This is a genomic window from Corynebacterium sp. 11A, from assembly GCF_008930935.1.
Lineage (GTDB): Bacteria > Actinomycetota > Actinomycetes > Mycobacteriales > Mycobacteriaceae > Corynebacterium > Corynebacterium megadyptis.
Genome location: NZ_PQMR01000001.1, coordinates 287,776 through 344,676 on the forward strand (window position 1 = coordinate 287,776; position 56,901 = coordinate 344,676).

Here is a 56,901-nt window from a genome sequence, read left to right on the forward strand (position 1 = left end):
GGCGCTGCCGCTGCTGCAGAAGTCCGGCATCCCCGAGATTCGCGGCTGGGGCGGATTCCCCGTGTCCGGCCAGTGGCTGCGCTGCACCAACGAGGAGCTCATCGAGCAGCACGCCGCTAAGGTCTACGGCAAGGCTTCTGTGGGCGCTCCGCCGATGTCGGTGCCGCACCTCGATACCCGCGTGATTGACGGCAAGCGCGGCCTGCTCTTCGGCCCCTACGCGGGCTGGACCCCGAAGTTCCTCAAGACCGGCTCCAACCTGGACCTGTTCAAGTCCATCCGCGTTACGAACCTGCTGTCCTATGTGGGCGTGGGCGTGCAGGAGATGGGCCTGACCAAGTACCTGATTACCGAGCTGCTCAAGGATCAGAAGGCACGCATGGAGTCGCTGCGTGAGTACATGCCGACCGCCCGTGATGAGGATTGGGAACTGGTTACCGCCGGCCAGCGCGTCCAGGCTATCCAGCCGGTCGCCGGACCGTCCTTCTCTACTCTCGCGTTCGGTACCTCGCTGATCAATAACTCCGAGGGCTCTATCGCCGGTATTCTCGGTGCCTCCCCAGGTGCGTCCATCGCCCCGGCAGCCATGCTTGAGGTGCTGGAGCGCTGCTTCGGCGAGCGCATGGTGGAGTGGGGACCGAAGATTAAGGATATGGTTCCCTCCTACGGTGTTAAGCTGGCAGCGAACCCGCAGCTCTTCGAGGAGACGTGGGAGCGTACCCAAAAGACACTCAAGCTCGAGGATTAATGTGACTGAACACACCCCCGTTCCTGGTTTTCCATTTACCGCGATCGTGGGGCAGGAACAGCTCCGGCTGGCCCTGCTTCTCAACGCCATCTCACCAGGGATTGGGGGTGTGTGCGTGCGTGGAGAAAAAGGCACCGCCAAGACCACCATGGTGCGTGGCTTCGCTCCGCTTCTCGACGGTTCCCTCGTGAACCTTCCCCTCGGCGCCACCGAAGATCGCGTGGTGGGATCCCTCAACGTGGAGACCATCCTGAGCACCGGTAAAGCCGAGTACCAGCCCGGTCTGCTCGCCGAGGCCGATGGCGGCATTCTGTACGTGGACGAAGTTAATCTGCTCGCCGATCACCTCGTGGACGCGCTGCTTGATGCCGCCGCTACCGGGCGGGTCAGTATTGAGCGCGATGGTGTCTCCTATAGCGCCCCCGCCAAATTCGTGCTGGTGGGTACCATGAACCCCGAAGAGGGGGAGCTGCGCCCGCAGTTGCTCGACCGTTTCGGGCTTGCGGTGGAAGTCACCGGCTCGAAGGACCCGGCCGTGCGCGGGGAGATCATTACCCGCCGCTTGGCCTATGAAAACGACCCCCACGGTTTTGCCGCCCAGTGGCAGGAGCAGGAAACCGCGCTCAAAGAGCAGCTGGATCAGGCTCGCGCCGCCGTGGCGCAGGTGGAGTTGCCGACCGTACAGGTGGCGCGTATCGCCCAGCTCTGCGCCGCCTTCGATGTCGATGGCATGCGCGCCGATATCGTAATCGCCCGTACCGCTATCGCCCACGCAGCACTGCGTGGCAGCGAGATCGTGGAGGACGAGGACGTGCGCGTGGCCGCCCAGCTCGCGCTGCCGCACCGCAAGCGCCGCAATCCCTTCGATGAGCCCGGAATCGACGACTCCGAGTTGGACGAGAAGCTCGACGAGGCCATCAACGACAACCCCGATCCCGAGCAGAACACCGAACCGCCGCAGGAGGATGAGCCTGCCGATAGCTCGGAGGAGCCCTCCGCGCCGGACCAGGAGGAGTCCGAGGAGACGCCGCAGGAGGAGCAGCCGCAGCGCGGCGATGGAAAGGGTGATAGCGCCTCGATGGGCGCTCCCTTTCTCCGCTAGAACACTGCGCCGGCGGGGCATGGGCGAGGAAGCCAATCCGGGCCGACGTTCCAAGGCGCTGTCGAGTGAAGGGGCGGTGATTCGCTCCACCACTCACGGCAGGGGAGTGCATGTGGTGGCCACCGCCATGGCGGCCGCCGAGCGCGGCGCCATCATAAGCAATGGGCGTTTGGAGCTGCGGCCGGAGGATCTGCGTTCTTCCATCAAGGCGGGCAGGGAATCTAATCTCATCGTCTTCGTGGTGGACGCCTCCGGTTCGGTGGCTGGCCACACCCGCCTCGAGGCGGTCACCGGTGCGGTGGAATCAATTTTGAAAGACGCCTATATCCGCCGCGACAAGGTGGCGGTGATTACCGTGCGTGGCCGTGCCCCCGAGCTTTTGCTGCCACCGACCAGTTCCATTGATGTGGCGCGGCGTCGTCTCGAATCCGCTCGGGTCGGCGGGCGCACCCCGCTGGCCGAGGGGCTGGTGATGGCAGATGAGCTCATCACCCGCCAAGCTCGGAAGGAACCGGGTCGCCGCGCCATCATGGTAGTGCTCAGCGACGGCCGTGCCACTGGTAACTATGGGATGAAAGAGGCCTATGCGGCCGCCGATGCTATCGCGGCCAAGGGGCTCAGCGGGTCCATCGTGATCGACTGCGAGGTCTCCGCCCGAGTACGGCTGGGGCTAGCGCGCACCCTCGCGGAGCATCTGCGCGCTCCCTGCGTGCAGCTTGCGGAGCTCAATTCCGATAACGTCGCCGGCGCCATTGAGTCGCTTTAAAGGGGTGGGGCGGACCACCCCGCGGCAGGGAGGCGGGGTGTGTCTCGCTACTATGGCTCAGAGATACACCCCCTGTGCGAAAGTGAGCCCCACCCGATGCCCCAAGGCAAAGTTGATCCGAAAAATATTCCCGATGACGGCCTCACCACCCGGCAGCGACGCATGCTGCCGGTGACCGCGGTGCACACCGGGGAAGGAAAAGGAAAGTCCACCGCCGCCTTCGGCATGGCACTGCGCGCCTGGAATCAAGGCTGGAAGATCGGCGTATTCCAATTCGTGAAATCCGCCAAATGGCGGGTCGGGGAAGAATCGGTCTTCCTGCGCCTCAACGAGCTCAGCGATGAGCCGCTCGTGGAGTGGCACAAGATGGGCGAGGGTTGGAGCTGGGCGAAAAAGCGTGGCGATGAACAAGACCACGCCCGCGACGCCCGCGAAGGCTGGGAGGAAATCAAGCGCCGCCTGGCCAATGAAACCCATGATCTCTATGTGCTCGACGAGTTCACCTATCCCATTAAGTGGGGGTGGATCGACGTCGAGGATGTGGTGGAGACATTACGCACTCGCCCCGGCACCCAGCATGTGGTGATGACGGGCCGCGATGCGGACCCGCGCCTGCTCGAGGTGGCGGACTTGGTCACCACTATGACCAAGGTCAAGCACCCCATGGACCAAGGCCGCAAGGGCCAGAAGGGGATCGAATGGTAAGCGTGCCCGGTGTGTGCATCGCGGCCACGGCCTCGGGGACGGGCAAAACTACCATCGCCACGGGCTTGATGGGGGCGCTGGCCCGGCGCATGAACGTCGCGCCGTTCAAAGTGGGGCCGGACTATATCGACCCCGGCTATCACGGCCTAGCCTCGGGGCGTGTGGGCCGCAACCTCGATTCGGTGATGTGCTCCGTCGATCGCATCGGCCCACTCTATGCTCACGGCGCCGTCGGCTGCGATATCGCCGTGGTGGAAGGCGTGATGGGGCTCTTCGATGGCCGCATCACCGACTCACCAGAAGACGCCGGTGCCGGTTCCACCGCTGAGATTGCCGCCGCGCTCGGGCTGCCCGTGATCCTCGTCGTGGATGTCCGCGGCATGAGTCAATCGGCAGGCGCGATTGTGCGCGGTTTTGCCATGCATAACCCCCATGTACGCATCGCTGGGGCGATCATTAACAAGGCAGGCACCGATCGGCACGCCGAGGTGTGTCGCCGCGCCATCGAAAACTCAGGGGTGCCAGTGGTGGGCATCATCCCGCGCATCGACAAGGTGGAAGTACCGTCCCGACACCTCGGACTCGTGACCGCCGTCGAACGGGGCGGTGCCGCCGTCGAATCCGTCGAGCGCATGGCGGACATGATCGAGAACTACGTGGACATCGATGCCATTCTCGAGCTGGCCTCCTGCGCCTATACCGGTCCCGCCTGGGATCCGGCCGCAGAGGTCCACGCCGTGGGCACCGCCCCGCGTATCGCTCTGGCTTCGGGGCCGGTGTTCAGCTTCGCCTATGCCGAGCACACCGAGCTGCTGCGTGCCGCTGGCGCCGAGGTGCTGGAATTCGATCCCTTGCACGAGGAACTCCCCGAGTGCGAAGGGCTCATTGTGCCCGGCGGATTTCCCGAGGAACATGTGGAAGAACTCGCCGCCCGGCATAGTGTTACCGCCGGGGTGCGCGAGCACATAGCCGCCGGCAAACCGGTCCACGCCGAATGCGCGGGACTGCTGTGGCTGCTCAAAACCCTCGACGCCCATCCCATGGTGGGGGCGATCGGCACCCATGGCGCCATGGGCCGCCGCCTGAAACTGGGCTATCGGGAAGCCGTGGCGCTGGAATCCTCGGTGCTTTACGAGGCCGGCCACAGAGTCACCGGTCACGAGTTTCACCACACCGCCCTCGCCGAGGAGACCGCACCCGGTTTCCGCCCGGCCTGGGGCTGGCGGGGCTGGGATGGCACTGCGGTGGCCGAAGGCTTTGTGTCCGCAACGATCCACGCCTCCTATCTCCACGTCCATCCCGCCAGCGTTCCCCACTCGATCGAGAACTTTGTGCGCACTGCGGGCAGGCATCGCTAAATCGATTTTTGCCCACCAAGGCCACTACACTCACAATTCATGACAGTGACTCTTATTGGTGGCGGACCCGGAGCGTGGGATCTGATTACGGTGCGCGGCATGCATGCCCTGCAAGAGGCCGATGTGATCCTCACCGATCACCTCGGTCCAAGCGCCGAATTGGACAAACTCTGCGATGTCTCGACCAAAGAGATCATCGACGTCTCGAAGCTGCCCTATGGCCGGCAAGTAGCCCAAGCAAAAACCAATGAGCTGCTGGTGACCCACGCCCGTGCCGGGAAGAAGGTGGCGCGGCTCAAAGGCGGCGACCCTTATGTGTTTGGCCGCGGTTTCGAAGAGGCACAGGCCTGTGCCGAAGCTGGTATCGCGTGCACCGTTGTGCCGGGCGTAACCAGCGCCATCGCTGTTCCGGCCGCCGCCGATATCCCCGTGACGCAGCGCGGGATGGTGCATTCCTTCACCGTGATCTCGGGGCATCTCGCCCCCGATAACCCCAACTCGCTCAACGATTGGACAGCACTGGCGCACACCGGCGGCACCCTCGTGGTGATTATGGGCGTGAAAAATTCCGGGGTCATCGCGGAGCGATTGATGGCCGATGGCCGCAGCCCCGAGACCCCCGCAGCCGTAATTCAAGAAGGCACGACCGCTGAGCAAAAAGTGCTGCGCTGCACGCTCGCGACGCTGGGCGCCTCTATCCGCGAGGACGGCATTGCTCCGCCCGCAGTGCTGGTGATCGGTGAGGTGGCAGGGCTCACCTGCCGAACGCCTAGCGATCCACCACGAGCGTGAGCTGCGTCGGGCTGCTGAGGCTAATAGAAAGACCAGCGCCCTGGGCGATCTCGATTACCTCATCGAGGGTCTCCGGCTCCGCATCGTGCAGGCAGAGCACGCGGGCCAGTTCGCCCTTGTAATGCTTATTGAAGTGGCTCACAACCTTGCCCGCGGTGGTTTCCACGCGCACGGTAGCCGCAGAGGAGAGCGGACCAAGATTCTGATACGCCCCCGAGCGGAAGTCCAGCACCAATCCCTCCACGCCGGACAGAGCCTCGGTGATGGCTGCACCCCAGCGCTTTTTCATCGTTGGTGCAGCGGCGGCGGGATCCTCCTGACGCGGCACCTTCGTGCCCGCAGACAGCCGGTAATGGGGGATGAGATCCTGTCCCCGCACGACGCCGAAGAGTGCTGAGCCCACAGCCAGTTGGCTCCACCGGTCGTGGGGGAGAGTGGCCGGGGAGAGGGCGTCGAAAAGCACCCCCGTGTAGCGACTCAGCGCTGGGGTGGTGGGGGAGGTCCACAGCTGCTGATTAGCGGCGAACTCCTCATCAAAGTTGTTTTTCAACTTCAGCGCCTCGCGTGCCTCCGCAGCGTCAAGAGCGCGCAGATCATCGATAATCTGCCGGCGCAGGGGAGTCAGTTCGGGGAAGCCGAGGGAGTCGAGCGACAGCGGCGCGCCATCGCCGCCAAAGGACTTGGTTTCAGAGGGTGGGAGCACAATGAGCACGCCCTTGAGTGTAGCTAGTAAGATCGGGCACCATGATTACACGCTTGTCTCAGCTCTTTTTGCGCACGTTGCGCGATGATCCCGCCGACGCTGAAGTTCCCAGCCACAAGCTTTTGGTGCGCGCCGGATACCTCCGACGCAATGCGCCGGGCATCTACTCCATGCTGCCGCTCGGAGTGCGCGCGCTGGACAAGATCGAAAAGGTTGTGCGCGAGGAGATGAACGCCATCGGCGCTCAGGAGCTGCGCTTCCCCGGCCTGCTGCCCCGCGGGCCCTATGAGCAGTCCAACCGGTGGACCGAATACGGCGATAACGTCTTCCGCTTGAAGGACCGCAAGGGCGCGGACATGCTGCTCGGGCCGACCCACGAGGAGATGTTCACCCTCGCGGTTAAGGACATGTACAGCTCCTATAAGGATTTCCCCGTCATCCTTTATCAGGTGCAGACCAAGTATCGCGATGAGGAGCGTCCCCGCGCCGGTATCCTGCGCGGGCGCGAGTTCATTATGAAGGATTCCTACTCCTTCAACATGGATGATGCTGGGCTTGAGGAGTCCTATCAGCTGCACCGCCAGGCGTATCAAAACATTTTCGACCGCCTGGGTGTGGAGTATGTGATTTGTGCTGCGACCTCCGGCGCGATGGGCGGCTCGGCCTCCGAGGAGTTCCTTGCTATCAGCCCCACCGGCGAGGACACCTTTGTCTGCGCCACCGAGGGCGACTATGCCGCCAATGTCGAGGCCGTGGTGACCCCGGCCGGGGAGGAACGTGATCCCGCGGCAGCCCCCGCCGCCGAGGATCACGAAACTCCTGGCGCGACCACGATCGCCGCGCTCGTGGAGTGGGCGAATACACAGGGCGTCACTATTGAGGGCCGCGCGGTGGAGGCCAGCGATACCCTCAAGTGCATCGTGGTGCGCGTGACTGACCCCGGCGCCGAGAAACCCCGCCTCGCGGGCGTGGTCCTGCCCGGCGACCGCGAGGTGGACATGGGTCGCCTGGCCGCCAGCTTCGAGCCTGCCGAAGTGGAGCTCGCCGAGGACAAGGACTTTGCGCACAACCAGTTTTTGGTGAAGGGCTATGTGGGCCCGCGCGCGCTCAATGAGCATGAACTGAGCGTGTACGCCGATCCGCGCGTCGTGCGCGGCACCTCATGGATCACCGGCGGCGATGTCGCGGGCCACCACAGCGTGAACATGACGGTGGGGCGTGATTTCGAGGTGGATGCCTACGTGGAGGCAGCCGAGGTGCGCGAGGGCGACCCCGCGCCGGGGGGAATGGGCGTGCTCACCCTCGAGCGCGGTATCGAGATCGGGCACATCTTCCAGCTGGGCCGCAAATACACCGAGGCGTTCGATGTGCAGATTTTGGATGAGAATGGCAAGCGCGCGGTGCCCACGATGGGCTCCTATGGCGTGGGCGTGTCCCGCCTACTTGCTGTGATCGCCGAGCAGACACACGATGAGAAGGGCCTGAAATGGCCAGTGTCTGTGGCCCCGTACGAGGTGCATGTGGTGATCGCCAACAAGGATGCCGAGGCGGCAGAGGCCGCGGAGAAACTCGCCGAGGAGCTGTCGGCGCGGGGTATTGATGTGCTCTTCGATGACCGCCCCAAGATTGGCGCTGGCGTGAAGTTTAAGGATGCCGAGCTGTTGGGTATGCCCTTCATGGCCGTGGTGGGTCGTGGCTACAAGGAGGGCACCATCGAGGTGCGGCCGCGCGGTAGCGAGGCAGAGAATATCGCCGTGGACGAGGTGGTTGATCATCTCGTCGAGCTGGTCACGCAGGGGCGTCGTTAGAGGGCACAAGGCCGCGAGGAAATGAGACAGCCTCCTGCGTAAATACGACGTCTGATGAGTGTGTAATGTGGGTGGCATGGGATCTCTTCCCATGCCACCCTTGATCTATTCATATCGCTGTCGCGGGCGGCGCTCGCAGGCGCAAGCGGGGCAGGGGAGCGGAGATCCTCAGCACACAGTGAGGCCGCGCGCCGCGGCCATCCTATTCGTGGTCACTGCTACTGCGGATGAAGACTGGGGATGCCGGCGCGCGTAGATAAGAAAGGGACGCTATGCGCGTAATTATCACCGAGTCCCCTGCTGAGGTTGCCACCATCGCTGCCGACATGATTGCCGACACCGTGCAGGGCAAGGGGAAGGTTTCCATCGGGCTGGCCACCGGTTCGACCCCTATTGCCACCTACAAGGAGCTCATTGCTCGCCACCAGGCGGGCGAGATCAGTTTTGCCGATGTGAGTGTCTACATGCTCGATGAATACATCGGTATCGATCGCTCTGACGAAAATAGCTACCACCGCACCATCCGGCGAGAATTCGCCGAGCACGTAGACATCGATGATTCGCGCGTCTTTAGCCCCAATGGTCAAGCCGAGTCCATCGCGGAGGAAGCCGCCCGCTACGAGGCTGCAGTGCGTGCTGGCGAGGTGCAATTGCAGCTGCTGGGCATCGGCTCGGACGGGCACATTGGCTTTAATGAGCCCGGCTCCGCCTTCGACTCTCCGACCCACCGCGTGATCCTGCACCCGCAGACGGTGCGCGATAATGCCCGCTTCTTCTCCTCCGAAGAGGAGGTCCCCGTGGAGGCCATCACCCAAGGCCTAGCCACGATCCGTGCTGCCCAGCATCCGGTGCTGCTCGCGACCGGCGCCTCCAAGGCAGAGGCAGTGGCCGCGATGGTGGAGGGGCCCGTGACGGCGCACTGCCCAGCCAGCATTTTGCAGTTCCACCCGAATTGCACCGTCATCGTCGATAGCGAGGCCGCGGCACAGCTCGGCGATCGCGAGTTTTATATCGCGGCCGAGAAGCAGCGTCGCGCCCGCACCAACTAGTACATATCGGCCCCTGTTTGGGGCCAATGCTCTTGTGTAGGTTTGGCAGCGAAACTAACATTGCACACTAGGAGTTTCTGCACTGGAGCGGTGCTGTATCGGTACCGCTCACGCTGCTGAACCCATTGTCTCCACCCAACCCCGTAGCGTGCACTCGATCTACCTCCCGAGACAGCCAGCTACGTTGATAAGAAAGACGCTATTTATGTCTCTGAATTCCCTCTCTCGCAGCACCACCGTCGGCCGTAGCCTGCGTGTCGGCATGGCAGCCTTCGCTGCCTCGGGCCTGATGCTCTCCGGCGGTATCGCCGCCGCCGAAGAAGGCGACGCTGACCAGTCGACCTCTAGCGAGTCCTCCTCGTCCTCCTCCGATAGCACTAACCAGCCTGCCACCGGCGGCGAGTACGACGGAGATGCTAACGGCAGCGCTGCTGAGGAAGGCGACAACGACAGCAGCACTGACACCGACTCTGACAGCACTGACACCGACTCTGACAGCACTGACACCGACTCTGACAGCACTGACACCGACTCTGACAGCACTGACGCTAACGACGATGCCGATGGCGAGGACCACGGCGATCACGTTGACGCTGAGGGCCACGACGATGTCGATCACGCTGACCACGCCGATGCCGATGGCCACGATCACGGCGATGCGGCCGATAAAGACGGCAAGGGGGAGATGCACGATGATCACTCGCACATGCACGAGTCCTCGACCACTCCGGCTCCGATGAACGAGCACAACCACAAGGATCAGCACGGTCATCACAACCATGAGTCCCACTCTGGCCCAGCCTTGGCCAACACCGGTGCCAATGTCGGCATGGTGACGCTCGGCGGCCTCGTCATCGCCGCTGCCGGCGCCGGCCTGGTAGCACTGCGCCGCCGCGCCTCCTAAGAGTTATTCCGCCAACTCGTTTCACCACCGGCCACGCCGCCTCGCGCTCTCAGCAGTGGAGCGGCGTGGCCGCGTGAGGTTCTCATGGCACGACTGGGCGCGGGGGCTAGTTACGCGCCCGCACCCCAAATTCGTTAGCATTGTGCGAGTAAATACGAATCACAACAATCGAAAGGTGTGAAACTTCATGGGAATCATGGATAAGGCAAAGGAATTCCTGAGCGACGACGACAAGCGCAAGGACGTTCTCGACAAGGGCGAGCAGGTGGCCAAGGATAAGCTCGGCAACGAGCACTCCGACAAGGTAGACAAGGCCCGCGACGCCATCGACAAGAAGTTCGAGGGCTCCACCGAGGGTGAGAACTAAACCCTTAGCGCACGACAGCCACCATCCCGCAGTGATGCAGGATGGTGGCTGTCGTGTATCTGCCCACAGTTGTGCGGGCAACCGCGGGGATCAGGGGTGGGGGAGGCGTCGATAAGCCTTGGCCTAGATCCCGATCGCGGCCGCCCGATGGGACTGCACGGACACCTGGGCAATGGCCTGCGCGGCGCACTGCGCGGCAGTGGAATGCGAGGCCTCGAGAAGGAAATGATCCCACATCCCGCGGGCATTATCGCAGAGCTGGCGCACAAAAATATCGGCGCTGGCGGCATCGCTCATCTGCTCATAGCCCTCCATCTGATAACTCGTCGGGGCCGTTTCGGGCTGGAGACCATTGGCGGCCGCGATCTGGGTGAGCGCCACCGCAATCATGCGGTGATCGGTACCCAAGTCCGCAAAAAGCTGGGCGTGTTGCTGACTATCGGCAAACGCCTCCGCCGTGCCGAGGCCATAGATCGCGGCCTCGTGGAAGGCGATCATCTCCAGCAGGGCCGACTTTTCTTGTTTACTCAACGCCACATCCTCGGCCGCGATGACGTCGAGCCGCAGCATATCCTTCGCTTTGTCCGGATCCTCCTCGTAGAGCCGAGTGCTTAGATCGGCGTAAATGCTGGCGAGGACCATCCACGAGTCGGATTCGATCGTGGACACCGCGTCGAACGTGGCGCGGGCGGAATTAGCCACGGCTGTGGACAGCTCGGCAGAGACCGTGGCGGCACGCTCCGCAATCACATCCGCATCCAGCGCCTCCACAGAGCAGCGCTCGGGCGAGGATCCCTGCTCGTCGATGCCGCAGCGGCGGTTATTTTCCTCCACGAGCATGCTGGCGTGAGTATGGCGCATCTCGGCGATCGGCGGTTGTGCCTCCGCATCAGCCTCCGCCCCGATAGCTAGCTCCTTAAGGCCCTGATCAACAGAGCGATAAGGAGCGCACGAGGCCAGTGTTGCCCCAGCCCACAGGGCTGAGGTAGCGAGAAGAAACTGCCTGCGGCTCATACGATTCATGGCTAAGAAGCATACCTGTATGCTTGCGAGCATGGCTTTTCCCTCTAAAGATGCACTTCACTCACTTATTTCTCCAGTAGCCCACGCCCACGGGATGGCTGTGGAGGAGATCAAGATTAACCGCGCTGGCGTCAAGTCCGTGATCGCGATCATCGTGGACGCCGCCGACAGCGCCGGCATGGAGGCCGAGGTGCCCAGCCTCGAGGCGGTAGAGGTCGCCGCTGGCGAGTTCTCTGCGGCCTTTGACGCGGCCGAGGAGGCAGGGGAGATGTCCTTCGGTGCCCAAGAATACACCCTCGAGGTGTCCACTCCAGGAGTGGATCGGCCCTTGACGACTCCGCGCCACTGGCACCGCAACCGCGGGCGACTCATCAGCATCACCCAGGGCGATGTGCAGCTGCGGGGACGCGTGGGCGCGTTGTCGGCAGAGCAGGACTCGGTGATCGTGATCTCCAAGCTATCCGCGAAGCAGGCGAAAAAGGCCGGCAAGAAAGCAGGTGAGCTCGAGGTGCACGCGCTAGGATTGGGCGATATTGATCGCGCGGTGGTAGAAATTGAGTTCGCCAAGGCTCCTGGTGCCGAGGCGGAACTTGCCGATATGTCGTATGAAGATGCCCTGCAGTGGCGAGAGGATCACAAGTGAACATTGATGTCCAGGCGCTCAGCGCCATCGAAAAGGACAAGGGAATTGCGGTTTCGGAATTGCTGTCGACGATTGCCGACGCTCTGCTCGAGACCTACCGGCAGAACTATCCCATGGACGAGTCCACACAGGCTCGGGTGGACATCGATACTGCAAGCGGCAAGGTAGCAGTGATCCTCACTGAACGTGACGAGGACGGCACCGTCCTGTCCGAACGCGATGACACCCCTGCGAACTTCAACCGCACCGCCGCCCTAGCCGTACGCAATGCCATTGTGGCGCGGCTGCGCGAGGCAGAGGCCAACCGCGTCTTTGACGAGTACACCCGCTTCGAGGGCACCGTCATCTCCGGTGTGGTGCAGGCCGATGCGCGCGCCAATGAAAAGGGCATCGTGGTGGTACAGCTGGGCACCGAGGCCGATGGCCACGACGGTATCCTCATCCCCGCCGAGCAAATCCCAGGTGAAAACCTCAAGCACGGCGATCGAGTCAAGAGCTTTGTGGTGGGCGTGTCCAAGGGGCCGCGTGCCGTGCAGATCAACCTCTCGCGCACCCACCCTGAACTGGTGCGTAAGCTCTTCGAGCTGGAGATCCCTGAGGTCGAGGACGGCGCCGTGGAGATCGTCAGCATCGCCCGCGAGGCAGGCCACCGCTCCAAGGTGGCGGTGCGTGGCACCGTTAAGGGACTCAACGCCAAGGGCGCCTGCATCGGTCCGCGCGGCCAGCGCGTGAACAACATCATGAAGGCACTGGGCGGGGAAAAGATCGACATCATCGATTACTCGGAGGATCCCCAGCACTACGTGGGCAATGCGCTGGCCCCGTCCAAGGTGGTCTCCGTGGAGATCACCGATCTGGAAAACCAGATCGCCCGCGTCGTGGTGCCGGATTATCAGCTCTCCTTGGCTATCGGTCGCGAAGGCCAAAACGCTCGCCTCGCCGCGCGCCTGACCGGGTGGAAGATTGATATCCACTCGGACGCCGAATAGCGGGCGAAGGCCTAGAGCGGCGCGCCGTGTTCGCCGACTGAGCCTGCGATGAAGACGGCTGGCTCGGCGGCGGCAGAGCAGCAGCGCCAACCCACTGCGAGCCCCACAATCCAGCGGTATATGTGAAACAGCCACAGCTGAACATGGGGCCGCTTTAAGGTTCTGTTAAACATTTCGGCTGCTTTCGCGTACACTTGTTCTCGGCTCACAAACGTGTGGTGACAGCCGGTGGGTTTTTGTGCCCAAAAACCGGATCGCCGCACGGAACGTGAGAAGCAGAGCTCAGAGGAGCTAACCATCGCAGCAGTCACAAGAAAGGGCCGGATGACGCAGTCGAACGCAGCACACACCCCACAGCGGATGTGCATTGCTAGCCGTCGCCTGTTTCCCGCGTCTGAGTTACTGCGCGTGGTTGTTGATCCCGCCGATGCCTCCCGCATCATTGCCGATCCCGCGGCTGTCTTGCCGGGGAGAGGGGCGTGGATTCAACCCTCATTGGCTCATTATGAGCTCGCCTGCAAGCGGCGCAGCTTTGCGCGCGCCCTACGGGTATCCGCCTCGGTGGATACACAACCCGTTCGCACCTACATTGCATCGCTCGGGGAACCGAAAGGATCCCCACAAAGCCAATGTGAGCAGCGGGATGACACAGAAGGAAGATTCGAACACTGATGAGCACACGATGAAGCATCAGCGATGAACGTCCACACACAACCGTAGAGGCAGCAGGCCCTAAGAAAGACACACTTCACCCCCTAGTGAAGAACACTTTCCCGGCCGCTCGCCTCTGCACAAACCACGAGGAGAGAAGTGCCAGGAAAGCTACGAGTACATGAGCTCGCGAAAGAGCTCGGTATCAAGAGCAAAGACCTACTCGCCACGCTCAAAGAGCAGGGCGAATTTGTAAAGACCGCATCGTCGACAATCGAGCCGCCGGTGATCAAGAAGATGCGCGCGCACTACGCAGCGCAGAACGCCGACTCCGGCGCCGAGGCCGACAAGCCCGCCGAGAAGGCCGCGAAGCCGGCCGCGGCGGCGTCGACAAGCGCCGCGAAGCCCGGTGCAAAGCCTGCCGCCAAGCCAGGTGCAAAGCCGGCTGCCAAGCCAGGCGCTAACCAGAAGGCCGCGGACAAGCCCGCTGACACGGCTGCCGAGAAGGCACCGAAGCCGGCCGCGGCGGCGTCGACAAGCGCCAAGAAGCCCGGTGCAAAGCCTGCCGCCAAGCCCGGTGCAAAGCCGGCTGCGAAGCCTGCGTCGACCCCCGGCGAGGAGAAGCCTGCTGCGGCGGAGAAGCCGGCTGCCAGCGGCGCTCCCAAGCCTAGCTTCCAGGCTGCGCAGGGCGCACAGAACGACACCAAGGGCGGCGAGGACGCAGCTGCGCAGCAAAAGCCTGCTGCCGACTCCGCTATGCCGAAGCCGCGTCCGCGCCCCAAGCCCGGCCCGAAGCCGGGTGGCCGTGCGCCGCGCGTAGCCAATAATCCATTCTCCACGGGCACGAACGCCCCGGCTCCGCGCCCGGGTGGACACCGTGGTGGCCAGGGCCAGCAGGGTCAGGGCCAGGGTGGCGGCAAGCCCGGTGCAAAGCCGGGAGCCAAGCCGGGTCGTGGAAAGCCCCGCGGCCAGCAGCAGGGCGGTCAGGAGCGTCAGGGTGGCGGTCGCCGCCCCACCCCGGCGATGATGCCGAACCACCCGAGCCCCGGTCAGATGCCTTCGCGTTCCGCTGCGGGTAACCGCGGTGGCGGCCGTGGCCGTGGCGGCCATGGTGGTCCCGGTGGTCCCGGTGGTTTCCGCGGACGCGGTGGCCGTCGCGGCGGTACCGCAGGCGCGTTCGGTCGTCCCGGTGGCGCACCGCGCAAGGGCCGCAAGTCGAAGCGGCAGAAGCGCAATGAGTACGAGGCAATGAAGGCACCGAACGTCGTTGGTGGCGTGCGGTTGCCCGATGGCGGCGGCAAGACCCTGCGTCTGGCCCGCGGCGCCTCGCTGTCCGACTTCGCCGAGAAGATCGGTGCCGATGCGTCCTCGCTGGTGCAGGCATTGTTCAACCTGGGCGAGATCGTGACCGCTACGGCCTCTGTCTCCGATGAGACTCTGCAGCTGCTGGGTGAGGAGATCAACTACAAGGTTGAGGTCGTCTCCCCGGAAGATGAGGACCGTGAGCTTCTCGAGTCCTTCGACTTGCAGTTCGGTGAGGACGAGGGCGATGATTCCCTGCTGGAGAAGCGCCCACCGGTGGTCACCGTCATGGGTCACGTCGACCACGGTAAGACCCGCCTGTTGGACACGATCCGTCAGTCCAATGAAGCCCGTCGTGAGGCCGGTGGCATCACCCAGGGCATCGGCGCCTACCAGGTCGATGTTGAGGCCGAGGGCCAGGATCGCACGGTGACCTTGCTGGATACCCCGGGTCACGAGGCGTTCACCGCCATGCGTGCTCGTGGTGCTAGCTCCACCGATATCGCCATTCTGGTGGTTGCTGCGGATGACGGCGTGATGCCCCAGACCGTGGAGGCCATCAACCACGCCAAGGCTGCTGATGTGCCGATCGTGGTTGCCGTGAACAAGATCGATAAGCCGGGCGCAAACCCGGAGAAGATCCGCGGCCAGCTCACCGAATACGGTTTGGTTCCGGAAGACTACGGCGGAGAGACCATGTTCGTGGACATCTCCGCGAAGCAGGCCACCAATATTGATGGACTGCTCGAGGCCGTGCTGCTCACCGCAGACGCCTCCCTGGAGCTCACCGCGAACCCGAATATGGATGCCCAGGGTGTGGCCATCGAGGCGCACCTGGACCGCGGCCGCGGCCCGGTGGCTACCGTGATCGTGCAGCGCGGTACCCTCCGCGTGGGCGATTCCATCGTGGCTGGCGACGCCTATGGTCGTGTGCGCCGCATGGTGGACGAGTACGGCAACGACGTGGAAGAGGCCGGTCCGTCTCGCCCCGTGCAGGTGCAGGGTTTGAACTCTGTGCCCGGTGCCGGCGATAACCTGCTGGTGGTCGATGATGACCGCATGGCACGTCAAATCGCTGACCGCCGTAACGCCCGTCGTCGTAATGCCATGCAGGCCCGTGCGAAGAAGCGCATCTCCCTCGAGGATCTGGATGCGGTGCTGAAGGAAACCAACACCCTCAACCTGATCCTGAAGGGCGACAACGCCGGTTCGGTGGAGGCTCTGGAAGACGCCCTGCTGAAGATCGAGGTGGACGACGAAGTCCAGCTGGAGATCATCGACCGCGGTGTGGGTGCTGTCACCCAGACCAACGTGTCGCTGGCTGCCGCGTCCAACGCCGTGATCATCGCCTTCAACGTGCGTTCCGAAGGCAAAGCCACCGAGGAAGCCAACGCCGAAGGCGTGGACATCCGCTACTACACCGTCATCTACCGTGCTCTGGAAGAGGTGGAGGCAGCTCTACGCGGCATGCTCAAGCCGATCTACGAGGAGCGCGAGGTCGGTCGTGCGGAGATCCGCCAGCTGTTCAAGGCATCCTCCGTGGGCCTCATCGCAGGCTGCATGGTGGAATCTGGCAAGGTGCGTCGCAACGCCAAGGTGCGCCTGATCCGCGACGGCAACGTGGTGACCGACAAGGCCACCATCGAGTCGCTGCGCCGCGAGAAGGACGATGTCACCGAGGTCGCCGCCGGCTACGAGTGCGGTATGGTGCTGTCCTACCCGGACATCCAGGTCGATGACATCATCGAGGTATTCGAAGAGGTCGAGGTGCCCCGCACCTAAGATCCCGCTTACTCGCCACCGGTGAGTATGCGCCGTACACAGCCCTGTCGCTTTCTTTGGAGGCAGGGCTGTTGGCGTGCCGCCGCTCGTCGTCACGGTGTCCAGGCGGCACGATAGAATAACGGGGTCTCCCGCCACCGCCGCATCGCAAGGCGGAGCGGGAAACACACACAACGAAGAAAGGGAGTAATCACCATGGCTGATAAGCAACGCGCCGGCCGGATGGCGAAGCGAATTCTCACGATTGTTGCTGACTCGATTGAATTCCGCATCAAGGATCCGCGGCTGCAGTATGTCACCATCACCGATTGCCGCATGACCGGCGATCTGCATGACGCCACGGTGTTTTACACGGTCCGTGGCGCCACCATCGACACCGATCCGGATCACGAGGAGGCTGCCGCCGCCCTCGAGAGCGCCCGCGGCCAGCTGCGCAAATACGTCGGCGATGCCCTGAGCGTGCGTTTTACCCCGCGTCTGTCCTTCGAGCTCGACACGGTACCTGAGGCGAGCGCCCACCTGGAGGCGCTATTGGCCAAGGCCCGCCAGCGCGACGAGGAGCTGCACAAGCTCTCCGAGGGCAAAAACTATGCTGGTGGCGAGAACCCCTACCGCGAGACCGAGGAGTAAAAGGTGTCCTCCCCGCGCCCGCGCTTATCGACGCCACCTCCCGCCACCACATCTGCTGCCGCGATGCTCAGCCCAGCCCGGTTGGGCGTGCGCGATAGTGACTTCCGCGTCCAGGACCTGGATGCAGCGATCGCTGCACTGCGCTCTGCTCGATCCGTGGCCGTGGTGGGGCATGTGCGCCCGGATGCCGATGCCGTTGGTTCGGTGTCTGCACTCATGCAGCTGGCCGAGGCTTTAGGGGCGCGGGCGCGCGGCTATATTGACCACCCCGGCGGGGTAGCGCGCAACCTCAGCAGCATTCCGCGGTGCGCGGATATCTCTTGGGAGGGGCCTATCGCCGCGGATTCGGACTGCGTGGTGGTCGTCGATTGCGGCGATCTGCACCGTGCCGGCCGCTATGCCGAGCAGATCGCTGCCGGCGACTGGGCGCGGGTCATGATAGATCACCACGAGCATAACCCTGGGGTGCAGGGCGTGAACCTTATTGCTCCCCGAGCCGATTCCACCACCGCCGTGATCTGGCTTCTCGCCCAGCGAGCGGGTGTGGAACTCAACGAGTCGCTGGCCCATGCCCTCTATGCGGGGCTGGTCACCGATACTGGGGGTTTCGCGTGGGGTGGCAACGAGGATGCCACCTCGCGGCTGCTGCTCGCCGCCGCGCTGGCCGAAAGTGGGATCGATACGGGAACGATCACCGCGGATCTCATGGATCGCTCCACCGTGGCAGAAACCCAGATGCTCGGCAGGCTGCTGGCGGGGGTTGAGGCCGTGGACACTCCGCTGGGTCGGACCGCCATTCTCATCGCACCCTATGCGCAGCTGAGTACGGTTCCGCCCTTCGTGGCGGAACGCGCTGTGACGCTGCTGCACGCCCTCGAGGATGCTGCGGTGTGTGTGGTGGCCAAAGAACAACAGCCCGGCAGATGGAACCTCTCTCTGCGCTCGGAGCAGATTGATGTGGCTGCGCTGGCGCACCGTCACGGCGGCGGAGGCCACATCCACGCCGCTGGGCTGAGCATGACCGGCACCGAAGACGATTGTTGGACGCTGATGAAGGATTATCTACTGCAGTGAGCCTGGACTCCACCGATTCCCCCGAATGCACCGACTCCACCCGCGCCGCGGCAGGGGAGGATGCCCCGGCTGACGCCGAGGAGCATGAACGCCTCGCCGCCGCAGGCAAGGTGAGTATCCGTACAGTGTTGGCGCTGGCGCTGCCCGCCCTGGGCGTGCTCGCCGCGACACCGCTGTACTTGCTGCTCGATACCGCGGTCGTGGGCCGGCTGGGTAAAACCGAATTGGCCGCGCTCGGCGCCGCCACCACGCTCTTTTCCGTGGTCACCACCCAGCTGACCTTCCTCTCTTATGGCACCACCGCCCGCGCCGCCCGGCTCTATGGGGCGGGAAAAAAGAAAGAAGCGGTCGCTGAAGGGGTGCAGGCCACCTGGGTGGCGCTGCTGGTCGGCTCGGCGCTGGCCGCCATCATGTTCTTCGGCTCTCCCTGGTTTACGCTCTGGCTCTCGAGCAGCGACTCGGTGGCCGCCGAGGCCACGCTCTGGCTACGCATCGCTAGCTTCGGTATCCCGCTGCTATTAATCACCATGGCCGGCAATGGGTGGCTGCGCGGCATCCAGAACACCACCGCGCCGCTCTGGTTCACCCTCACCGGCGTGATCCCCGCCGCGATTCTCGTGCCGATATTGGTCCACGCCTATGGCTTCGTGGGCTCGGCGTGGGCCAATCTCACCGGTTTGGCGCTCACCTCCGCCTGCTTCCTGCTCGCCCTGGTTCGCTCCCACGAGGGCTCTTGGGCGCTGTGCCCGCAGGTAATCCGGCACCAGCTGGTGCTGGGGCGAGATCTCATTATTCGCTCCTTGTCCTTCCAGGTGGCGTTTCTCTCCGCCGCCGGGGTCGCCGCCCGCTTCGGCGAGGCCTCCCTCGCTGCGCACCAGGTGATGATGCAGCTGTGGAACTTCCTCACCTTGGTGCTCGACTCGCTGGCGATCGCCGCCCAAACCCTGACCGGCGCCGCCCTCGGCATGGGCTCGGTCTACCGGGCTAGGGGAGTGGGGCGGTTGGTGGTGCTGTACTCCACCGGAGTGGCCGCAGTACTGGCGGGGCTCTTTGCGCTCGGATTCCGCTTCATTCCGCGGCTATTCACCCAGGACGCTAGCGTGCTTGCCGCCATGGAGTGGCCGTGGTGGATTCTAATCCTCATGATTATCGGCGGCGGTGTGGTCTTCGCGCTCGACGGGGTGCTGCTGGGTGCCGCCGATGCGGTGTATTTGCGCAATGCCACCATCGCCTCTGTGGTGCTGGGCTTTTTGCCGGGCGTGTGGCTCTCGCTGTTTTTCGAGGCCGGACTCACCGGCGTGTGGTGCGGGCTCTTGGCCTTCATCTTCATCCGCATGGTCGCTGTGCTCTGGCGTTTCACGTCCATGAAGTGGGCCAATTACGCCGTATAGTGTGGGGATACAAGCGACCCCGAGTGAGTAGCGATCCGGTGCGGAGAAAGGCGATGGTGCGGCAATGACCACCCTGTGGGCTGTCTCGGATCTGCACGCCGCGGTCAAAGCCAATGCGGAGATGATCGCGCGCATCCAGCCCACGAGTCCCAGCGACTGGCTCATCGTCGGCGGGGATGTGGCCGAACGCACCCCCGATATTCTGGCTGTCCTTGAGCAGCTCAAGGAGCGCTTTGAAGAGGTGATCTGGGCGCCAGGTAATCACGAGCTGTTTTGCCGCTCGACCGATGCTGTGGTGGGCCGCGAGAAATACGCCGAGCTGGTGGCCGGCTGCCGCGCCCGCGATATTTTCACCCCCGAGGATCCCTATCCCGTCTTCGCCGGTCGCACCATCGCGCCGCTTTTTACGCTCTACGATTACACCTTCCGCCAGCCGGGGCTCACCGCCGAGGAGGCGGTGCAGCGCGCTCGAGACAATCAGGTGATGCTCACCGATGAGTTCGCCATTGCCCCCTTCGTGGATATCCGCGCGTGGTGCTGGGACCGATTGGCCTACTCGGTTAAAAGACTCAGCCGCGTCACCGGCCCCACCATCTTGATCAATCACTGGCCGCTGGTGATCGAACCGCTCAACCAGGTGGCCTGGCCGGAGATCTCACTGTGGTGCGGCACGATCCATACTCGCACCTGGCCGGTGCGTTATCGCGCGGAGAAGGTGATCTACGGTCACCTGCACCTGCCTGGGGAAACGGTGGTCGACGGCATCCCCCATATCGAAACCTCGCTGGGATATCCGCGCGAGTGGAAAAACCGTCCCGCCAGCGCGCCGTGGCCCTATCCGGTGCTGGAGGTGCACGCGGATGCAATGTAGCCCCGATCTCTTCCCCGCGGCCGCCCAATTTTGTTCCATGCAGGTGGATCGCAGCAGCGCCGATCTGAGCCGATACCACGAGCTCCACCCCCTCGAGCAGGCCTTGGTGGCGCACGCCGTGACGGTACGGAAGGCGGAGTTCGGTGATGCGCGCTGGTGCGCCCACCAAGCGCTGAAGAAGCTCGGGCGCGACTCTGGGGCGCCGATCCTGCGCGGCGAGCGCGGCGTGCCTTTGTGGCCGGCGGCGGTCTCTGGATCTATGACGCATACCGATGGGCTGCGCGCTGCGGTGGTGGCGCCGCGGCTGGTGGTGAAGTCCATGGGCCTTGATGCCGAACCCGCAGCGTCTTTGCCGCGGGGAGTACTCAGCTCCATCGCCCGCCCCAGTGAGCTACCCCAACTCGATGAGCTGGAATCCCAAGGCATTCCCTGTGCCGACCGCCTGCTCTTTTGCGCCAAGGAGGCCACGTATAAGGCGTGGTTTCCGCTGACGCATCGCTGGCTCGACTTCGATCAAGCTGAGATCGATGTGCGCAGCGATGGCACCTTCATCTCCTATCTCCTGGCCCGCCCCACGCCGGTGCCCTTCATGACGGGCCGCTGGGAGATCCGCGAGGGCTTTATTATCGCCGCCATCGCCGTGGTCTAGCTGCCAACGAGCTGCGCTAGAGGGTCGAGGGGCGGGCGACGAATACCGTCGATAAGCGCGAGCCCTTTTCTTTGAGTAGGGCAACCGCGCGACCATCCGGGGCCATTGCCGCGTGCACGCCGCTGATCCCGCGCGGGGAGAGCCATTTCCCCATGCTCACATCCCGCGCCTCCGCTGCACTCAGCGGCAGCGGAGGAAAGCTCACGGCCATGGCCTGGTCCAGGCTCAAGGACAGCTCGGGCTTATCCTCGAGCTGGTCCAGGGTGCGGGCGTGGTCGAGGGTGAAGGGGCCAACAGCGCTGCGACGCAGTGTCGTGAGGTGGCCACCCACGCCGAGTCCGGCCCCGAGGTCGCGGGCGAGGGAGCGGATATAGGTACCCGAGGAGCAGTGCACCGAGCAGCGGATATCCACCCAGCTATCGTGGCGCTCGATGGAATGAACCGCGAAAGAGTAGATAGTGACGCGTCGTTCAGGAATCTCTACGTCGATTCCCTCGCGCACTAGCTCGTGGGCGCGGCGGCCATTGATCTTGATCGCCGAGACGGAGGAGGGGCGCTGCATAATCTCCCCGCGAAGTTGCGCGATACCGTCGTGAATCTGTTCATCGCTGATAGCGGAGGCATCGTGCTGGGTGAGAATATCGCCCTCGGCGTCATCGGTGGTGGTAGAGGCGCCTAAGCGGATGGTGGCGGCATAGGTTTTGGTGTCCGCCACGAGATACGCGAGGAATTTGGTGCCGCGTTCAATACCGGCCACCAACACCCCAGTAGCCATCGGGTCAAGAGTGCCGGCATGGCCGACTTTGCGGGTGCCGAAGATCCGCCGCAGTCGGCCCACCACATCGTGGGAGGTCATGCCCTGAGGCTTGTCCACCACGACCAGCCCCGAGGTGGCGAGGGGGTCTGCGGCGGCGGCCAGCTGAGCGGGGGAGGGGATCTTCTCTTGGGGGAAAGACATGCGTATTAGCCTATGCCGTACCCTATACACTTGTGAATATTTGGCATGGTCTGGATAACGTCCCCGCACAGCTCGACGCCTCCGTGGTCACCATCGGAGTTTTTGATGGCATTCACAGCGGACATCAAACCTTGCTCCGCCGCGCCGCTGCTCTTGCCGGGGAGAACGGCGTGCCCTCTGTGCTCGTGACCTTTGATCCGCATCCGCTGGCCGTGGTGCGCCCAGATAAGATGCCGCCGTTGCTCGGCACTGTGTATGACCGTGCCGAGATCGCAGCAGCGCTGAATATCGACCATCTGCTGGCGCTGCGTTTCGACGCCTCCCTCGCGCACCTGTCGCCAGAGGAGTTTTTCACCACCGTGCTCGTCGACAAGCTCGGCGCGAAGGCCGTGGTGGTAGGGGAGAACTTCACCTTTGGCCATAAGGCCGCCGGCACCACCGACACGCTGCGCGAGCTCGGGGAGAAATACGGCGTCGAGGTGGCGGTCTTGCCTCTCTTAAATGAAGCGGGTCTGCCGATCTCCTCCACCCGTATCCGCGGGATGCTCGAGCGCGGCGAGATTCGCGAGGCCAACGCGGCGTTGACTCGCCCCTTCGCGGTACAGGGCGAGGTAGTACGCGGTGCCGGTCGCGGCGGCAGGGAACTGGGATTTCCCACCGCGAATCTCTACTTCCCGCCCAGCCAAGCCCTGCCTGGCGATGGCGTCTATGCCGGGTATTTCACCGTGCTGGACTCCACTCCCACTCCCGGTGATATGCGGTGCGGGGTGCGCTACCCCGCGGCGATCTCGGTGGGAAATAACCCCACCTTCGAGGATCCGCGCCGCAGCGTTGAAACGTTCGTGCTCGACCGCGAGGCGGATCTCTACGGCCATCAGGTGCGGGTGGAGTTTGTGGAGTTTGTGCGCGGCATGGAGAAATTCAACGGTGTTGAGGACCTGCTCGCTGCCATTCGTTCGGACGTGGCCGCCACCCGTGCAATTGTTTCCGAACCTATCGACTGCTAAAATTTCTCGGGTTGGTTGTGACTGTGGTCTGCAACAGTCACGCCCACCGGCTTCCTACTGGGAGGGCGGTGCCTGTTTTTTACTGTGGACTGAAATATTTTTGGAGGATCCCCTCATGGCATTGGATACCGCAAAGAAGAAAGAAATCCTGAACGAGTACGGTCTGCACGAGACCGATACCGGTTCTCCCGAGGCTCAGGTTGCCCTGCTCACCTACCGCATCCGCAACCTCACCGAGCACCTGAAGAGCCACAAGCACGATCACCACTCCCGTCGTGGCCTGCTGCTGCTCGTTGGCCGTCGTAAGGGCCTGCTGCAGTACCTGCAGCGCACCAACATCGATCGCTACCGTGACCTGATCTCTCGTCTGGGGCTGCGTCGCTAAGCGTCGTGTATCTGAGGCGATTGCCGCCTCATCTCACCACCTCTCGTCCTCTGCGTCGAGACGGTGGTGTTTTTTATGCGCCGTGTGCTGCGGAACTGCTAGACTAAGTCACCGTTATAGACACCCACTCAGGCGGCACCGATGACCGCCTCCATTTTTAGTTATAAGAGGAGTTCGCAAGCACACATGCGCGAGGTATTCGTTAATAAAGACACCGACTTCGGAATCATCGAAGCAGTTGCCACCATCGATAATGGCGACTTCGGTACCCGCGAGATCCGGCTCGAAACAGGACAGCTTGCCCGCCAAGCTGATGGTTCCGTGACCGCGTATCTCGATGAAGAAACCATGATGCTGGCCACCTCTACCGCATCCAATCAGCCGCGTGAAGGTTTCGACTTCTTCCCGCTGACCGTGGATGTGGAAGAGCGCATGTACGCCGCAGGTCGCATCCCCGGTTCCTTCTTCCGTCGTGAGGGCCGCCCCTCCACCGAGGCCATCTTGGCCTGCCGTCTGATTGACCGGCCGCTGCGCCCGACCTTCGTCAAGGGCCTGCGCAATGAGGTACAGATTGTGGTCACCGTGCTGTCGGTGAACCCGCAGGATATGTACGACGTGGTGGCTATCAACGCCGCTTCTGCTGCCACCCAGCTCTCCGGTCTGCCGGTCTCCGGTGCCGTGGGCGGCGTGCGTATGGCTCTCGTTGTGGACGAGGACCATCCCAAGGGCCAATGGGTGGCATTCCCCACCCATGAGCAGCACAACTCCGCCGTGTTCGAGTTGGTGGTTGCTGGCCGTCGCGTCACCCGCAAGCAGGGACGCAAGAATGTCGACGATGTGGCCGTGATGATGGTGGAAGCCGGCGCCACGGAGAACGTGGTCGAGCGCATCAACGATGGTGCTCCGGCCCCCACCGAGCAGGTTGTGGCCGAGGGCCTCGAGGCCGCCAAGCCCTTCATTGACGTTCTCTGCCGCGCCCAGGAGGCGCTGGCGAAGGAGACCGCCAAGGACACCCAGGAGTTCCCGCTCTTCCCGCCGTACTCCGAGGAGATCTTCGAGGCCGTGGAGAAGAAGGCCGCCAAGAAGCTCAACAAGCTGCTCACCATCTCCGGTAAGCAGGAGCGCGACGAGGCCACCAATGAGCACATGGAAGAGATCGAGGAGCAGCTGAGCGAGCGCTTCGAGGATCAGGAGAAGGAGATCCGCGCCGCCTATAACGCGGTGATGAAGCAGATCGTGCGCCAGCGCATCCTGGCCGAGCACTTCCGCATCGATGGCCGCGATGTCACCGACATCCGTGACCTCAGCGTGGAGGTGGATCTGATCCCGCGCGCCCATGGCTCCGCCCTCTTCGAGCGTGGCGAAACCCAGATCCTCGGCGTGACCACTCTGGACATGCTGAAGATGGAGCAGCAGATCGATTCGCTGACTCCCACCACCTCCAAGCGCTATATCCACCACTACAACTTCCCGCCCTATTCCACCGGCGAGACCGGTCGCGTGGGCTCCCCGAAGCGCCGCGAGATCGGCCACGGTGCGCTGGCTGAGCGTGCCCTGATCCCGGTGATCCCCTCCCGCGAGGATTTCCCCTACACCATCCGTCAGGTCTCCGAGGCACTCGGCTCCAACGGCTCGACCTCCATGGGCTCGGTGTGTGCGTCCACGCTCTCGTTGCTCAACGCTGGTGTGCCCTTGAAGGCACCCGTCGCGGGTATCGCCATGGGGCTGGTCTCCGGCGAGGTTAAGGGCTCCACCGAGTATGTGGCACTCACCGATATCCTCGGTGCCGAGGATGCCTTCGGCGATATGGACTTCAAGGTGGCCGGCACCGCCGACTTCGTCACCGCGCTGCAGCTCGACACCAAGCTGGATGGTATTCCTTCCACTGTGCTTGCCGACGCCCTCTCCCAGGCTCGCGACGCGCGCTTGACCATCCTCGACACGATGGCCGATGTGATCGACGAGCCCGATGAGATGAGCGATTACGCACCGCGTATCACCTCTGTGAAGGTGCCGCAGTCCAAGATCGGCGAGATCATCGGGCCGAAGGGCAAGACGATTAACTCGATCACCGAGGACACCGGTGCAGACGTCTCCATCGAGGAAGACGGTACGGTGTTTATCTCCGCCACCTCCGGTGAGGCCGCGGAGCAGGCGATTGAGAAGATCAACGCCATTGCGAACCCGCAGCTGCCCAAGGTGGGCGAGCGCTACCTCGGCACCGTGGTCAAAACCACCCCCTTCGGTGCTTTCGTTTCTCTGCTGCCGGGCCGTGACGGTCTGGTGCACATCTCGAAACTCGGTGGCAAGAAGCGTATCGAGAAGGTTGAGGACGAAGTCAATGTGGGCGACAAGCTCCAGGTGGAGATCGCCGATATCGACAATCGCGGCAAGATCTCTTTGATCCCCGTCGAGGAGAGCTAGTCTCTTATCCGCGCGCCCGACTCTCGGGTGTGTAGTACTGCCAGCAACGCCCCGCAGAACGCCCAGTTGTGTTCTGTGGGGCGTTGCGTATGTCTGCCCGCTGGAGGCGGAGAATAGGCGTTCATAAGACCAGTAATCGAGAGGATATAACCACGCCCGAGTGGCTGCACTCTCTGATCGTTACCCCAAGCAACCCCACATGAGGGATGTGGAGAATTTGTGGCTGTGAGCTTAGCCACGAACTGGTCAGGTAGGTCGTCTGATGTTGGGTTTGATGTGCGTAAATGTCTCACTTATCGTGCAGGTCAGGGCTTATAAGAAGGTGTGAGAATGGAACATGGGCTCTCAGATGGCCGTGAACTAATGGTGTTCATTTCGATAAAAGTGGGCGTACCATGAGTGCAGAAGCACACATACTCACAGGCTGTTGATTATTACCTGAGCCTGTAGGGGTGTGTGGTACCTCATAGCTAGTGGGGCGGTGGAGCAGCAACGCTTCCCGCACAATGCACGGAAAGGGACGCGCACTCATGACCACCCGCGATATCACCCTCAAAGCCGGCGACTACACCGCAACGATCACCACACGAGGTGGGGGAGTGCGCACCCTGAGCTATCGAGGCGCTCCCTTGCTCATCGGGTACGAGGCGGGTGCAGATGCACCGATGAATGCCGGCAATATTTTGAGCCCCTGGCCCAACCGAGTGGATGGCGGAGTCTTCATTTTCCACGGCACCACCCATGAATTGGAGATCACCGAACCGCAGCGCAACAACGCTATTCATGGTTTCGTGCATTACCAAGAGTGGCAGTGTGTGGACAGCTCCGAGGCTTCCGTGACACTCGAGCTGCACGATGGCCACCACCAAGGCTGGCCTTGGGCGCTGCACCACAGCGTCACCTGGAGCCTTGATGAGGCCACGGGATTGAGCTGTGCGTATCGAGTGCGCAATGCCAGTGATGAGACTGTGCCCGTAGCCGTGGGCTTCCACCCGTATATCACCGCCCACGGCGCGCCGCTGGATGAATGCGAGCTCACTCTTCCATGTGGCAGCTATCTGCCTTTGGAAACGACCCGCAATCTGCCGGCGGGACCGATGACGGCCACCACCCATCTCGGTGTTAACGAGGATGTGGCCACGGGGATAGCGATGGATGGGGTGTTCTTTGATCACTGCTTCAGCGTCGACAAGCCTCAGCAGCCCTCTGCCTATGAAGTCACCCTGCGGCATCGCGACAGCGATACATCCGTGGTGCTGCGTTCGGATATGCGCACCCCGTGGCTGCAGGTCTTTACGGCTGATCCCGCCTATGACTGCGGTTATCCCGGAGTGGGGCGGGCTCTGGCGGTCGAACCGATGTCGGCACCGGTCAATGCTTTCCGCTCCCATGGGGCGGCGGAGCTAGATCCCGAAGAAAGCCTGAGCATCAACTTCTCCATCGCCGCAGGCTAGAAGCTCTTTAACTAAATATAGACACTCATAACCAAGCAGGCTTTGCGGAAGAATGCTCGCGGAGCCACAAACCAACCCAAGGAGAAAGCAACATGATCGTCGCTGAATCCGCGCTCCGGCTTGACGCCACGTGGGTCGATTACGCGATCGTCGCGTTATATTTCGTCTTCGTTCTCGGAATCGGCTGGGCCGCCCGCTCGAAGGTGTCGAGCTCCATCGACTTCTTCCTCTCGGGCCGTTCGCTACCTGCGTGGGTGACTGGCCTCGCCTTCATCTCCGCTAACCTGGGAGCCGTCGAGATCGTGGGCATGTCTGCCAACGGTGTGCAGTATGGCTTCCAAACCATGCACTACTTCTGGATCGGCGCTGTGCCGGCCATGGTGTTCCTCGGCATCGTGATGATGCCCTTCTACTACGGCTCCAAGGTGCGTTCGGTGCCCGAGTTCATGCTGCGGCGTTTCGGCCCCGGCGCACACTTGGTTAACGCCATCTCCTTCGCCGTGGCGCAGCTGCTCATTGCCGGTATTAACCTGCTGCTGCTGGCCAAGGTGGTCAACTCCCTGCTGGGCTGGCCGCTGATCGTCACCCTCATTATCGCTGCGGTGATCGTGCTCAGCTACATCACCCTCGGTGGTCTCTCGGCAGCTATTTACAATGAGGTGCTGCAGTTCTTCGTGATCATCGCCGCACTGCTGCCGCTGACCCTGATTGGTCTACACAACATCGGTGGCTGGCAGGGTCTGAAGGACGCTGTGGAAAACGAAAGCCACTTCCACACCTGGCCGGGTACGGAGATCTCCGGTTTTGATAACCCGGTGATCTCGGTGATCGGTTTGACCTTCGGCTTGGGCTTCGTGCTCTCCTTCGGTTACTGGACCACCAACTTCGTGGAGGTGCAGCGCTCCATGGCTGCTGATTCACTCTCCTCGGCTCGTAAGACCCCGATCATTGGTGCCTTCCCGAAGATGTTCGTTCCCTTCGTGGTGGTTGTGCCCGGCATGATCGCTGGTGCCACCGTCACCCCGATTATGAACGGCAGCGCTGAGCCGAATGACGCAATGCTTTATCTGATGCGTGATTTGCTGCCCAATGGTTTGCTCGGTGTGGCGCTGGCAGGTCTGCTCGCCGCGTTCATGGCCGGTATGGCTGCCAATATCTCTGCCTTCAACACCGTGATGAGCTATGACATCTGGCAGGGCTATGTGGTCAAAGATAAGCAGGATGATTACTACACCAAGGTCGGCCGTATGGCCACCGTGCTGGCTACCCTCATCGCTGTGTTCACCGCGTTGATCGCCGAGAACTTCGGCAACGTGATGGACTACCTGCAGACTCTGTTCGGCTTCTTCAACGCCCCGCTGTTCGCCACCTTCATCCTCGGTATGTTCTGGAAGCGCATGACCCCGACCGCCGGCTGGGTGGGCCTGGTCTTGGGTACCCTCTCCGCCATGGCCTACTGGGCCATCGCCACCTTCTCCTCGGTGGAATCGGGCTTCTTCAACCTGCCCGGTCAGGGCACCGCGTTCGTGGCTGCCTCCATCGCCTTCATCGTGGACATCACCTTCTCCATCGTGGTCTCCTTGATGACGAAGCCGAAGCCGGATCATGAGCTGGTTGGTTTTGTTAAGTCGGTGACCCCGAAGGAGAACCTCACCGACGCTGCTGAGGCCAGCCTGCCGTGGTACAACCGCACGGTGCCGCTCGGTATCCTCTGCATGGTTCTCGTGATCGCGCTCAACGTGATCTTCGCCTAGCACTAGATCAAGGAAGGAGTAATAACCATGGCTAAGAAAGATACCCACAAGGCTGGCGCCTTCGATATTCGCAACGTCATCGGCGGCCTCATCGGCCTCTACGCTGTGATCCTCTTGGGTTCCTGGCTGCTCTTGGATCCCGGTGTGGATCCCTCTACCGGTGTGGCCAAGGACGCCACCTATAACCTGTGGACCGGCCTTATGATGGCTGTTGTGGCCATCGTCTTCTTCGCGTGGGCGAAGATGCGTCCGATCATCGTCCCCGATGACATCGAGGACATTAAGTAATACTGCACGCCGCGAGGGGCGATCGTCCCTCGCGGTACAGTCCGGGGCTAATGGTGTGTCCAGCTGCCCCGGCTGGACATCCTGCCGCGACGCGTCAGTTGCGAGCCGTGGCAGGGCACACCACACACGCTTTTCTTTTACATAACTTCATCATCTCCCTCTCAGAGCAGGCTCACGGGAGTGGCTTTGAGCGTCGTCGAATTCTTCGTTTAAGGAAGTGAATGTTTCATGGCAATGCCAGACGAGACTGCGAGGAGCGTCTCCGACTCCGCGTCCCCCGAGGTGGCTATCACCCGCACCCGTCTCGCCGATGGTCGCGAGCTCATCTACTTTGATGACGAGCCGGACTATGTCTCGGGGAAAGCTACTCGCGAGCTGCACGATAGCCGCGAGCTGCCCCCTGCGAGCACGGTCTCGGAGATGCGCCGTGATCCCTTGACCGGCGAATGGGTGGTTTTTGCCGCCCACCGCATGAATCGCACCTTCATGCCGCCGGCCAATGAAAATCCCTTGGCGCCCACCACCCCTGGAGAGATCCCCACCGAGATCCCAGCCAATGACTACAACGTGGTGGTCTTCGAAAACCGCTTCCCCTCGCTGTCGCTGCACATCCCCGAGGATGTGGACTTTTCCGGCTATGTCGATGGCAACGAACTCTATCCTCGCGGTGCCGCCCAAGCCCGCTGCGAGGTGGTGTGCTTTACTCCCGAGCCCAGCAAGTCCTTCAAGGACCTCGGCTTTACCCGCGCCCGCACCGTGGTGGAAGCATGGGCACACCGCACGAAGGAGCTCTCGGAGATCGAGGGCGTGCGCATCGTATTCCCCTTCGAAAACCGCGGTAAGGAAATCGGAGTCACGCTGCAGCACCCGCACGGCCAGATCTATTCCTATCCCTATCTGCCGAAGCGCGCCCAAGCGGTGCTGACGCAGGCAAAGGCCTATGAGGACAGCAAGGGGGGCTCGCTTTTCGACGCGATTATCAGCGCCGAGCAGGACAGTGGCCGCCGCGTACTCATCGACGGTGAGCACTTCATCGCCTTCGTGCCCGCCGCCGCAGAATGGCCGGTGGAGGTCATGGTGATGGCCAAGCGCGCCGAGGCCTATGACTTCGCCTGCCTCAACGATGCGGAAAAGGATGAGCTCACGCGCATCTATCTGCGCCTGTTGGGGGCAGTGGACAACTTCTTTGACGGAGTGGAGAAAACCCCGTACATCGCAGGCTGGAACCAGGCACCGATCGGCGAGGACCGCCGCTATGGCCGCCTGTACCTGCAGCTATTTTCCATGATGCGTTCCCCGAACCGTATGAAGTTCCTGGCCGGCTCCGAATCCGGCATGGGGGCGTGGATCTCGGACACCACCCCTGAACGCATTGCCGATCGTTTCCGAGAGATTCTTGAGGCAGGGGAGAAGTAAATGACACAGAGCGTCCAGTGGATGGACACCCTCGAGGCTCCGCAGGGCATTGAGCGCGCCAAGGAGCACTTCCGCGAGATCTTCGACGCCGATCCGAGCGTGGTCGTGGCGGCGCCGGGTCGCGTCAACCTCATCGGGGAGCACGTCGACTACGCCGGCGGCATCAGCGTGCCCTTCGCGCTGCACAACCGCGCCTATATTGCGGCCGCGGCGCGCCCCGACGATGTGCTGCGCGTCAGCTCCGTTGGCGCCGATCCCGCGGTGGTGGAGTGCCGGATCGACGAGGTCGGTCCAAAGCATCCCGACAACTGGGCCGGCTATGTCATCGGTGCGGTCTGGGCCGCCATCGAGGCGGGCATTCTGCCGGAGCAGGGCATGGATCTGGCCATGGTCTCCGATGTTCCGCTTGGTGCTGGCCTGTCCAGCTCCGCGGCAATCGAATGCTCCGCCATCACCGCCGCCATGGCCCTGGCGGGCATGGAGATGACCCCGCGTCGTCGCCGCCGTCTCGTCGAGTGCGCCATGCGCGCAGAAAACGAGGTCGTTGGTGCCTCTACCGGCGGTATGGACCAGCGCATTTCCCTGCTTGCCCAGGAAGATAATGCCCTGGCTATCGACTTCCTCGACAACTCCGAGCAGCTGGTGCCTTTTGATGTCGGTGCCGCCGGCTACACCCTGGTGGTGTGCAATACCAACGCCCCGCACTCGCTGGCCGATGGTCAATACGCCTCGCGCCGCGCCGTGATCGACGGGGTCACCGCCCACGCCCACGTTGCGACCCTCCGCGAGGTCGAGGATCCCTTCACCGTCGCCCAGCAGTGGGCGGCACAGAATGTGCCCGAGGGCAGCACGGAGGAAGAATGGCAGGAAGTAGTGCACCGTCGGGTGCGGCACGTCATCAGCGAGATCGAGCGCACCTCCGAGGCTGTGCAGATGCTTGTCGACGGCAACCTGCAGGGCTTTGGCGAGCACATGTGGGCCTCCCACGCCTCGCTGCGGGACGACTATGAAGTCTCCACCGAGGAGCTCGACCTCGTGGTGGATACCGCCCGCGAGTTCGGCGCCCTCGGCGCCCGCATGACCGGTGGTGGATTCGGCGGCTCGGCCATCGCGCTGATCGATATTCGCACCGCAACCGAACTGGTTGAGGCCATCAACGAGCGCGCCGCGGAGCGCGGCTACCCGCAGCCAGAGTTCCTGCTCGCCATGCCGAGCTGGGGCGCACGCATTGTGGAGAGCGCGCACGGTAGGTTCTCCCACACATAACAGGGACGCTTGCCTAGACTGGTGGGGTAGATTAACCCACCAGTCTTTTAGCTATCTCAAGGAGCAGGGAAGAACATCATGGCAGAATCCACCATTGCAGTTGGCGTCCTCGGAGCGAAGGGCCGGGTGGGCCAGGCGGTTGTAGCGGGCGTGGAAGCCAGCGAGGATCTGCGCCTGGTCGCGGCACTCGATCGGGGCGATAGTCTAGACGAGCTCGTCGAATCGGGAGCCGAGGTAGTGGTGGATTTCACCACCCCGGACGTTGTGATGGACAATCTCGAGTTCATGATCTCCCACAATATTTCCGCAGTGGTGGGAACAACCGGCTTCACCGCCGAGCGCCTCGAGACCGTGCGTGGCTGGCTGGAAAACTCCAGCTCCTCGGTGCTCATTGCCCCGAACTTCGCCATCTCGGCGGTGCTCACCATGCAATTCGCCCGCCAGGCCGCGCGCTTCTTCGAGTCGGCCGAGGTGATTGAGATGCACCACCCGAACAAGCTGGACGCGCCCTCGGGTACCGCAGTCCACACTGCGGAGGGCATCGCCGAGGCCCGCCGCGAGGCCGGTATGGACAGCCAGCCGGATGCCACCACCCAGTCCCTCGAGGGGGCACGCGGCGCCGATGTGCAGGGAGTGCCGGTGCACGCCGTGCGCATGAGCGGCACCGTGGCCCACGAGACCGTGATCTTCGGTACCCAGGGCCAGTCGCTGACCATCAAGCAAGACTCCTATGATCGCACCTCCTTTATTCCCGGGGTGCTCGTGGGCGTGCGCAACTATGCCCAGCACCCCGGGCTCACTGTGGGACTGGAGCACTACCTCGGGCTCTAAGTGGCGATAGCAGCTAGGGATGCGTCGATAAGCGAAAAAAGAAAGAACGGTAGAGGTGGCAACACATAAGGATTTATCGGTGCAGCTGGTGGCCTGCACCTCGTTTCAGGCGCCGAGCGATATCGACTGGAGCACCGATGCAGAAGGGGCCGAGGCGCTCGTGGAGTTCGCTGGGCGGGCCTGCTACGAGAGCTTCGATAAGCCGAATCCACGCACCGCGAGCAACGCGGCCTATATTCGCCACATTATCGATGTGGGGCACACCGCGCTGCTCGAACACGCCCAAGCCACGATGTATATTCGCGCCATCTCGCGGGCCTGCACCCACGAGCTTGTGCGTCACCGCATGTTCTCCTTTTCGCAGCTCTCGCAGCGTTTCGTGCACCCCGACCAAGCCACGGTGGTGGTGCCGAGCGCGATCGACCGCGACCCCGAATTACGGCGGCTGTTTGATCGGGCGATGGATGAATCCCGTTTCGCCTATGATGAGCTGCTCGCCGCTTTAGAGGAGAAACTCGCCGACGAACCGAATGCCCTGCTGCGCAAGAAGCAGGCCCGGCAAGCAGCGCGCGCGGTGCTGCCCAATGCCACCGAATCGCGCATCGTGATGACCGGTAATTTCCGGGCGTGGCGACACTTCATCGCCACCCGCGCCACCGAGCACGCCGATGAGGAGATGCGAACCGTGGCCGTGCGCTGCCTCGAATTGCTCAAGGACGCCGCCCCGGTGGTTTTTGGTGATTTCGATATCGCCATCCTCAGCGATGGTTCGCCCATGGCGTCGAGTCCCTATGTGGGCGTGTCCTAAAATGGAGACGCTTGGGGCAGGCGATATACTCCCTTTTTCCGCCGCGGAAGCAGACACCATCCCGACACACAGAGAGTAGCTAGATACAGCATGAACACTGGATTTGCCGAGAAAAACGGAACCGATGTCTTCGGTACCGTGGGCGTAGCGATGATCACCCCCTTCGATGAGGACAATCGCCTCGACGTGGCTACCGGACGAAAGCTCGCGGCTCATCTGACGTCGCGGGGCGTGGATGCGCTCATCCTGGGCGGTACCACCGGCGAATCGCCCACCACGACGCAGGCAGAAAAAATCACCTTTATTAAAGAAATCCGCGCCGAGGTGGGCGACGATATCGCCATTGTGGCCGGGGCCTCCACCAATAACACGGCCGCCTCGCAGGAGCTGGCGCGCGCCTCTCGGGATGCCGGCGCGGACGCACTTCTGCTGGTCACGCCGTATTATTCGAAGCCCTGCCAAGAGGGTGTGTACCAGCATTTCCGCGCGATCGCCGATAGCACCGATGCGCCGGTGTGCATCTATGACATCCCCGGTCGGTCTGCGATTCCTGTGGAGTCTGATACTATGAGGCGTCTAGCCGAGCACGAGAAGGTTCAGGCTGTCAAGGACGCCAAGGGCGACCTCGTTGGGGCTACCACTCTGATCGCCGAAACCGGTCTGGCATGGTACTCGGGCGATGATCCCCTCAACCTTCCGTGGCTCTCCCTTGGAGCCAGCGGTTTTATCTCCGTGATCGGGCACGTTGCACCGCAACAGCTCCGTGACTTGTACACCGCCTTCGATGAAGGCGATCTTGTACGCGCCCGCGAGATCAACGCAACGCTCGCGCCCCTTGTCGCCGCTCAAGGCCGATTGGGTGGCGTCTCCATGGCTAAGGCAGCATTACAGCTGCAAGGAATTAACGTGGGAGCTCCGCGTCTGCCGCAAATACCCGCGAATGACGACGACATGACCGAGCTCCGAAATAATCTAGAACAAGCTGGAGTCTTATAAATATGAATGAACCCCGTAATCGCTCTCGTAAGGTGACGCGTAAGGCGGGACCGCCCGAGGTCGAATTCCAAGCCCCGGGTGAAGCCAACCCCTCCCAGTCCGATAAGTCTGGGTCCTCCCAGTCCGACTCTAAGGGTTCGAAGAAATCGAACTCCCAGGGCGGCAAGCAGTCCACTGGCGGCAAGTCCGGCGGTTCTTCTTCGAAGAAGTCCGCGAGCGGCGATAACCGGGACAATAACAACTCTAACGGTGGGAATGGGGGCAAGAACTCCAAGAACAACGGCTCGAATAAGCGCGGTTCCCGCAATGGTTCCCGCGGCAATAACCGTCGCGGTGGTCGCGGTAATGACCGTGGCGGCCGCTCCGTGGTGCACACCATGCAGGGCGCCGACCTCACCCAGCCGTTGCCGGAGCCGCCGAAGCAGCCGAAGGATGGGCTGCGCATCATCGCCCTCGGCGGTATTTCCGAGATCGGTCGCAACATGACCGTCTTCGAATACCACAACCGTCTGCTGCTCATCGACTGTGGCGTGCTCTTCCCCTCTTCGGGTGAGCCGGGCGTGGATCTGATCCTCCCTGACTTCGATTACCTCGAGTCCCGCCTCGATCGCCTCGACGTCCTCGTGGTCACCCACGGCCACGAAGACCACATCGGCGCGATCCCGTGGCTGCTCAAGCTCAAGCCCGACCTGGAGATCTTGGCCTCTAAGTTCACCGCCGCGTTGATCTCCGCCAAGTGCCAGGAGCACCGCCAGCGTCCGAACCTGACGATCATCAACGAGGACTCTCACGAAAAGCGCGGTCCTTTCGATCTGCGTTTCTTCGCGGTCAACCACTCTATCCCGGACTGCTTGGGCGTGGCACTGAAGACCGGTGCCGGCCTAGTGCTGCACACCGGCGATATCAAGCTGGATCAAACCCCGACGGATGGTCGTCCCACCGACCTTCCTGCTATCTCCCGCTTCGGCGACGAGGGCGTGGACTTGTTCCTCTGCGATTCCACCAATGCCACCACCCCTGGTGTCTCCGGCTCGGAGGCAGACATTGCCCCCACCCTGAAGCGTCTGGTGACCGAGGCGAAGCAGCGCGTTATCATCGCGTCCTTCGCGTCCAATGTCTATCGCGTGCAGTCTGCCGTGGACGCGGCCGTGGCCGCCGGCCGCAAGGTGGCCTTCAATGGCCGTTCCATGATCCGCAACATGGAGATCGCCGAGAAGCTCGGCTACCTGAAGGCGCCGAAGGGCACCATCGTCTCCATGGACGATGCCTCCCGTATGGCACCGCATAAGGTCGTGCTCATCACCACCGGTACCCAGGGTGAGCCGATGGCTGCGCTCTCGCGCATGGCCCGCCGCGAGCACCGGCAGATCACCGTCCGCGATGGCGATCTCATCATCCTTTCCTCCTCGCTGGTGCCCGGCAATGAGGAAGCAGTCTTCGGCGTGATCAACATGCTGGCCCAGATCGGTGCCACCGTGATCACCGGCCGTGATGCCAAGGTGCACACCTCCGGCCACGGTTACTCCGGCGAGCTGCTCTTCCTGTACAACGCCGCCCGTCCGAAGAACGCCATGCCGGTGCACGGCGAGTGGCGCCACCTGCGCGCCAACAAGGAACTGGCTATCTCCACCGGTGTGGAGCGCGACCGCGTCGTGCTCGCCCAAAACGGTGTGGTCGTGGACTTGGATCAGGGCCGCGCCAAGGTTGTGGGCCAGATCCCGGTGGGCAATCTCTACGTCGACGGCGTCACCATGGGTGACGTGGACGCCGAGGTGCTGGCCGATCGTACCTCCCTCGGCGAGGGCGGCCTGATCTCCATCACCGCCGTGATCGACAACCGCTCCGGACAGCTGCTGGAAACGCCGCGCGTCCAGGCCAAGGGCTTCTCCGAGGAGTCCAAGGACATGATGCGCGAGGTCACTGAGATGGTGGAAAATACCATGACCGATCTCGCCGGCGAAGGCGAAGGCGACCCTTACCGCATGGTGCAGAAGCTGCGGCGCACCGTCTCCCGCTTCGTGGAGAAGAAGTGGCGCCGCCAGCCGATGATCGTGCCGACCGTCATCCCCATGCGCTCGAAGGACGATGCGCTTGACGACGACGACATCAAGGCTGCTCGTCCCTCGCTCTAAAAAGTAGTCGCGCTCAGGCGCGACCACGCGATACGTCCCAGTCCTAGCTAGCTGAAACTGGTTAGGATGGGGCGTATGTCTTTTTCTCAATCAGAACGCCAGAAACTCGCCGCACTCTTTACAGAGCTCGGCCCCACCGCTCCTACTCTCTGCGAAGGGTGGGACACCCAGTACTTAGCTGCGCACCTACTTGCCCGCGAGACCAAAGTGCGCGCCGCTGGCGGCATTGTGATCCCGCAACTAGCAGACGCCCACGACGACGCCGTGGAGCAGCTTTTAGCAGATAAAGGCTATGAGACGATCGTGGAGGAATGGGCCGCCGGCCCGCCCACCTTACTCAAGCCCTTTGACTCGGTGATGAATACCGCCGAGAACTTCGTCCACCACGAGGATGTTCGCCGCGCCCAAGAGGGATGGACCAAGCGGGAACTGAGTACCGCAGAGGAAAGCGAGCTCTACAAGGTGGCCAAAACCTTAGGGCGCACCATGGTCTCGTCCAAGGGCTCGGCCGTGGCCTGTGTCCCCACCACCAGTGAGCTCTCGCGCTTCGTGGTGGGGGATAAGCGCAAGGTCGCCTCCGCCGAGGACCAGGTAGTGACCGTGATCGGTGATATCGGCGAGATCGTGCTGTGGCTTTTCGGCCGCGAGCCGGTGGATGTGCGCATCCTGGGTGATGAATCCGGAGTAAAGAAGAAAAGCCTCTAGCACCGGCCGCGGTCGCGGCTGCGGCGGTGCGATCGACAGTTCTTTTCACGGATCACGCCCCACGCCCGTGTTGCTGCTGTGACTACAGGGATGTGAGGGGATAGACTGAAACGCATGACTGTCACGAGCCAAACCGGATCTTCCCGGAGGAAGAAGAAGCGCCCCTCTAGCTCCACCTCGCGCCCAGGCCGTAGTTCGAGCACTGGGCGTTCTTCACGCTCGGCCAGTTCTACCCGATCCACCTCGGTGGTCACTACCTCCACCCACCCCGCCTATCGCGCTGCGGAAAGCTCCGGCGAGCGCACCGGCAGTGCGCTGGTGGCCGTGGGGCAGGGGGTGTCCGCTATGGCCAGTGCTACTGCGAACGCCACCCGCGGCATGGGCGCGAAACTGGCCCAGGGCAAGGCACGCATGGCTGAGCGCTCCCAGCAGCGTAAGGCCGCCAAATCCGTTAAGGCGACGGAGCAGGCCGGTACCGTCGAGGGATCGGAGGAGGAGACCACTGTGATGCGGCGGGCCCGCACCCCGCATGAGGCCTATCCACTCAATGAAAACTCCGGTAGCTACGCGGCGAGCCCGCGGTCCCCGCGTTCCTCCTATGATTCCAAGCCCACCGCTTCCGAACAGGATACGGAGGATGCACCCGAGGCGAACGACACAGCTGGTGCTCCAGACTTTATTGAGCGTCATTCCGATGGCATTGGCCTAAGCCTCGTCGGCGTGGCTGCGGTGATCGCTGCCAGCATGTGGTTTAACGTGGCGGGCCCCGTCGGCCGTGTCATCGCTGGTTCTAGCCAATGGCTCATCGGCGCCGGTGCACACCTCTTGCCGATCGCACTGATCGCCGTGGCTGTGGTGGTGATGATGGGTACCTTCCCCAAGGCCACCCATCGGCTGCGTGTTCTCGTGGGCACCGCCTTGATTGTGGCGGGCATGCTGGGGCAGATCCATATTTTCTCCGGCCAGCCCGCGACTACTGCGGGGCGCGCCGATTCCGGCGGTATTATCGGCACCCTCTTCGGCGGAGTCCTGGCTCTAGGCTTTACTTCCTATGTGGCCGTGCCGATTCTCACGCTCGTCATCATCTACGGCGCCTTGCGCGTCACCGATATCAGCGTGCGGGAATTCGTGGATATCTGCTCCCTGTGGATCCGCGAACAGCTCGGCCGCGGCGAGTCGGAGGAGTTCGATATCGACGCCGTTGCAGAATCCGAGTTCGACGAGGACGCCGCACAGAGCCCGCTGGTGGAGGACTTCTCGCTGTCTCGTCCCCGCCGCGAGCGCGAGCGAGACAGCGCGGAGATTCCGCGCCGTGTGGCCGCCAGCCCGCAGCAGCCTGCCCCGCGCCCGAGCGCGAGCCCGCGCCCCCGCTACACTGCCGCCGCCGAGGACACTCAGCACCCCCCGCAGCCCGAGTACTCCACCTCCGAGGCGGAGCCGACTGCGGTGCTGCCGCGTGATTACACCCCGAGTGATCCGCACACCACCAGTTCCTTCGCGGCCATCGGTACAGACTCTCCGCTGCCGGCAGAAGATCCCGAGCAGGCAGAGGATGACTATGCGGACGAGGACTACGCAGCAGCAGCCGAGCGCAGCGACGATGCCGTACAACGCTCCCATGACGCGGTGCGGCGCTCTGCCGCAGCCCGCACCGCCGCGCACAGCCCGCGCCCGGCTACCCCGCAGCCTGCCGCGCCGACACCCGCTGCTCCGAAGCCTGCTGTGCCTGAGTCGGATGCGGCTGAGGTCTCGACGGTGGATCCGGTGGCGATTCCGGCCTCCACGCCGCGTAGCGAGCTGAATAAGCGGGAGGAGCCGGCGCGCGAGCCGGCACCGGTGGCCAATAATGACAGCGACTATGAGCTGCCCTCCACCGATCTGTTGGTGGCCGGTAGCGCGCCGAAGACCCGCTCGGCTGCCAATGACCGCATGATCGAGGCCATCACCGAGGTCTTTAATGAGTTCAAAGTGGACGCCCAAGTAACGGGCTTCTCCCGCGGCCCCACAGTCACCCGCTATGAGGTGGAGCTGGGCCCGGGCGTGAAGGTCTCGAAGGTGACCAACCTGCAGTCCAACCTGGCCTATGCGGCGGCCACCGATAACGTGCGTCTGCTCACCCCGATTCCCGGCAAGTCCGCCGTGGGTATCGAGGTGCCCAACTCCGATCGCGAGATGGTGCACCTCGCCGATGTGCTGAGCTGCCCAGAAACTCATGACAATCCCGATCCGATGGTTATCGGCTTGGGTAAGAACATTGAGGGCGATTTTGTCTCCCACTCGGTGCAGAAGATGCCGCACCTGTTGGTGGCGGGTTCTACCGGCTCCGGTAAGTCCGCCTTCGTCAACTCGCTGCTGGTGTCCCTGCTCACCCGTGCGCGGCCGGAGGATGTACGCCTGATCCTGGTGGACCCGAAGATGGTGGAGCTCACCCCCTACGAGGGGATTCCCCACCTGATCACCCCGATCATCACCCAGCCCAAGAAGGCGGCGGCCGCTCTGCAGTGGCTGGTGGATGAGATGGAGCAGCGCTACCAAGACATGAAGTCAGCGCGCGTGCGCCACATCAAGGACTTCAACCGCAAGGTCAAAAGCGGCGAGTACCAGGCACCGCTGGGCTCGGAGCGGGTGATCGAGCCCTATCCCTATATCGTGTGCGTGGTGGACGAGCTCGCCGATCTGATGATGACCGCGCCGAAGGAAATCGAGGAATGCATCGTACGCATCACGCAAAAAGCGCGTGCCGCAGGCATTCACTTGGTGCTAGCCACGCAGCGCCCCTCGGTGGATGTGGTCACCGGTCTGATCAAAACGAACGTGCCCTCTCGTCTGGCCTTCGCAACCTCCTCGCTCACTGACTCGCGCGTGATCCTCGATCAGGGCGGCGCGGAGAAGCTCATCGGTATGGGCGATGGCCTGTTCATTCCCCAAGGCGCCGGCAAGCCGCAGCGCATCCAGGGCGCCTATGTCACCGACGAGGAAGTCCAGGCAGTGGTGGAGGCCGCCAAGGCCCAAGCCGAACCGGAGTACACCGAGGGCGTCACCGACGATAAGTCGGCGGAAGCCAGCAAGGATATCGACCCGGATATCGGCAACGATCTCGAGGATCTCCTCGAGGCCGTGGAGCTGGTGGTCACCGCCCAGGTGGGCTCGACCTCCATGCTGCAACGCAAGCTGCGCATCGGCTTCGCCAAGGCCGGCCGACTCATGGACCTCATGGAAACTCGCGGGGTGGTCGGACCCTCCGAGGGATCGAAGGCCCGCGAGGTCTTGGTCAAGCCCGATGAGCTGGACACCATCCTGTGGATGATCAAGGGAGCCGATCCCGCCGAGGCGCCTAAGGAAGAGGATGGCCCCGAGGTGAAGACCGTGGATGCGAATCCCACCGGCGGAGTGTTCTAAGACCGAACCCGCACACATGGAGATCAATGTGTGCGGGTTTTTCGTATATAGTGGGTTCCGTCATGGAGGGGAGTACCCCTGAAATGGTGGTGATCGTCAGCACGGCCGCCGCTGTACCGCGATGGCGTGCAGCAGCCCCGGTCCCACCAGCCCACTACGCGGTGGGGGAGACCTCCGGTACGTAACTACTTTTCGCACCGGAGGATAATCACTATGCATGTGCCTTTGTGGGTGTGGGTGCTCACGGCCGTGATTGTCATTGCGTTCATCGCATTCGACTTCTTTACCCACGTCAAAACCCCGCACGAGCCGAGCTTGAAAGAAGCCGGCTTTTGGACCGCCTTCTACGTGGTGCTCGCCATGCTCTTCGGCGGTTTTGTGTGGCTGGTTTGGGATCACCAACGCGGCCTGGAGTTCCTCTCCGGCTACGTCACCGAAAAAGCATTGAGCGTGGACAACCTCTTCGTGTTCGCGCTGATCATCGGCACCTTCAATGTTCCCCGCAAGTATCAACAAAAGGTGCTGCTCTTCGGTATCGCCATGGCGTTGGTCTTCCGCACCGTATTCATTCTCTTGGGCGCGGCCGCCATTAATGCCTGGTCGGATATCTTCTATCTCTTCGGTATCTTCTTGCTCTACACGGCGATCAAAACCGTGTGGGAAGAGGCGAAGGATGCACCGCCGACCGATCCTGCGGACATGGCGATTATCCGCTTCACCCGCCGGTTCATTCCGATGACGGACGACTACAACGGCGATAAGATGACCGCCCGCGTCAACGGTAAGCGTTTCTTTACCCCGATGGCGATGGCGCTGGTGGCGATCGGCTTTATCGACGTGATGTTCGCCTTCGATTCCATCCCCGCCATCTATGGGCTGACCAACGAGGCCTATATCGTCTTCACCGCCAATGCCTTGGCCTTGATGGGCCTGCGGCAAATGTACTTCCTGCTCGATGGGCTGCTCGATCGCCTCGTTTACCTGGCCTATGGCCTGGGCATCATTCTGGCGTTCATCGCCGTGAAGCTCATCCTGCACGCCCTGCACGAAAACAACCTGCCCTTCATCAATGGCGGCGAGGATGTGCATGTGCCCGAGATCGGCACCTGGATGTCCTTGGCCTTCATCGTGGGCGTGTTGGTGCTGACCATTGTGGCGTCCTGGATCAAGGGCAAGCGCGATGAGGCCCAAGGGGCCGTGGCTATCTCCACGAACAAGCTCTTGGGTAAGCACGAGGACAGCGCCACCGGCGATGCCACGCAGCGCAGTGCCCGCGTGGAGGCCGCCCAGGACTAGGGCGGCGAGACGCCCTCACGCTAGATATCGAAGACGTTGAGCACGGGGTTCCAGGTTTTAAAGGAACGGGACTCCAGTGCGCCGCCCGTGTAGAAGGGGTCGCGGTCCATGAGCGCGCGGGCATCGTCGATACCTGCCTCATCCTCGAGAGCGATGAGGATGAGCGCGCCACCCTCGCCGTCGGTGTAGGGGCCGGAGCCGATGAGCTTTCCCTGCTGCTTGAGATCGCCAAGAAACTCGCGGTGTACGGGCCGAATCTCGGCGATCTTTTCGGAGCTGGGGGAGTAGGAGTATTCCACTGCGAAAACCTTCATGGTTTCAAATTATAGGTCGCAAGGTAGGCTTGAAGGCGTGAAGGACCCGAGCAACAGCACCCCAGCAGCTAACTCCGTGCAGCGACCCTCGAATTTCAATCTGCCGAATGTATTGACATCGCTGCGCATTATTTTCGTGCCCGCCTTCGCGTGGCTGGTGCTGACGAGCCAAGGCCAGAACAATGGCTGGCAATGGGCCGCGTTCATCATGTTCGCCCTGTTAATGTTCACCGACAAGCTCGATGGGGACATCGCGCGTAAACGCGGGCTGATCACTGAATTCGGCAAGATCGCTGATCCCATAGCCGATAAGGCGCTGATGATCACCTCCTTGGTGTGCCTCAACCTCATTGACATGCTGCCGTGGTGGGTCACCATCGTCATCGTGGCGCGTGAGCTGGGCATTACCTTCTGGCGCATGGTGCAGCTCCGGCGCGGAAGGGTGGTTCCGGCCTCCAAGGGCGGCAAGCTCAAGACCGCGCTACAAACCATTGCCGTGGGGCTCTATTTGCTGCCGCTGCCAGGGTGGATGAACATCCCCAGTTTTGTGGTGATGCTGGCCGCTGTGGTGGTGACCGTAGTCACAGGTGTGCAGTACATTATCGACGGCCGCAAGGCCAATTAGGAGCGTGGACTCTCTCGATACCGCCGCGGCAGCGCTGCTCGACGCGCTGCGCAGGCGCGGATTGACTCTGGCCTGCTGTGAATCTTTGAGCGCCGGAATGCTCGCCGGCACGCTCGCCAATATCAGCGGCGCCTCCGCGGTTCTGCGCGGTGGTCTAGTCACCTATGCCACGGAGCTAAAAAGCGAACTCGCTGGGGTGGATCCGCAGCTGCTGGACCTATTCGGCCCTATATCCCCGGAATGTGCCACTGCGATGGCGCGTGGAGCTCGCCGGGCCTGCGGTGCCGACATCGCAATCGCCCTCACCGGCGTGGCCGGCCCAGAGCGACAGGATGGGCATCCCGTCGGGGAAGTATGGATGGCCGTAGCCAGCGGCGAGCACGCCGTGCGGGTGCGCCGGATGTCGCCGCCCCGCCGCTGTAGCCGGCAGGGGATTCGCGCGCAGGCGGTGGCCGAGGCGATCGACTTTGGCCGCGAGCATATCGACGCTATGCCGCTGGGGTGAACGAGAAGCAAGTACAGTGGGTGCACAACCACCACCGCGTGCCGCGCCGATGATGGCGCGGGGAACAAAAGGTGTCCCCGAGACGTTAGAAGAAGTGATGGCAACTTACACAGCTCTTTTAGATCAGCCGCTCGGCGCCCATCGGGTGCGCCCCGACTCGGCAGGCGCGGAGGCCATGGCATCCTCGCGTCCCGAGGAGCCGCTGTTGCGCGAGGCTCTTGGGGCAGCCTTGCGGTCCTTCCGCGCGGATAAGGGCATCACCCTCCGCGAGCTCGCAGAGGCCTCCAGTGTTTCCCCAGGCTATCTCTCCGAATTGGAGCGAGGCCGCAAGGAGGTCTCCTCCGAGCTACTGGCCGCGGTCTGTTATGCACTCGATACCCGTGTCGCGGATGTGCTCATCGAGGCCGCTGGCTCAATGGCAGTGGAGTCTGCGCAGGCGGACTTGGCGAAAGTGTAAGACCGTCCCCCTGCGCCTAGAGTGATCGCCGAGCTGGATACGCTTGGCGGCACGAGCTAGGTGCGACACCGATGGACGCTGTGGTGCGTAGTGCTGTGCGTGCGCGCCAGTTCGATACCTGCTGACGTACAATCAGCGCAGGAATACACATTGTGGCAAGAAAGGCTGACGAGAAAGCGTTATGGCTAATCCCTTTACTAAGGCATGGAAGTACTTGATGGCGCTGTTCGACTCGAAAATCGAGGAGAACGCGGATCCGAAGATTCAGATTCAGCAGGCCATTGAGGAAGCCCAGCGTCAGCACCAGGAGCTCTCGCAGCAGGCTGCCAACGTGATCGGCAACCAGCGCCAGTTGGAGATGCAGCTCAACCGCCGTCTCTCCGAGATCGAGAAGCTCCAAGGTAATACCCGCCAGGCGCTGAAGCTGGCCGATCAAGCCCGCGCCGAGGGCAATGAGGCCAAGGCCTCGGAGTACGAGAACGCTGCCGAGGCTTTCGCCGCCCAGCTGGTCACTGCTGAGCAGTCTGTGGAGGACACCAAGAAGCTGCACGATCAAGCTCTGCAGCAGGCCACCCAAGCCAAGAAGGCCGTGGAGCGCAACTCCATGGTGTTGCAGCAGAAGGTCGCCGAGCGCACCAAGCTGCTCTCGCAGCTCGAGCAGGCCAAGATGCAGGAGAAGGTCACCGAGTCCCTGGAGTCCATGAACTCCGTGGCTGCTGGTGGCAACACCCCGAACCTGGATCAGGTGCGCGAGAAGATCGAGCGGCGCTATTCCAACGCACTGGGCCGCGCCGAGCTGGCAGAAAACAGCGTCCAAGGCCGCATGGCCGAGGTTGAGGCAGCCGGCGTACAGATGGCAGGCCATTCCCGCTTGGAGCAGATCCGCTCCGATATGCGTGGGGATGCTCTCGAGTCCGGTTCTCCCCAGCAGTCCATCGAGTCGCCTCGCCCCTCCTCGAACTCGGTGAGCAACGATGCCATTCAGCAGCGCATGCGAGAAATCCGTGGCGAATAACTCCTCGGCCCGTATCCGCCCTCGCGGCATCGAGAGATGCACACAGGGCGCGCACACGGCTTAGGGGGTAGTACTGCCCCAAGCATTAACGCTGGCCCGCACACCGGAATGTGTGTGGGCCAGCGTTTGTGTGTCTACGGAAGGATTAATCGCCTACCCCGCGCGCCCATAGGGCATCAGCGATGGCGCGGGCGCGGCGAATAGAACGAATAACTACGGGGGTGCCAAGGGCGGTGAGGGAGAAATCAACCCCGCGTGCCTTCCTGGCATCCAGTACCTCGTTCACGGCGTTGAGCTGCAGCGGGATCAACCGGATGGTTAACGAGATGGCCAGGCTGATGGTCTCTACCGGTACACCCCAGCGGGCGGTGGGGGCGAGCATGGACTCCAGCGAGTGCATCATCTCGGCAATTGTCGTGGTGAGGGTGAGCAGTACCGCGGCAGCGATGGAGGCGAAGAGCAGGAGCACCAGCGTGATGGCGTCGATAAGCGTGTTCTGCCACCACTGAAAGCCGCCGAGAAGGAGCAAGAGCGGCAGCGTCGGCCATAATTGACTCCACGCGATGTGCGCGGGGATACGGGCAAGCAGATAGCCGGCGGCGACCAGCGCGAGGACGATAGCGGCGCGGGTGGGGGAGGAGACCACCACCGCGGCGGCGATCACGAAGATGATGAGGCCGCAGAATTTCACGGCCGCCGGCAGCCGATGCATGGGGGTGTGGCCGGGAACGTAGATGCTGAGCGGGACCGAACGCATGGGCTTAGCCCTCGATCATGGCGCGCTCGTAGTGGGCGATAACCTCCGCCGGCGGGCCATCTTCGCGGATGGTGTGGTTATCGATCCACAGCACGCGGTCGAAGTCCCGGATGAAGCCGAGATCGTGGGTGACCACGATGACCTGCTGGCTCAGCTCGGCGACAATGCGGCGCAGCTGCTCGCGATTGCGCAGATCCAAGAGGGTGGTGGGCTCATCGGCGATCAGCACCTCCGGCTGCATCACCAGCACCGCAGCCAAGGCCAGAAGCTGCTTCTGCCCGCCAGAGAGCGTATGCGGGGAGTGCTCACGATAGGCGCTCAGCCCGAAACGCTCCATGACCTCCTCGACGCGGGCATCCCGCTCGGTCGAGCTGAGCTTGAGGCGTTTGAGGGAGAAGCGAATATCGTCTTCCACGCGGGGCATCACGATCTGGTTCTCCGCGTCGGTGAAGACAAAACCGACTTTCCGACGCACCTTCTTGCCGTGTCTGGCCACCTCCAGCCCATCGACACTCACCGAGCCGCTGGTGGGCTCGCCGAGGCCGTTGATCAGCCGGATGAAGCTGGATTTGCCGCCGCCATTGGCGCCGATGATGCCGATGCGCTGCTCCTCAAGCTCCACAGAGATCGGATCGAGCACCCGATCGCCATCAAAGCTGATGCTGGCGGAGGAAAAGACGATGCGCGGCATCTAGATCGTGGTGTGGGAGGGCTCGCGGCGGCGCTTCTCCTCAGCCATGATGTCGGGGAATGCGGAGTGCACGCCGACGGCAATAGCGGCAGCGGCGGCGAACTTCAGCGCATCCAAGGGCAGGAAGGTGCCGTGGATGACGATGGCTTCACCGAAGCCCATATCGCCGCGCAGCCACAGACCGATCGCGCCGAGCAGGTACTGGGCGAGCAGCCCCACGAAGGCACCGAAGCTCACCGCCATCACCAAGTTGCTCTTGTTGCGCGGCCGCGCCTTATAGGCGATGACACCGGCGATGAACGCGCTGCAGAGATAGCCAAAGAGATAGCCGATCGTCGGCCCCGCCAGCGCCGCCAGGGTGGAACGACCGCCCGCCAGCACCGGCAGCCCCAGCATGCCGATGAGAAGGAACAGCCCCGCCGTGTAGAAACCGCGACGACCACCCAGCACGAGGCCCGCGAGCACCACGATCGCGTTCTGCAACACGATGGGCACGCCGGCGGCACCGGGAATAGTGACGAATGCGAAAACGATGATCAATGCGGTAAAAACCGCGATATAGGAGATATCGCGCACTGTGGAGCGGGAGGGAGAGTCGGCCATAAGTGGGGAATCCTTAATAATCACAATAGGGAGCGGATCTCAGCGGGCACGGAACGCCGCAACCACCCTCAGCAGGCGGCAGCGGCTTAGTGTCACCTGAGAAGAAACAAAACGTGTGTCTTACTGTAGTCGTTGAGAGCGCCTATGAACATGGGGGTCGGAGAACTTCCTCACGCTTATCGACGTCGCCTTCGGTGGCTCGGCACCGCTCGGGACTGGATGGGGCGCTGTAGGCGAGAACGCCGAGCGGGTTACGATGGGCGCTATGCGCGAAACACAATTCCTGAAGCTCGTGACCGACGAGTTCGGGCAACAGTACGGTCAGTGGATCGTGCGTTCCCATGTGCTCAGCCGCTGGGGGCAGACGGCCGCCGAGCTCATGGAGGGACAGGGCACTGATCTGCGGGATATCTGGTGGCATCTCTGTGCGGATTTTGATGTACCGGCCGAACGGCACTTGGGTGTGGATGACTAGCGCGGTAAGAAGGGCTGTACTGGAATAACGAAAGTTGCATTAGAACATGTGTGCCCGTAATCTGTTCGATAGTGTCGCACGCGGGCGCTAGTGTGATCCTCGAGCGCGCCGCCCAGCGCGCAGCCAGAGGGCACTCGCGTGGCGGAACCGCTGCAGGAGCCTGAGCGTCTATAGAAGATATTGGTGGCTCGAGTCCTCCGGTAGCGTGGCGCCATACGGCGATGGCTATATACGGGCGCACAAAGCCACCACGATGCGCACAGCCCGCTAGGGCTGGTGGCGCATCGGTGAAAAACAACCAAGCGATAGCAGGAGACGAGACAACAATGGCAGCACGCAAGACCAAGTCGAAGACCCCCAAGGGTGCGTCGAATGATAAGGCCAAGGCCCTCGAATCGGCCATGGCGCTGATTGAGAAGGACTTTGGCAAGGGCTCAATTATGCGCCTGGGTGATGAGAATCGCCCGCCGATTAGCGCGATTTCTTCGGGCAATACCGCTATTGATATCGCCCTGGGTATTGGCGGCTTCCCGCGCGGGCGCATTGTGGAAATCTACGGTCCGGAGTCCTCCGGTAAGACCACCGTGGCGCTGCACGCGGTAGCCGAGGCGCAGCGCGCCGGCGGTATCGCCGCCTTTATCGATGCCGAGCACGCCCTTGATCCGGACTATGCCCGCAAGCTGGGCGTGGATACCGATCAGCTGCTGGTATCCCAGCCCGATACCGGCGAACAGGCCCTCGAGATCGCCGATATGCTGGTGCGTTCCGGGGCTATCGACATCATTGTGGTGGACTCGGTGGCCGCGCTGACCCCGAAGGCCGAGATCGAAGGCGATATGGGCGATAGCCACGTCGGCCTGCAAGCGCGACTGATGAGCCAGGCGCTGCGCAAGCTCACCGGTGCCCTCTACAGCGCGGGCACCACCGCGATCTTCATTAACCAGCTGCGCGAGAAGATCGGCGTGATGTTCGGTTCGCCGGAAACCACCACCGGTGGTAAAGCCTTGAAGTTCTACTCCTCGGTGCGCTGCGATGTGCGTCGCATCCAAACCCTGAAGGATGGCCAAGATGCGGTGGGTAACCGCACCAAGCTGAAGGTGGTGAAGAACAAGGTGTCGCCGCCATTCAAGGTGGCCGAGTTCGACATCATCTACGGCGAAGGTATCTCCCGTGAGGGCTCGATCATTGATCTCGCCGTGGAAAATGGCATCGTGAAGAAATCCGGTTCGTGGTTTACCTACGACGGCGATCAGCTCGGTCAGGGCCGAGAAAAGGTGCGCCTGCATTTGAAGGACACCCCAGAGCTGGCCAATGAGATCGAGGATAAGATCCTGCGCAAGCTGAAGGTAGGCAAGTACGCCAATCTCGAGGACGATGACGCGCTCACCGATGATCCGGTGGACATGGTGCCCAATGTGGACTTTGATGATGTCGATCTGGGAGACGACTCTGAGGAGTAATGACACAGCACAGCGCCGAGTCCTGGGAAGAGAAGAACGCCAAGCTGCGGGCGCTCGCCGACGCCCTCGAGCGCTATGAGCGCGAGGGCAATCCTGGGCTCTTCGACGAGCACGCGGAAGAAGAGCGCCAGACCGTGCGCGCCAAGGCGCTCGTTCTGCTCAACCACCGCATGCGCTCGGAACACGAGATGCGGACACGGCTGCTCGGCTATGACTACCCACCCGAGGTCGTGGACGCGGTCATCGACGATCTCATCTCCCAACGCCTCATCGACGATGCCCTCTTCGCTTCGGAATGGGTGCGGCAGCGCCATCGCAAGGGCAAAAGCCGCGCAGTACTGGACCGCGAACTCCGAGATAAGGGAATCGGCGCCGATACCCGCGCCGAGGCGCTGCAGCAGGTCGCCGATAGCGACGAACGCAGCGTGGCCGAGGCCGTGGCGGAAAAGAAAGCCCGTTCCATTGCGCGGCCGCCTGCCGACTTCGCAGAAAGAAATAAGTACTTACGCCGCATCGTCGGCGCCCTCGCTCGCCGAGGCTTCACCCAGCACATGAGCATGGGTATTGCCATCGCCGCCCTCGACGCGAGGATCGCAGAACTCGACGATTAAGGTTTCGTGTCGTGGGCGCAGGTCACGCCGTGGGCGGGAGAGAACGCCTCCCGTCGCACCTATTGCGGCACTTGCGTGCAAGCGTCTTCACTCGCCAGAGCTGGGGCTGCTGCTGGAGACGTTTGTCTTTTCACGCCATCGGCCCTCGATTGCTGCATTATGTTGGCTCGACCCAGATCGTTAGAATGACTACCCGTGTCTCACCCCCAGAATCAGCACAGTGTAAAAACCAGCCTTGTGTCCGACTCCGCCCGCAGCTATGAGGTCCGCACCTTCGGCTGCCAGATGAACGTGCACGACTCGGAGCGTCTCTCCGGTCTGCTCGAAGACTCCGGATATGTGCCGGCGGAAGAAGGCGCCACCCCGGATCTCGTGGTGTTTAATACGTGTGCCGTACGCGATAACGCCGACCAGCGCCTTTATGGCACCCTCGGCAATCTGCGGTCGGTGAAAGATAAGCACCCGGGCATGCAGATCGCCGTGGGCGGCTGCTTGGCGCAAAAGGACAAGGACACCGTGGTGTCCAAAGCGCCGTGGGTGGATGTGGTGTTTGGCACCCACAATATTGGCTCGCTGCCCACGCTGCTGGAGCGCTCCCGCCACAATCGCCAGGCCGAGGTCGAGATCGTCGACGCTCTCGAACAATTCCCCTCGGTCTTGCCGGCGAAGCGCGAATCCGCCTATGCCGGCTGGGTAAGCGTGTCGGTGGGCTGTAATAACACCTGTACCTTCTGCATCGTTCCCAGCCTCCGCGGCAAAGAACAGGACCGGCGCCCCGGCGATATCCTGTCCGAGGTGCAGGCCTTGGTGGATCAGGGTGTGTCCGAAGTGACCCTGCTGGGGCAAAACGTCAATGCCTATGGTGTGAACTTCGTCGACCCCGATCTCGAGCGCGATCGCAGCGCCTTTTCCACGCTGCTGCGCGCCTGCGGTGAGATCGAGGGACTGGAACGGCTGCGTTTTACCAGCCCCCACCCGGCGGAGTTCACCAGCGATGTCATCGACGCCATGGCTGAGACCCCCACGGTGTGCCCGCAGCTGCACATGCCGCTGCAGTCCGGCTCCGATGAGGTGCTGAAGAAGATGCGCCGCAGCTACCGCACCAGCAAGTTCCTGCGCATTCTCGATGAGGTACGGGAGAAGATCCCGCACGCCGCCATTACCACCGACATCATTGTCGGCTTTCCCGGCGAAACCGAGGAAGACTTCCAAGCCACCCTCGACGTGGTAGAGAAGTCCCGCTTCTCCAGCGCCTATACCTTCCAGTACTCGCCACGCCCGGGCACACCTGCCGCAGAGATGGCCAATCAGATCCCCAAGGAGATTGTCCAAGACCGCTATGAGCGGCTGCTGGCAGTACAGGAGCGCATTAGCGAAGAGGAAAACGCCACCTTCCATGGCCGCGAGGTTGAGCTGCTGGTGCAGGCCGGCGGTGGCAGGAAGAACAGCGCTACCAAGCGCGTCTCGGGCCGAGCCCGCGATGGCCGCCTGGTGCACTTCAACCCCATCGACGCCCGGGGCGAGGATATGGCAGAGCAGATCCGCCCAGGCGATGTGGTGACGGTGACCGTCACGGACTCCGCCCCGCACTTCCTCCTCGCCGATGGTGGTGTGCTGAGCCACCGCCGCACCAAGGCGGGGGATATGTCCGAGGCGGGGAAGCGGCCCACGACCGAACCAGTGGGGGTGGGCCTTGGCCTGCCGGGTATCCGCCCCTCTTCCTAGGGCTTGAGGCGACTCTGGCCTACAATATGTGGGGAGTGCGCACCCGCAACCCGCTGCGCCCTCCGTTCTAGTATCTGCAGGCCACACCACGTGGTCGCGCACGTGGATGGAATCGACTACACAGTGGAGATGAACCCCTAGTGGATAAAGCGAACACCCCCGCCGAGAAGAAGCTACTCTCGGCCGATGATCTCGCCGGCCTCGAGAAGCAGGCAGCGAAAAAGGTGGACATGGGCTCCACGTGGATCAGCCTGATCGCCGTTTTCGTGCTGTTTCTCATCACCTTGATCCTTCCCTTCACCGGCAAAGCCAATGGCTTCGACATTCTGGTGATGAACGATAAGGCCCTCGAATTTGGTGCCACCCCGCTCGAACGCCTCTTTGTGATTCTGGGGCTCGTGTCGATGGTGGTGGTGAATCTCGTGGTGGTGGCGTCGCGAAGCATGCTGCTGACCTACATCAACTGGGTATTCGCCGGCATCACGGGCACTGCGGCGATGTTCATGATTTGGATGGGGCAGACTCGTCTGCGCGCCGAGGGCTCCTCGGGCACCGAGTTTGGTGCCGCTTTAAGCGGAATCGTGGCCATTGCATTCTTGCTGATCATGACGGGATTGATCTTCCGCCGCAGCGAGGAACAGCTCGATATTGAAGATGCCCGCCGCGAAGCCGGCTCGGATGATCCCGTGGCCGACGCTCAACGTGAGGCAAGCGTGGGGCGGCGCTTCTCTCGCTATGAGGACAGCCCGCTATTCGTCGATGATCGCCGCAAGAAGGCCTCGGAGCGCCACCGCCCCCGCAGCACCGACGCCACCGACGCTGAGGACTAAGCGCTCAGCGGGCGATGACGCTGATAGGCCGTGGCCCGACTAATCGGGTGGAAACCCAGCGCCGTATTCACCGCCAGCATCGGCTTATTGGACACCTCCACCGAGGTATAGACCCGCGCTAGCCGCGGGTCTTTCGCATGCAGTGCCCGCAGGAGTTCCTGCTTCACCAGCAGCCCCGCCCCACATCCGCGGACCGAGCGTGCCGTGACGGTGACGTTCTGCTCGGCCACATCCTCGCGGGAGCCGGTGGCCTGGGCAATCACGCTTAAGGCCAGTACGGTGCTCGCCTCGCCTTGGCCGCTCAGGAGCAGGCCGAAGTGAGTGCGGGTGCCATTCTCCTGGGCGAGGCGGGTGATGGCATCCAAGCGGCCACGGTCCCAGCGCTCGTTTTCGCCCACGAAGTCGCGCCGCGGCGCATCGCTATCCGCCAGCGCATAAAGCTCAGTGATCTGCTGTCGCATAGGGCTGGGTAGTTCATCGCAGAAGTACTCGAAGCGCACCTGCGCGTCCGTGCCGTCCTGTGCCTTGCCATCCTGAGCGATGCCGGACTGAGCCACCGCGGTGTGCAGCCGCTCCCAGCTCGCCACTGTGGGGGCGGCGACCGGCAGCGGCACATAGCCTTGGACGGTGTGCAGCACCGGGGAGAACCCGGCGTCCTGCAGGAGCTGCGTATAGGGGAGCTCAGCGGGAACCTGATTATCGCCGGTATCCACGGTGGGTTGTTCGAGCCAAGTGGTGAGCAGAGTGCGTTCGGCACGCGCGGCGAAGAGCCGCGCCAGCTCGAGTGCGTAGTAGTAGCGCTGGCGTTGCTGCTCGCTCATCTCTTCGCCGAGCAGGACGAGTTCCTCGACATCGGCGATGAGCTCGACGGTGGCGGCGCAGCCGTCCTCGAGCAGTGGCAGTGAGACGATGATGCCATAGCTAAAATCCACCACCTCATCCACGGCGTGGGCAGTGGCTGCGTCCGCCTCCGCCGCGGCTATGGGCAGAGCCACGCTGTTATCCAGCGCGTGAGCGGGGCTGAGCTGCAGATCGTGATCCGCGCTGAGCAGCAGGATGGTGCTGCGCGCATCGGGAGCAGGGATGAGACAGGAACACAGCCGCTCCACGGAGAAGGAACGATCCGCAGTGCCGGCAAGCATCTGCGCTCGGAACCCGTCGCTGAGCGCGAGGGTTTTGAGATTGGTATTGATCGCGTCAGTACGCGGTAAGGCGGCGATGGGGGAGAAGTGATAGACAGTCATCGTCCACCGAGCTTAAACGGTGGGCCTATACCTGCTACACGGCGGTCACCCGCGCCACAGAGACCACCACCCACGAGACGGCTAAATGGGGTGTCTCGTGGGTGGTGGGGTGAAGAAGCGCCGTTTAAGGGCTTAGAGGTTGTCCACCGCCTGAGTGGCGGCGTCGGCCCATTCCTGCCATTGGGCGGCCTGGGCGCGGTATTTCTCGGCGTCCTTGGTCTTGCCGGCCTTCTCGGCCTCGGCGGCCTGGTGGTTGAACTCATCCACGCGGTCGAGGAACTGCTGGGCGCGGGCCTGCACCTCGGGGTCGGTGCGACGCCACTGCTCGTCCGCAGCGCGTGCAACCTTGTCCTCGAGCTGCTTGATCTTGGAGTCGTACTCGCGGATCTTCGCCCGCGGCACATAGCCGATAGCCTCCCACTTCTCCTGCAGCTCGTGCAGCTTCGTGCGGGCGGCCTCGAGGTCCTTTTCCGGGGTGATCAGCGGGGTGTATTCCGCGATCAGCTCATCCTTGGCCTCGGCATTGGCTTGGAACTCTTTGTCCCGCTGCTCGTTGAGGGCATTGCGGGCTTGGAAGAAGTGATCCTGGGCGGCCTTAAAAGAGGCCCACAAGGCATTATCCACCTCGCGCGGGGCGCGGCCGGCGGCCTTCCACTGCTTCATCAGCTCGCGGAACTCCCCAGCGGTGGCGTTCCAGTCAGTCGAGTCCTTAAGTTCTTCGGCCTTGGCCACCAGCGCCTCTTTGGTGCGGCGGGCGGCGGCGCGGTTGCGGTCGAGTTCCGCGAAGTGCGAGCCGCGGCGGCGGTTGAAGGAATCGCGGGCCTTGGAGTAGCGCTTCCACAGCGCATCATCAGTGGCGCGATCGATACCGCGGATGGTTTTCCACTCATCCAAGATGGCGCGCAGGCGGTCCCCGGCGGCCTTCCACTCGGTGGAGTCCGCGGCGATACTCTCGGCCTCGGCAGCGAGCTCCTCCTTGCGGGCGATGGCCTGGGCGCGGCGCTCGGCCTTGCGCTGCTTGGCTTCCTCTCCGGCCTCCACGGACTCGTTCATGATCTCCGCGAGGCGATCATCGAGATTGTCCACATCGCCGATCACGGTGGCCTCGGGCAGGGACTCTCGGAGCGCGGCCGCCGAGGTGCGAATATTGGCGGCATCATCGGGGTGCGCCTTGAGGCGGGCCTCGAGCAGCTCGACCTCGGTGGCAAGATCAGCGAAGCGTTGTGCGTAGTGGGCCAAACCGGCCTCGGGGGAGCCGGCCTGCCACGAGCCGATCACGCGCTCACCGGCCTTGGTGATGAGCACGACGGTGCCGTCCTCGTCGATGCGGCCGAAGCGGGACGGATCCGACTTCGGGATATGCACAGCATGCGGGGCCGCCGGCCGTGCTACCGCGCTGGGACGCGGCGCGGGCGTGGCTCCCGGCATGGCTCCGGGGGTGACGCCGGGGCGGGGGCCCGGACGCGGACCTGGTGTGGGGCTCGGGGGAGTAGTCATGGCGTGAGGAATCCTTATAAGTCTGTAACGCTGCCGCGCGGCACGGCTGCCAATAAACACGAACTGACAAAAACCCTAGCACCTCTGCTGGGGGCACGTAGGGGAGAACCCTAGGTGGCAGCACCGATGGTTTAAGCTAAATTTCCGAGGAAAAATCAGTCAAGGTCTGGAGTTGTCTGTGCGGCACATCGTGGTCATCCCCTCCTCCCCAGCATTGATCGAGGGTGTCTCTCCCCATGATGAGGGATCAGCGCGCCTGCGCCAGGCGGCCCGCAGCATCCTGAGCACGCGCGCCGCCGCTGTCGACAGTATCGCTGTGATGCGCTCCGCCGCCCCAGAATGCCGCACCGAGCTCCTCGGTTCGCTCAGCGCCTGGGCACCCGGGGTGGAGCTGCCGCGCGCCCAAGACGGACACCTCCTAGGCGAGATCATCGCCCGGCTCCTGCTGGGTGAGCAAGAAAAGAAGATCACCGCCTGTGCCGAAAAGATCGAGGCGCTTGTCCGCGTCGAGCTGGTGATTGTGCTCGTCGATGGCCCCGTGACATTGACTGAGCGAGCCCCCGGCGGCTTCCACCCTGAGGCCGAGGATGCCCAGAGCTTTGTGCGTGAGCTGCTTCGCGGCGATAGCCCCGAGCAGTGGCATTACTCCGATCTCTCTCGGGCTGGGGTGCTTGACCCAGCGCCCTGGATGGAGTTGTGGGAGCTCCGCGAGCAGGCCACAGCGCAGCAGCTCCTCGCAGAAGACACCACCGGCGGGGTAGGCCGCTTCGTGGCGGAGTGGGAGATGGCCGCATGAGCCAGTGCACCCCTCTCGCTATTGTCGGCCCCACCGCTTCTGGCAAGTCGAGTCTCGGTATCGCCCTAGCGCAGCAGCTCGGTGGCGAGGTAGTCAATATCGATTCCATGCAGCTCTATCGCGGAATGGATATCGGAACCGCCAAGCTCAGCCCAGCAGAGCGGGGCGGTATCACCCATCACCTGCTCGATATTTGGGATGTCACCCACACCGCCTCGGTGGCCGAATACGGCAAGACCGCGCGCGGGGTAGTGGAGAGTCTCCGCAGTTCCGGAACAGTTCCGGTCCTGGTGGGTGGCTCCATGATGTATGTGCAATCGGTGGTGGACCAGTGGGAGTTTCCGCCCACCGACCCACAGGTGCGGGCCCGCTATATGGCGCTGCAAGAAGAGATCGGCCCCGCCGGTATGCATGAGCGGCTGCGTGCCGTGGATCCCGCGGCAGCGGAGATCATCGAGGAGAATGACCCCCGGCGCAATGTACGCGCCCTTGAAGTCATCGAGCTGACCGGCAAGCCCTATGCCGCGTCCCAGCCGCCGAAGGACAACCCACCGCGGTGGGGCACGCATCTTTTGGGACTCGCGGTAGACATGGACTGGCTGGGCCCGCGAATCGAGCAGCGCACCCGCGAGATGTTTGACCAGGGCTTCATCGAGGAGGTCCGCAGCCTCCGCGAGCGCGGGCTCACTGCTGGCTCGACGGCCGGGCGAGCGATCGGCTACGCCCAGGTATTGGCGCATCTGCGTGGAGAGATCAGCGCCGAGCAGGCATATGAGGACACGGTGCGCGCCACCCGGCGTTATGTGCGGCGCCAGCGCTCTTGGTTTAAACGCGATCCGCGCATCACCTGGATTGACGCTGCGGACAACC

General features: G+C 62.9%; 54 protein-coding genes (2 of these 54 cut by a window edge). 45 read left to right on the top strand and 9 right to left on the bottom strand.

Going from position 1 to position 56,901, the window contains the following annotated elements:
- The 6 genes from mqo to cobA form a co-directional block, all read left to right on the top strand.
- Window positions 1-748 carry the end of a malate dehydrogenase (quinone) gene (gene mqo, locus GBB18_RS01185; protein WP_151548783.1) on the top strand. 755 nt of this gene lie to the left of the window's left edge, so only the last 748 of its 1,503 coding nucleotides appear in the window; its start codon lies beyond the left edge, outside the window; it ends in the stop codon at window positions 746-748.
- 1 nt (window position 749) lies between these two features.
- The gene (locus GBB18_RS01190) at window positions 750-1,850 is read left to right on the top strand and encodes an ATP-binding protein (RefSeq protein WP_151640477.1); all 1,101 of its coding nucleotides are present in this window, start codon (window positions 750-752) and stop codon (window positions 1,848-1,850) included.
- Between the two features lie 19 nt (window positions 1,851-1,869).
- Entirely contained in the window at window positions 1,870-2,616 is a 747-nt protein-coding gene (locus GBB18_RS01195) for a VWA domain-containing protein (protein WP_151640478.1), read from the top strand.
- A gap of 96 nt (window positions 2,617-2,712) precedes the next feature.
- On the top strand, window positions 2,713-3,321 hold the full coding sequence (gene cobO, locus GBB18_RS01200) for a cob(I)yrinic acid a,c-diamide adenosyltransferase (RefSeq protein WP_151528546.1): 609 nt from the start codon (window positions 2,713-2,715) through the stop codon (window positions 3,319-3,321).
- The gene (locus GBB18_RS01205) at window positions 3,315-4,679 is read left to right on the top strand and encodes a cobyrinate a,c-diamide synthase (RefSeq protein ID WP_151640479.1); all 1,365 of its coding nucleotides are present in this window, start codon (window positions 3,315-3,317) and stop codon (window positions 4,677-4,679) included. Before cobO ends, GBB18_RS01205 begins: the two co-directional genes overlap by 7 nt.
- A 39-nt stretch (window positions 4,680-4,718) precedes the next feature.
- Window positions 4,719-5,471: a uroporphyrinogen-III C-methyltransferase gene (gene cobA / locus GBB18_RS01210; RefSeq protein WP_151640480.1), complete on the top strand. Its 753-nt coding sequence runs from the start codon at window positions 4,719-4,721 to the stop codon at window positions 5,469-5,471.
- On the opposite strand, the gene yaaA is transcribed toward cobA, so the two are convergent.
- On the bottom strand, window positions 5,449-6,183 hold the full coding sequence (yaaA, locus tag GBB18_RS01215) for a peroxide stress protein YaaA (RefSeq protein WP_151640481.1): 735 nt from the start codon (window positions 6,181-6,183) through the stop codon (window positions 5,449-5,451). The genes cobA and yaaA overlap by 23 nt on opposite strands.
- Window positions 6,184-6,215: 32 nt before the next feature.
- Between yaaA and GBB18_RS01220 the strand changes: the two genes are divergently transcribed.
- From GBB18_RS01220 to GBB18_RS01235, 4 genes are all read left to right on the top strand, one after another.
- Window positions 6,216-7,982 (top strand): proline--tRNA ligase, encoded by a 1,767-nt coding sequence (locus tag GBB18_RS01220; protein ID WP_151640482.1) that lies wholly within the window; start codon window positions 6,216-6,218, stop codon window positions 7,980-7,982.
- A gap of 272 nt (window positions 7,983-8,254) precedes the next feature.
- Window positions 8,255-9,031 (top strand): glucosamine-6-phosphate deaminase, encoded by a 777-nt coding sequence (gene nagB, locus GBB18_RS01225; protein ID WP_151640483.1) that lies wholly within the window; start codon window positions 8,255-8,257, stop codon window positions 9,029-9,031.
- 205 nt (window positions 9,032-9,236) lie between these two features.
- Window positions 9,237-9,935: an LPXTG cell wall anchor domain-containing protein gene (locus GBB18_RS01230; protein ID WP_151640484.1), complete on the top strand. Its 699-nt coding sequence runs from the start codon at window positions 9,237-9,239 to the stop codon at window positions 9,933-9,935.
- A 187-nt stretch (window positions 9,936-10,122) separates the two neighbouring features.
- A complete protein-coding gene (locus GBB18_RS01235; protein ID WP_151528553.1) occupies window positions 10,123-10,302 on the top strand; it encodes an antitoxin in 180 nt (59 codons plus the stop codon).
- Between the two features lie 123 nt (window positions 10,303-10,425).
- On the opposite strand, the gene GBB18_RS01240 is transcribed toward GBB18_RS01235, so the two are convergent.
- A complete protein-coding gene (locus GBB18_RS01240; RefSeq protein WP_192795864.1) occupies window positions 10,426-11,316 on the bottom strand; it encodes a hypothetical protein in 891 nt (296 codons plus the stop codon).
- Window positions 11,317-11,356: 40 nt separating this feature from the next.
- On the opposite strand from GBB18_RS01240, the gene rimP reads away from it, so the two are divergent.
- From rimP to GBB18_RS01285, 9 genes are all read left to right on the top strand, one after another.
- On the top strand, window positions 11,357-11,968 hold the full coding sequence (gene rimP / locus GBB18_RS01245) for a ribosome maturation factor RimP (protein WP_151640486.1): 612 nt from the start codon (window positions 11,357-11,359) through the stop codon (window positions 11,966-11,968).
- Window positions 11,965-12,957 (top strand): transcription termination factor NusA, encoded by a 993-nt coding sequence (nusA, locus tag GBB18_RS01250; RefSeq protein ID WP_151528556.1) that lies wholly within the window; start codon window positions 11,965-11,967, stop codon window positions 12,955-12,957. The genes rimP and nusA overlap by 4 nt, the downstream gene beginning before the upstream one ends.
- Before the next feature lie 360 nt (window positions 12,958-13,317).
- On the top strand, window positions 13,318-13,629 hold the full coding sequence (locus GBB18_RS01255) for a YlxR family protein (protein ID WP_370513255.1): 312 nt from the start codon (window positions 13,318-13,320) through the stop codon (window positions 13,627-13,629).
- Between the two features lie 138 nt (window positions 13,630-13,767).
- On the top strand, window positions 13,768-16,692 hold the full coding sequence (infB, locus tag GBB18_RS01260) for a translation initiation factor IF-2 (RefSeq protein WP_151640488.1): 2,925 nt from the start codon (window positions 13,768-13,770) through the stop codon (window positions 16,690-16,692).
- Between the two features lie 195 nt (window positions 16,693-16,887).
- The gene (gene rbfA / locus GBB18_RS01265; protein WP_151640489.1) at window positions 16,888-17,322 is read left to right on the top strand and encodes a 30S ribosome-binding factor RbfA; all 435 of its coding nucleotides are present in this window, start codon (window positions 16,888-16,890) and stop codon (window positions 17,320-17,322) included.
- 3 nt (window positions 17,323-17,325) lie between these two features.
- Window positions 17,326-18,396: a bifunctional oligoribonuclease/PAP phosphatase NrnA gene (locus tag GBB18_RS01270; protein ID WP_151640490.1), complete on the top strand. Its 1,071-nt coding sequence runs from the start codon at window positions 17,326-17,328 to the stop codon at window positions 18,394-18,396.
- Between the two features lie 110 nt (window positions 18,397-18,506).
- On the top strand, window positions 18,507-19,787 hold the full coding sequence (locus GBB18_RS01275) for an MATE family efflux transporter (RefSeq protein ID WP_225990221.1): 1,281 nt from the start codon (window positions 18,507-18,509) through the stop codon (window positions 19,785-19,787).
- 64 nt (window positions 19,788-19,851) lie between these two features.
- Window positions 19,852-20,658 (top strand): metallophosphoesterase, encoded by an 807-nt coding sequence (locus GBB18_RS01280; protein ID WP_151640492.1) that lies wholly within the window; start codon window positions 19,852-19,854, stop codon window positions 20,656-20,658.
- The gene (locus GBB18_RS01285; RefSeq protein ID WP_151548766.1) at window positions 20,648-21,307 is read left to right on the top strand and encodes a 4'-phosphopantetheinyl transferase; all 660 of its coding nucleotides are present in this window, start codon (window positions 20,648-20,650) and stop codon (window positions 21,305-21,307) included. Before GBB18_RS01280 ends, GBB18_RS01285 begins: the two co-directional genes overlap by 11 nt.
- Window positions 21,308-21,323: 16 nt before the next feature.
- Here the strand turns inward: GBB18_RS01285 and truB are convergent, their stop codons facing one another.
- Window positions 21,324-22,265, bottom strand: coding sequence for a tRNA pseudouridine(55) synthase TruB (gene truB / locus GBB18_RS01290; RefSeq protein WP_151640493.1), 942 nt, complete (start codon window positions 22,263-22,265; stop codon window positions 21,324-21,326).
- A 32-nt stretch (window positions 22,266-22,297) separates the two neighbouring features.
- On the opposite strand from truB, the gene GBB18_RS01295 reads away from it, so the two are divergent.
- The 15 genes from GBB18_RS01295 to GBB18_RS01365 all read left to right on the top strand — a co-directional run bounded on the left by GBB18_RS01295 (window position 22,298) and on the right by GBB18_RS01365 (window position 42,426).
- A complete protein-coding gene (locus tag GBB18_RS01295) occupies window positions 22,298-23,272 on the top strand; it encodes a bifunctional riboflavin kinase/FAD synthetase (protein ID WP_151548764.1) in 975 nt (324 codons plus the stop codon).
- Between the two features lie 115 nt (window positions 23,273-23,387).
- Window positions 23,388-23,657 carry a 30S ribosomal protein S15 gene (gene rpsO, locus GBB18_RS01300; protein WP_151528566.1) on the top strand — a complete coding sequence of 90 codons (270 nt, stop codon included), beginning with the start codon at window positions 23,388-23,390 and terminating at the stop codon, window positions 23,655-23,657.
- 186 nt (window positions 23,658-23,843) lie between these two features.
- On the top strand, window positions 23,844-26,081 hold the full coding sequence (locus GBB18_RS01305) for a polyribonucleotide nucleotidyltransferase (RefSeq protein WP_151640494.1): 2,238 nt from the start codon (window positions 23,844-23,846) through the stop codon (window positions 26,079-26,081).
- A 530-nt stretch (window positions 26,082-26,611) separates the two neighbouring features.
- Window positions 26,612-27,535 (top strand): aldose epimerase, encoded by a 924-nt coding sequence (locus tag GBB18_RS01310; RefSeq protein WP_192795865.1) that lies wholly within the window; start codon window positions 26,612-26,614, stop codon window positions 27,533-27,535.
- A gap of 92 nt (window positions 27,536-27,627) precedes the next feature.
- Window positions 27,628-29,289, top strand: coding sequence for a sodium:solute symporter family protein (locus GBB18_RS01315; RefSeq protein ID WP_151548761.1), 1,662 nt, complete (start codon window positions 27,628-27,630; stop codon window positions 29,287-29,289).
- A 27-nt stretch (window positions 29,290-29,316) separates the two neighbouring features.
- A complete protein-coding gene (locus tag GBB18_RS01320; RefSeq protein ID WP_151548760.1) occupies window positions 29,317-29,577 on the top strand; it encodes a cell wall anchor protein in 261 nt (86 codons plus the stop codon).
- A 228-nt stretch (window positions 29,578-29,805) separates the two neighbouring features.
- Window positions 29,806-30,993 carry a galactose-1-phosphate uridylyltransferase gene (gene galT / locus GBB18_RS01325; protein ID WP_151548759.1) on the top strand — a complete coding sequence of 396 codons (1,188 nt, stop codon included), beginning with the start codon at window positions 29,806-29,808 and terminating at the stop codon, window positions 30,991-30,993.
- On the top strand, window positions 30,994-32,259 hold the full coding sequence (gene galK, locus GBB18_RS01330) for a galactokinase (protein ID WP_151548758.1): 1,266 nt from the start codon (window positions 30,994-30,996) through the stop codon (window positions 32,257-32,259). It abuts the gene before it with no gap.
- Window positions 32,260-32,337: 78 nt separating this feature from the next.
- Entirely contained in the window at window positions 32,338-33,090 is a 753-nt protein-coding gene (dapB, locus tag GBB18_RS01335) for a 4-hydroxy-tetrahydrodipicolinate reductase (protein ID WP_151640495.1), read from the top strand.
- A 55-nt stretch (window positions 33,091-33,145) separates the two neighbouring features.
- Window positions 33,146-33,898 carry an FAD-dependent thymidylate synthase gene (thyX, locus tag GBB18_RS01340; protein ID WP_151548756.1) on the top strand — a complete coding sequence of 251 codons (753 nt, stop codon included), beginning with the start codon at window positions 33,146-33,148 and terminating at the stop codon, window positions 33,896-33,898.
- 90 nt (window positions 33,899-33,988) lie between these two features.
- Entirely contained in the window at window positions 33,989-34,894 is a 906-nt protein-coding gene (gene dapA, locus GBB18_RS01345) for a 4-hydroxy-tetrahydrodipicolinate synthase (protein WP_151548755.1), read from the top strand.
- A gap of 2 nt (window positions 34,895-34,896) precedes the next feature.
- A complete protein-coding gene (locus tag GBB18_RS01350) occupies window positions 34,897-37,026 on the top strand; it encodes a ribonuclease J (RefSeq protein ID WP_151640496.1) in 2,130 nt (709 codons plus the stop codon).
- Window positions 37,027-37,101: 75 nt separating this feature from the next.
- Window positions 37,102-37,731 (top strand): TIGR03085 family metal-binding protein, encoded by a 630-nt coding sequence (locus tag GBB18_RS01355; RefSeq protein WP_192795866.1) that lies wholly within the window; start codon window positions 37,102-37,104, stop codon window positions 37,729-37,731.
- 114 nt (window positions 37,732-37,845) lie between these two features.
- Window positions 37,846-41,130 carry a DNA translocase FtsK gene (locus GBB18_RS01360; protein WP_225990205.1) on the top strand — a complete coding sequence of 1,095 codons (3,285 nt, stop codon included), beginning with the start codon at window positions 37,846-37,848 and terminating at the stop codon, window positions 41,128-41,130.
- A 213-nt stretch (window positions 41,131-41,343) separates the two neighbouring features.
- Complete coding sequence (locus tag GBB18_RS01365; RefSeq protein ID WP_151640498.1) at window positions 41,344-42,426, top strand: TerC family protein; 1,083 nt, start codon at window positions 41,344-41,346, stop codon at window positions 42,424-42,426.
- A 20-nt stretch (window positions 42,427-42,446) separates the two neighbouring features.
- Here the strand turns inward: GBB18_RS01365 and GBB18_RS01370 are convergent, their stop codons facing one another.
- Window positions 42,447-42,740 carry a YciI family protein gene (locus GBB18_RS01370; RefSeq protein ID WP_151528579.1) on the bottom strand — a complete coding sequence of 98 codons (294 nt, stop codon included), beginning with the start codon at window positions 42,738-42,740 and terminating at the stop codon, window positions 42,447-42,449.
- Between GBB18_RS01370 and pgsA the strand changes: the two genes are divergently transcribed.
- The 4 genes from pgsA (at window position 42,739) to GBB18_RS01390 (ending at window position 45,342) form a co-directional block, all read left to right on the top strand.
- Window positions 42,739-43,365: a CDP-diacylglycerol--glycerol-3-phosphate 3-phosphatidyltransferase gene (pgsA, locus tag GBB18_RS01375; protein ID WP_151640499.1), complete on the top strand. Its 627-nt coding sequence runs from the start codon at window positions 42,739-42,741 to the stop codon at window positions 43,363-43,365. The genes GBB18_RS01370 and pgsA overlap by 2 nt on opposite strands.
- Before the next feature lie 4 nt (window positions 43,366-43,369).
- Window positions 43,370-43,870, top strand: a complete 501-nt coding sequence (locus tag GBB18_RS01380) for a CinA family protein (RefSeq protein ID WP_151548750.1) — start codon at window positions 43,370-43,372, stop codon at window positions 43,868-43,870.
- 97 nt (window positions 43,871-43,967) lie between these two features.
- Entirely contained in the window at window positions 43,968-44,327 is a 360-nt protein-coding gene (locus GBB18_RS01385; RefSeq protein WP_151640500.1) for a helix-turn-helix domain-containing protein, read from the top strand.
- Window positions 44,328-44,508: 181 nt separating this feature from the next.
- Window positions 44,509-45,342 (top strand): PspA/IM30 family protein, encoded by an 834-nt coding sequence (locus GBB18_RS01390; RefSeq protein ID WP_151548748.1) that lies wholly within the window; start codon window positions 44,509-44,511, stop codon window positions 45,340-45,342.
- A 145-nt stretch (window positions 45,343-45,487) separates the two neighbouring features.
- Here the strand turns inward: GBB18_RS01390 and GBB18_RS01395 are convergent, their stop codons facing one another.
- The 3 genes from GBB18_RS01395 to GBB18_RS01405 are packed head-to-tail and all read right to left on the bottom strand — an operon-like array spanning window position 45,488 to window position 47,393.
- On the bottom strand, window positions 45,488-46,099 hold the full coding sequence (locus GBB18_RS01395; protein WP_151548747.1) for an energy-coupling factor transporter transmembrane protein EcfT: 612 nt from the start codon (window positions 46,097-46,099) through the stop codon (window positions 45,488-45,490).
- A 4-nt stretch (window positions 46,100-46,103) separates the two neighbouring features.
- Window positions 46,104-46,790, bottom strand: coding sequence for an energy-coupling factor ABC transporter ATP-binding protein (locus GBB18_RS01400; RefSeq protein WP_151548746.1), 687 nt, complete (start codon window positions 46,788-46,790; stop codon window positions 46,104-46,106).
- Window positions 46,791-47,393 (bottom strand): biotin transporter BioY, encoded by a 603-nt coding sequence (locus GBB18_RS01405; protein ID WP_151640501.1) that lies wholly within the window; start codon window positions 47,391-47,393, stop codon window positions 46,791-46,793.
- A gap of 265 nt (window positions 47,394-47,658) precedes the next feature.
- Between GBB18_RS01405 and GBB18_RS01410 the strand changes: the two genes are divergently transcribed.
- From GBB18_RS01410 to GBB18_RS01430, 5 genes are all read left to right on the top strand, one after another.
- On the top strand, window positions 47,659-47,868 hold the full coding sequence (locus tag GBB18_RS01410; RefSeq protein ID WP_151548744.1) for a DUF3046 domain-containing protein: 210 nt from the start codon (window positions 47,659-47,661) through the stop codon (window positions 47,866-47,868).
- A 326-nt stretch (window positions 47,869-48,194) separates the two neighbouring features.
- Window positions 48,195-49,328, top strand: coding sequence for a recombinase RecA (gene recA, locus GBB18_RS01415; protein ID WP_151528588.1), 1,134 nt, complete (start codon window positions 48,195-48,197; stop codon window positions 49,326-49,328).
- Entirely contained in the window at window positions 49,328-49,939 is a 612-nt protein-coding gene (locus tag GBB18_RS01420; RefSeq protein ID WP_151640502.1) for a regulatory protein RecX, read from the top strand. The genes recA and GBB18_RS01420 overlap by 1 nt, the downstream gene beginning before the upstream one ends.
- A gap of 237 nt (window positions 49,940-50,176) precedes the next feature.
- Window positions 50,177-51,664: a tRNA (N6-isopentenyl adenosine(37)-C2)-methylthiotransferase MiaB gene (gene miaB, locus GBB18_RS01425; RefSeq protein ID WP_225990207.1), complete on the top strand. Its 1,488-nt coding sequence runs from the start codon at window positions 50,177-50,179 to the stop codon at window positions 51,662-51,664.
- 140 nt (window positions 51,665-51,804) lie between these two features.
- A complete protein-coding gene (locus tag GBB18_RS01430) occupies window positions 51,805-52,494 on the top strand; it encodes a hypothetical protein (RefSeq protein WP_151548740.1) in 690 nt (229 codons plus the stop codon).
- On the opposite strand, the gene GBB18_RS01435 is transcribed toward GBB18_RS01430, so the two are convergent.
- Window positions 52,491-53,738, bottom strand: a complete 1,248-nt coding sequence (locus tag GBB18_RS01435) for a hypothetical protein (protein WP_151640504.1) — start codon at window positions 53,736-53,738, stop codon at window positions 52,491-52,493. The two genes, GBB18_RS01430 and GBB18_RS01435, sit on opposite strands and share 4 nt — an antisense overlap.
- A gap of 132 nt (window positions 53,739-53,870) precedes the next feature.
- Window positions 53,871-55,235, bottom strand: coding sequence for a DUF349 domain-containing protein (locus GBB18_RS01440; RefSeq protein ID WP_151640505.1), 1,365 nt, complete (start codon window positions 55,233-55,235; stop codon window positions 53,871-53,873).
- 172 nt (window positions 55,236-55,407) lie between these two features.
- Here GBB18_RS01440 and GBB18_RS01445 point away from each other — a divergent pair, with 172 nt between their 5' ends.
- Entirely contained in the window at window positions 55,408-56,031 is a 624-nt protein-coding gene (locus tag GBB18_RS01445) for a hypothetical protein (protein ID WP_151640506.1), read from the top strand.
- Window positions 56,028-56,901: the 5' portion of a tRNA (adenosine(37)-N6)-dimethylallyltransferase MiaA gene (miaA, locus tag GBB18_RS01450; RefSeq protein ID WP_151640507.1), read on the top strand. 77 nt of this gene lie beyond the right edge of the window; the window shows 874 of its 951 coding nt (coding positions 1-874); the start codon lies at window positions 56,028-56,030; its stop codon lies beyond the right edge, outside the window. The genes GBB18_RS01445 and miaA overlap by 4 nt, the downstream gene beginning before the upstream one ends.

Excerpts from the sequence above, each read along its gene's own strand:
- GBB18_RS01370 (WP_151528579.1), bottom strand. The coding sequence starts at position 42,740 with ATGAAGGTTTTCGCAGTGGAATACTCCTACTCCCCCAGCTCCGAAAAG.
- GBB18_RS01395 (WP_151548747.1), bottom strand. The coding sequence starts at position 46,099 with ATGCGTTCGGTCCCGCTCAGCATCTACGTTCCCGGCCACACCCCCATG.
- recA (WP_151528588.1), top strand. The coding sequence starts at position 48,195 with ATGGCAGCACGCAAGACCAAGTCGAAGACCCCCAAGGGTGCGTCGAAT.
- pgsA (WP_151640499.1), top strand. The coding sequence starts at position 42,739 with ATGGTTTCAAATTATAGGTCGCAAGGTAGGCTTGAAGGCGTGAAGGAC.
- GBB18_RS01315 (WP_151548761.1), top strand. The coding sequence starts at position 27,628 with ATGATCGTCGCTGAATCCGCGCTCCGGCTTGACGCCACGTGGGTCGAT.
- GBB18_RS01280 (WP_151640492.1), top strand. The coding sequence starts at position 19,852 with ATGACCACCCTGTGGGCTGTCTCGGATCTGCACGCCGCGGTCAAAGCC.
- GBB18_RS01360 (WP_225990205.1), top strand. The coding sequence starts at position 37,846 with ATGACTGTCACGAGCCAAACCGGATCTTCCCGGAGGAAGAAGAAGCGC.
- cobA (WP_151640480.1), top strand. The coding sequence starts at position 4,719 with ATGACAGTGACTCTTATTGGTGGCGGACCCGGAGCGTGGGATCTGATT.
- nagB (WP_151640483.1), top strand. The coding sequence starts at position 8,255 with ATGCGCGTAATTATCACCGAGTCCCCTGCTGAGGTTGCCACCATCGCT.
- GBB18_RS01400 (WP_151548746.1), bottom strand. The coding sequence starts at position 46,790 with ATGCCGCGCATCGTCTTTTCCTCCGCCAGCATCAGCTTTGATGGCGAT.
- dapB (WP_151640495.1), top strand. The coding sequence starts at position 32,338 with ATGGCAGAATCCACCATTGCAGTTGGCGTCCTCGGAGCGAAGGGCCGG.
- GBB18_RS01255 (WP_370513255.1), top strand. The coding sequence starts at position 13,318 with ATGTGCATTGCTAGCCGTCGCCTGTTTCCCGCGTCTGAGTTACTGCGC.
- GBB18_RS01435 (WP_151640504.1), bottom strand. The coding sequence starts at position 53,738 with ATGACTGTCTATCACTTCTCCCCCATCGCCGCCTTACCGCGTACTGAC.
- rpsO (WP_151528566.1), top strand. The coding sequence starts at position 23,388 with ATGGCATTGGATACCGCAAAGAAGAAAGAAATCCTGAACGAGTACGGT.
- GBB18_RS01285 (WP_151548766.1), top strand. The coding sequence starts at position 20,648 with ATGCAATGTAGCCCCGATCTCTTCCCCGCGGCCGCCCAATTTTGTTCC.
- GBB18_RS01365 (WP_151640498.1), top strand. The coding sequence starts at position 41,344 with ATGCATGTGCCTTTGTGGGTGTGGGTGCTCACGGCCGTGATTGTCATT.
- GBB18_RS01220 (WP_151640482.1), top strand. The coding sequence starts at position 6,216 with ATGATTACACGCTTGTCTCAGCTCTTTTTGCGCACGTTGCGCGATGAT.
- GBB18_RS01240 (WP_192795864.1), bottom strand. The coding sequence starts at position 11,316 with ATGAGCCGCAGGCAGTTTCTTCTCGCTACCTCAGCCCTGTGGGCTGGG.
- rbfA (WP_151640489.1), top strand. The coding sequence starts at position 16,888 with ATGGCTGATAAGCAACGCGCCGGCCGGATGGCGAAGCGAATTCTCACG.
- GBB18_RS01440 (WP_151640505.1), bottom strand. The coding sequence starts at position 55,235 with ATGACTACTCCCCCGAGCCCCACACCAGGTCCGCGTCCGGGCCCCCGC.
- dapA (WP_151548755.1), top strand. The coding sequence starts at position 33,989 with ATGAACACTGGATTTGCCGAGAAAAACGGAACCGATGTCTTCGGTACC.
- GBB18_RS01320 (WP_151548760.1), top strand. The coding sequence starts at position 29,317 with ATGGCTAAGAAAGATACCCACAAGGCTGGCGCCTTCGATATTCGCAAC.
- galK (WP_151548758.1), top strand. The coding sequence starts at position 30,994 with ATGACACAGAGCGTCCAGTGGATGGACACCCTCGAGGCTCCGCAGGGC.
- truB (WP_151640493.1), bottom strand. The coding sequence starts at position 22,265 with ATGTCTTTCCCCCAAGAGAAGATCCCCTCCCCCGCTCAGCTGGCCGCC.
- GBB18_RS01390 (WP_151548748.1), top strand. The coding sequence starts at position 44,509 with ATGGCTAATCCCTTTACTAAGGCATGGAAGTACTTGATGGCGCTGTTC.
- GBB18_RS01350 (WP_151640496.1), top strand. The coding sequence starts at position 34,897 with ATGAATGAACCCCGTAATCGCTCTCGTAAGGTGACGCGTAAGGCGGGA.
- GBB18_RS01230 (WP_151640484.1), top strand. The coding sequence starts at position 9,237 with ATGTCTCTGAATTCCCTCTCTCGCAGCACCACCGTCGGCCGTAGCCTG.
- rimP (WP_151640486.1), top strand. The coding sequence starts at position 11,357 with ATGGCTTTTCCCTCTAAAGATGCACTTCACTCACTTATTTCTCCAGTA.
- GBB18_RS01205 (WP_151640479.1), top strand. The coding sequence starts at position 3,315 with ATGGTAAGCGTGCCCGGTGTGTGCATCGCGGCCACGGCCTCGGGGACG.
- GBB18_RS01195 (WP_151640478.1), top strand. The coding sequence starts at position 1,870 with ATGGGCGAGGAAGCCAATCCGGGCCGACGTTCCAAGGCGCTGTCGAGT.
- cobO (WP_151528546.1), top strand. The coding sequence starts at position 2,713 with ATGCCCCAAGGCAAAGTTGATCCGAAAAATATTCCCGATGACGGCCTC.
- GBB18_RS01310 (WP_192795865.1), top strand. The coding sequence starts at position 26,612 with ATGACCACCCGCGATATCACCCTCAAAGCCGGCGACTACACCGCAACG.
- GBB18_RS01305 (WP_151640494.1), top strand. The coding sequence starts at position 23,844 with ATGCGCGAGGTATTCGTTAATAAAGACACCGACTTCGGAATCATCGAA.
- galT (WP_151548759.1), top strand. The coding sequence starts at position 29,806 with ATGGCAATGCCAGACGAGACTGCGAGGAGCGTCTCCGACTCCGCGTCC.
- GBB18_RS01235 (WP_151528553.1), top strand. The coding sequence starts at position 10,123 with ATGGGAATCATGGATAAGGCAAAGGAATTCCTGAGCGACGACGACAAG.
- GBB18_RS01355 (WP_192795866.1), top strand. The coding sequence starts at position 37,102 with ATGTCTTTTTCTCAATCAGAACGCCAGAAACTCGCCGCACTCTTTACA.
- GBB18_RS01385 (WP_151640500.1), top strand. The coding sequence starts at position 43,968 with ATGGCAACTTACACAGCTCTTTTAGATCAGCCGCTCGGCGCCCATCGG.
- GBB18_RS01420 (WP_151640502.1), top strand. The coding sequence starts at position 49,328 with ATGACACAGCACAGCGCCGAGTCCTGGGAAGAGAAGAACGCCAAGCTG.
- GBB18_RS01405 (WP_151640501.1), bottom strand. The coding sequence starts at position 47,393 with ATGGCCGACTCTCCCTCCCGCTCCACAGTGCGCGATATCTCCTATATC.
- GBB18_RS01410 (WP_151548744.1), top strand. The coding sequence starts at position 47,659 with ATGCGCGAAACACAATTCCTGAAGCTCGTGACCGACGAGTTCGGGCAA.